This is a genomic window from Corynebacterium spheniscorum (assembly GCF_900113445.1).
Lineage (GTDB): Bacteria > Actinomycetota > Actinomycetes > Mycobacteriales > Mycobacteriaceae > Corynebacterium > Corynebacterium spheniscorum.
Map to the genome: position 1 here is coordinate 57,672 of NZ_FOPJ01000007.1, position 57,082 is coordinate 114,753.

Annotated in this window: 52 protein-coding genes (2 of these 52 only partly in view); 31 read left to right on the plus strand and 21 right to left on the minus strand. The window is 57.5% G+C overall.

Features of this window, described 5'->3' with window-relative positions:
- Positions 1–1,104, plus strand: the end of a protein-coding gene (locus tag BMZ01_RS06625) for an ATP-dependent Clp protease ATP-binding subunit (protein WP_092285726.1). It extends 1,710 nt beyond the left edge of the window; only the last 1,104 of its 2,814 coding nucleotides appear in the window; the start codon falls outside the window, past its left edge; the stop codon is at positions 1,102–1,104.
- 194 nt (positions 1,105–1,298) lie between these two features.
- Positions 1,299–1,490 carry a DUF4236 domain-containing protein gene (locus tag BMZ01_RS06630; protein ID WP_092285728.1) on the plus strand — a complete coding sequence of 64 codons (192 nt, stop codon included), beginning with the start codon at positions 1,299–1,301 and terminating at the stop codon, positions 1,488–1,490.
- Between the two features lie 13 nt (positions 1,491–1,503).
- Here BMZ01_RS06630 and BMZ01_RS06635 read toward each other — a convergent pair whose 3' ends face one another.
- Positions 1,504–2,421 (minus strand): HhH-GPD family protein, encoded by a 918-nt coding sequence (locus tag BMZ01_RS06635; protein WP_092285730.1) that lies wholly within the window; start codon positions 2,419–2,421, stop codon positions 1,504–1,506.
- A gap of 38 nt (positions 2,422–2,459) precedes the next feature.
- Between BMZ01_RS06635 and BMZ01_RS06640 the strand changes: the two genes are divergently transcribed.
- Both BMZ01_RS06640 and BMZ01_RS06645 read left to right on the plus strand, forming a co-directional pair.
- Positions 2,460–3,113 carry a carbonic anhydrase gene (locus BMZ01_RS06640; protein ID WP_092285732.1) on the plus strand — a complete coding sequence of 218 codons (654 nt, stop codon included), beginning with the start codon at positions 2,460–2,462 and terminating at the stop codon, positions 3,111–3,113.
- A gap of 29 nt (positions 3,114–3,142) precedes the next feature.
- Positions 3,143–3,856, plus strand: a complete 714-nt coding sequence (locus tag BMZ01_RS06645) for a hypothetical protein (protein WP_092285734.1) — start codon at positions 3,143–3,145, stop codon at positions 3,854–3,856.
- Here BMZ01_RS06645 and BMZ01_RS06650 read toward each other — a convergent pair.
- Entirely contained in the window at positions 3,853–4,371 is a 519-nt protein-coding gene (locus BMZ01_RS06650; RefSeq protein WP_177180096.1) for an arsenate reductase/protein-tyrosine-phosphatase family protein, read from the minus strand. The two genes, BMZ01_RS06645 and BMZ01_RS06650, sit on opposite strands and share 4 nt — an antisense overlap.
- A 537-nt stretch (positions 4,372–4,908) precedes the next feature.
- On the opposite strand from BMZ01_RS06650, the gene BMZ01_RS06655 reads away from it, so the two are divergent.
- The 7 genes from BMZ01_RS06655 (at position 4,909) to BMZ01_RS06685 (ending at position 14,252) form a co-directional block, all read left to right on the plus strand.
- A complete protein-coding gene (locus BMZ01_RS06655; protein ID WP_092285738.1) occupies positions 4,909–6,528 on the plus strand; it encodes a tyrosine-protein kinase domain-containing protein in 1,620 nt (539 codons plus the stop codon).
- Between the two features lie 98 nt (positions 6,529–6,626).
- Positions 6,627–8,396, plus strand: coding sequence for a polysaccharide biosynthesis protein (locus tag BMZ01_RS06660; RefSeq protein ID WP_218140941.1), 1,770 nt, complete (start codon positions 6,627–6,629; stop codon positions 8,394–8,396).
- Positions 8,396–9,604 carry a lipopolysaccharide biosynthesis protein gene (locus tag BMZ01_RS06665; RefSeq protein WP_092285740.1) on the plus strand — a complete coding sequence of 403 codons (1,209 nt, stop codon included), beginning with the start codon at positions 8,396–8,398 and terminating at the stop codon, positions 9,602–9,604. The genes BMZ01_RS06660 and BMZ01_RS06665 overlap by 1 nt, the downstream gene beginning before the upstream one ends.
- On the plus strand, positions 9,601–10,782 hold the full coding sequence (locus BMZ01_RS06670; protein WP_092285742.1) for a glycosyltransferase family 4 protein: 1,182 nt from the start codon (positions 9,601–9,603) through the stop codon (positions 10,780–10,782). The genes BMZ01_RS06665 and BMZ01_RS06670 overlap by 4 nt, the downstream gene beginning before the upstream one ends.
- A 77-nt stretch (positions 10,783–10,859) precedes the next feature.
- On the plus strand, positions 10,860–11,999 hold the full coding sequence (locus tag BMZ01_RS06675) for a DegT/DnrJ/EryC1/StrS family aminotransferase (protein WP_092285744.1): 1,140 nt from the start codon (positions 10,860–10,862) through the stop codon (positions 11,997–11,999).
- Positions 11,989–13,455, plus strand: coding sequence for an O-antigen ligase family protein (locus BMZ01_RS06680; protein ID WP_092285746.1), 1,467 nt, complete (start codon positions 11,989–11,991; stop codon positions 13,453–13,455). The genes BMZ01_RS06675 and BMZ01_RS06680 overlap by 11 nt, the downstream gene beginning before the upstream one ends.
- Before the next feature lie 134 nt (positions 13,456–13,589).
- Entirely contained in the window at positions 13,590–14,252 is a 663-nt protein-coding gene (locus tag BMZ01_RS06685) for a sugar transferase (protein ID WP_092285748.1), read from the plus strand.
- Here BMZ01_RS06685 and BMZ01_RS06690 read toward each other — a convergent pair.
- Positions 14,249–14,554: a hypothetical protein gene (locus tag BMZ01_RS06690; RefSeq protein WP_143067457.1), complete on the minus strand. Its 306-nt coding sequence runs from the start codon at positions 14,552–14,554 to the stop codon at positions 14,249–14,251. The genes BMZ01_RS06685 and BMZ01_RS06690 overlap by 4 nt on opposite strands.
- Positions 14,555–14,898: 344 nt before the next feature.
- Here BMZ01_RS06690 and BMZ01_RS06695 point away from each other — a divergent pair, with 344 nt between their 5' ends.
- The 3 genes from BMZ01_RS06695 (at position 14,899) to BMZ01_RS06705 (ending at position 17,471) form a co-directional block, all read left to right on the plus strand.
- Positions 14,899–15,744, plus strand: a complete 846-nt coding sequence (locus tag BMZ01_RS06695; RefSeq protein ID WP_092285752.1) for an ATP-binding cassette domain-containing protein — start codon at positions 14,899–14,901, stop codon at positions 15,742–15,744.
- 76 nt (positions 15,745–15,820) lie between these two features.
- A complete protein-coding gene (locus BMZ01_RS06700; RefSeq protein ID WP_143067458.1) occupies positions 15,821–16,777 on the plus strand; it encodes a hypothetical protein in 957 nt (318 codons plus the stop codon).
- Between the two features lie 4 nt (positions 16,778–16,781).
- Positions 16,782–17,471 carry a hypothetical protein gene (locus BMZ01_RS06705; protein ID WP_092285756.1) on the plus strand — a complete coding sequence of 230 codons (690 nt, stop codon included), beginning with the start codon at positions 16,782–16,784 and terminating at the stop codon, positions 17,469–17,471.
- A 13-nt stretch (positions 17,472–17,484) separates the two neighbouring features.
- On the opposite strand, the gene BMZ01_RS06710 is transcribed toward BMZ01_RS06705, so the two are convergent.
- A complete protein-coding gene (locus tag BMZ01_RS06710; RefSeq protein ID WP_092285758.1) occupies positions 17,485–18,201 on the minus strand; it encodes an acetyltransferase in 717 nt (238 codons plus the stop codon).
- 159 nt (positions 18,202–18,360) lie between these two features.
- Between BMZ01_RS06710 and BMZ01_RS06715 the strand changes: the two genes are divergently transcribed.
- Positions 18,361–19,038, plus strand: a complete 678-nt coding sequence (locus tag BMZ01_RS06715) for a YdcF family protein (protein WP_177180097.1) — start codon at positions 18,361–18,363, stop codon at positions 19,036–19,038.
- A gap of 37 nt (positions 19,039–19,075) precedes the next feature.
- Here the strand turns inward: BMZ01_RS06715 and BMZ01_RS06720 are convergent, their stop codons facing one another.
- From BMZ01_RS06720 to BMZ01_RS06730, 3 genes are all read right to left on the minus strand, one after another.
- Positions 19,076–20,728, minus strand: coding sequence for an LssY C-terminal domain-containing protein (locus BMZ01_RS06720; protein WP_092285762.1), 1,653 nt, complete (start codon positions 20,726–20,728; stop codon positions 19,076–19,078).
- Between the two features lie 149 nt (positions 20,729–20,877).
- Complete coding sequence (radA, locus tag BMZ01_RS06725; protein WP_092285764.1) at positions 20,878–22,299, minus strand: DNA repair protein RadA; 1,422 nt, start codon at positions 22,297–22,299, stop codon at positions 20,878–20,880.
- A 68-nt stretch (positions 22,300–22,367) separates the two neighbouring features.
- Entirely contained in the window at positions 22,368–23,009 is a 642-nt protein-coding gene (locus BMZ01_RS06730) for a hypothetical protein (protein WP_092285766.1), read from the minus strand.
- A 332-nt stretch (positions 23,010–23,341) separates the two neighbouring features.
- Here BMZ01_RS06730 and BMZ01_RS06735 point away from each other — a divergent pair, with 332 nt between their 5' ends.
- The 5 genes from BMZ01_RS06735 (at position 23,342) to nagE (ending at position 28,267) form a co-directional block, all read left to right on the plus strand.
- Entirely contained in the window at positions 23,342–23,947 is a 606-nt protein-coding gene (locus BMZ01_RS06735) for a CarD family transcriptional regulator (protein ID WP_092285768.1), read from the plus strand.
- 21 nt (positions 23,948–23,968) lie between these two features.
- On the plus strand, positions 23,969–24,757 hold the full coding sequence (gene ispD / locus BMZ01_RS06740; protein WP_092285770.1) for a 2-C-methyl-D-erythritol 4-phosphate cytidylyltransferase: 789 nt from the start codon (positions 23,969–23,971) through the stop codon (positions 24,755–24,757).
- On the plus strand, positions 24,750–25,238 hold the full coding sequence (ispF, locus tag BMZ01_RS06745; RefSeq protein WP_092285772.1) for a 2-C-methyl-D-erythritol 2,4-cyclodiphosphate synthase: 489 nt from the start codon (positions 24,750–24,752) through the stop codon (positions 25,236–25,238). The genes ispD and ispF overlap by 8 nt, the downstream gene beginning before the upstream one ends.
- Before the next feature lie 470 nt (positions 25,239–25,708).
- Positions 25,709–26,632: a PRD domain-containing protein gene (locus BMZ01_RS06750; protein WP_092285774.1), complete on the plus strand. Its 924-nt coding sequence runs from the start codon at positions 25,709–25,711 to the stop codon at positions 26,630–26,632.
- Positions 26,633–26,650: 18 nt separating this feature from the next.
- Positions 26,651–28,267 carry an N-acetylglucosamine-specific PTS transporter subunit IIBC gene (gene nagE / locus BMZ01_RS06755; protein ID WP_092285776.1) on the plus strand — a complete coding sequence of 539 codons (1,617 nt, stop codon included), beginning with the start codon at positions 26,651–26,653 and terminating at the stop codon, positions 28,265–28,267.
- 288 nt (positions 28,268–28,555) lie between these two features.
- On the opposite strand, the gene BMZ01_RS06760 is transcribed toward nagE, so the two are convergent.
- From BMZ01_RS06760 to BMZ01_RS06780, 5 genes are all read right to left on the minus strand, one after another.
- Positions 28,556–29,992, minus strand: coding sequence for a hypothetical protein (locus BMZ01_RS06760; protein WP_092285778.1), 1,437 nt, complete (start codon positions 29,990–29,992; stop codon positions 28,556–28,558).
- A 241-nt stretch (positions 29,993–30,233) separates the two neighbouring features.
- Positions 30,234–30,983, minus strand: coding sequence for a sugar isomerase domain-containing protein (locus tag BMZ01_RS06765; RefSeq protein WP_092285780.1), 750 nt, complete (start codon positions 30,981–30,983; stop codon positions 30,234–30,236).
- A gap of 60 nt (positions 30,984–31,043) precedes the next feature.
- Positions 31,044–32,378 (minus strand): PTS ascorbate transporter subunit IIC, encoded by a 1,335-nt coding sequence (locus tag BMZ01_RS06770; RefSeq protein WP_092285781.1) that lies wholly within the window; start codon positions 32,376–32,378, stop codon positions 31,044–31,046.
- Between the two features lie 172 nt (positions 32,379–32,550).
- Positions 32,551–32,835, minus strand: coding sequence for a PTS sugar transporter subunit IIB (locus BMZ01_RS06775; RefSeq protein WP_177180098.1), 285 nt, complete (start codon positions 32,833–32,835; stop codon positions 32,551–32,553).
- 110 nt (positions 32,836–32,945) lie between these two features.
- Positions 32,946–33,428: a PTS sugar transporter subunit IIA gene (locus tag BMZ01_RS06780; RefSeq protein ID WP_092285785.1), complete on the minus strand. Its 483-nt coding sequence runs from the start codon at positions 33,426–33,428 to the stop codon at positions 32,946–32,948.
- A 713-nt stretch (positions 33,429–34,141) separates the two neighbouring features.
- On the opposite strand from BMZ01_RS06780, the gene BMZ01_RS06785 reads away from it, so the two are divergent.
- From BMZ01_RS06785 to nagA, 5 genes are all read left to right on the plus strand, one after another.
- Complete coding sequence (locus BMZ01_RS06785; protein ID WP_177180099.1) at positions 34,142–35,038, plus strand: SIS domain-containing protein; 897 nt, start codon at positions 34,142–34,144, stop codon at positions 35,036–35,038.
- A gap of 22 nt (positions 35,039–35,060) precedes the next feature.
- Positions 35,061–35,987 (plus strand): 1-phosphofructokinase family hexose kinase, encoded by a 927-nt coding sequence (locus BMZ01_RS06790; RefSeq protein WP_092285789.1) that lies wholly within the window; start codon positions 35,061–35,063, stop codon positions 35,985–35,987.
- 67 nt (positions 35,988–36,054) lie between these two features.
- Positions 36,055–36,891 (plus strand): class II fructose-bisphosphate aldolase, encoded by an 837-nt coding sequence (locus BMZ01_RS06795; protein WP_092285791.1) that lies wholly within the window; start codon positions 36,055–36,057, stop codon positions 36,889–36,891.
- A 243-nt stretch (positions 36,892–37,134) separates the two neighbouring features.
- Positions 37,135–37,965 (plus strand): DeoR/GlpR family DNA-binding transcription regulator, encoded by an 831-nt coding sequence (locus BMZ01_RS06800; RefSeq protein WP_092285793.1) that lies wholly within the window; start codon positions 37,135–37,137, stop codon positions 37,963–37,965.
- A gap of 103 nt (positions 37,966–38,068) precedes the next feature.
- Positions 38,069–39,247: an N-acetylglucosamine-6-phosphate deacetylase gene (nagA, locus tag BMZ01_RS06805; protein ID WP_092285795.1), complete on the plus strand. Its 1,179-nt coding sequence runs from the start codon at positions 38,069–38,071 to the stop codon at positions 39,245–39,247.
- A 175-nt stretch (positions 39,248–39,422) separates the two neighbouring features.
- Here nagA and BMZ01_RS06810 read toward each other — a convergent pair whose 3' ends face one another.
- The 4 genes from BMZ01_RS06810 to BMZ01_RS06825 form a co-directional block, all read right to left on the minus strand.
- A complete protein-coding gene (locus tag BMZ01_RS06810; RefSeq protein ID WP_092285797.1) occupies positions 39,423–40,271 on the minus strand; it encodes an ABC transporter ATP-binding protein in 849 nt (282 codons plus the stop codon).
- Complete coding sequence (locus BMZ01_RS06815) at positions 40,268–42,256, minus strand: dipeptide/oligopeptide/nickel ABC transporter permease/ATP-binding protein (protein ID WP_092285799.1); 1,989 nt, start codon at positions 42,254–42,256, stop codon at positions 40,268–40,270. The genes BMZ01_RS06810 and BMZ01_RS06815 overlap by 4 nt, the downstream gene beginning before the upstream one ends.
- On the minus strand, positions 42,256–43,221 hold the full coding sequence (locus BMZ01_RS06820) for an ABC transporter permease (protein ID WP_092285801.1): 966 nt from the start codon (positions 43,219–43,221) through the stop codon (positions 42,256–42,258). Before BMZ01_RS06820 ends, BMZ01_RS06815 begins: the two co-directional genes overlap by 1 nt.
- Positions 43,222–43,453: 232 nt before the next feature.
- Positions 43,454–45,082 (minus strand): ABC transporter substrate-binding protein, encoded by a 1,629-nt coding sequence (locus BMZ01_RS06825; protein ID WP_092285803.1) that lies wholly within the window; start codon positions 45,080–45,082, stop codon positions 43,454–43,456.
- Positions 45,083–45,563: 481 nt separating this feature from the next.
- On the opposite strand from BMZ01_RS06825, the gene BMZ01_RS06830 reads away from it, so the two are divergent.
- Entirely contained in the window at positions 45,564–46,415 is an 852-nt protein-coding gene (locus BMZ01_RS06830) for a FadR/GntR family transcriptional regulator (RefSeq protein WP_223845905.1), read from the plus strand.
- A gap of 81 nt (positions 46,416–46,496) precedes the next feature.
- Here BMZ01_RS06830 and BMZ01_RS06835 read toward each other — a convergent pair whose 3' ends face one another.
- From BMZ01_RS06835 to BMZ01_RS06845, 3 genes are read right to left on the minus strand one after another with little or no spacing between them, the layout of a single operon-like run.
- Positions 46,497–47,219, minus strand: a complete 723-nt coding sequence (locus BMZ01_RS06835) for a putative N-acetylmannosamine-6-phosphate 2-epimerase (protein WP_092285805.1) — start codon at positions 47,217–47,219, stop codon at positions 46,497–46,499.
- Between the two features lie 24 nt (positions 47,220–47,243).
- Complete coding sequence (locus tag BMZ01_RS06840) at positions 47,244–48,266, minus strand: ROK family protein (protein WP_092285807.1); 1,023 nt, start codon at positions 48,264–48,266, stop codon at positions 47,244–47,246.
- Positions 48,263–49,225, minus strand: a complete 963-nt coding sequence (locus BMZ01_RS06845; protein ID WP_092285809.1) for a dihydrodipicolinate synthase family protein — start codon at positions 49,223–49,225, stop codon at positions 48,263–48,265. The genes BMZ01_RS06840 and BMZ01_RS06845 overlap by 4 nt, the downstream gene beginning before the upstream one ends.
- A gap of 180 nt (positions 49,226–49,405) precedes the next feature.
- Here BMZ01_RS06845 and BMZ01_RS06850 point away from each other — a divergent pair, with 180 nt between their 5' ends.
- From BMZ01_RS06850 to rlmB, 4 genes are all read left to right on the plus strand, one after another.
- Positions 49,406–50,605, plus strand: a complete 1,200-nt coding sequence (locus BMZ01_RS06850; protein ID WP_223845906.1) for an N-acetylglucosamine-6-phosphate deacetylase — start codon at positions 49,406–49,408, stop codon at positions 50,603–50,605.
- A gap of 78 nt (positions 50,606–50,683) precedes the next feature.
- Positions 50,684–51,469: a glucosamine-6-phosphate deaminase gene (gene nagB / locus BMZ01_RS06855; protein WP_092285811.1), complete on the plus strand. Its 786-nt coding sequence runs from the start codon at positions 50,684–50,686 to the stop codon at positions 51,467–51,469.
- 238 nt (positions 51,470–51,707) lie between these two features.
- A complete protein-coding gene (gene cysS / locus BMZ01_RS06860) occupies positions 51,708–53,114 on the plus strand; it encodes a cysteine--tRNA ligase (RefSeq protein WP_092285813.1) in 1,407 nt (468 codons plus the stop codon).
- A 58-nt stretch (positions 53,115–53,172) separates the two neighbouring features.
- Positions 53,173–54,120 carry a 23S rRNA (guanosine(2251)-2'-O)-methyltransferase RlmB gene (gene rlmB, locus BMZ01_RS06865; RefSeq protein WP_092285815.1) on the plus strand — a complete coding sequence of 316 codons (948 nt, stop codon included), beginning with the start codon at positions 53,173–53,175 and terminating at the stop codon, positions 54,118–54,120.
- 4 nt (positions 54,121–54,124) lie between these two features.
- Here the strand turns inward: rlmB and BMZ01_RS06870 are convergent, their stop codons facing one another.
- Positions 54,125–55,030 (minus strand): CE1 family esterase, encoded by a 906-nt coding sequence (locus tag BMZ01_RS06870; RefSeq protein ID WP_092285817.1) that lies wholly within the window; start codon positions 55,028–55,030, stop codon positions 54,125–54,127.
- A 143-nt stretch (positions 55,031–55,173) separates the two neighbouring features.
- On the opposite strand from BMZ01_RS06870, the gene BMZ01_RS06875 reads away from it, so the two are divergent.
- On the plus strand, positions 55,174–56,313 hold the full coding sequence (locus tag BMZ01_RS06875; RefSeq protein ID WP_092285843.1) for a LacI family DNA-binding transcriptional regulator: 1,140 nt from the start codon (positions 55,174–55,176) through the stop codon (positions 56,311–56,313).
- Between the two features lie 37 nt (positions 56,314–56,350).
- Here BMZ01_RS06875 and otsB read toward each other — a convergent pair whose 3' ends face one another.
- Positions 56,351–57,082, minus strand: the 3' portion of a protein-coding gene (otsB, locus tag BMZ01_RS06880) for a trehalose-phosphatase (protein ID WP_092285819.1). 24 nt of this gene lie beyond the right edge of the window; only the last 732 of its 756 coding nucleotides appear in the window; the start codon falls outside the window, past its right edge; its stop codon occupies positions 56,351–56,353.

Below are 57,082 nucleotides of genomic sequence, written 5' to 3' on the forward strand. Positions count from 1 at the left end.
GGTCCTTCCGGTGTGGGTAAGACCGAGCTTTCCAAGGCTTTGGCGGAATTCCTCTTCGGTGAAGATGATGCGCTCATCCAAATCGACATGGGTGAGTTCCACGATCGCTTCACGGCTTCCCGCCTCTTCGGTGCGCCCCCTGGATATGTGGGCTATGAAGAAGGCGGCCAACTCACCGAAAAGGTGCGCCGCAAGCCCTTCTCTGTGGTGCTCTTCGATGAGATCGAAAAGGCCCACAAGGAGATCTATAACACCCTGTTGCAGGTGCTCGAAGATGGTCGCCTCACCGATGGCCAAGGCCGCATCGTCGACTTTAAGAACACGGTGCTGATCTTCACCTCCAACCTTGGTACCCAAGATATTTCCAAGGCTGTGGGTATGGGCTTTACCGGTTCTTCGGAAACCGATGAGGAAGCTCGCTATGAGCGGATGAAGAATAAGGTTAACGATGAGCTCAAGAAGCACTTCCGCCCTGAGTTCCTCAACCGCATCGACGATATCGTGGTCTTCCACCAGCTCACCCGCGAACAAATCGTGGAGATGGTGGAACTGCTCATCGACCGTGTGCGCAAGGCACTTAAGGCCAAGGACATGGACATTGAGCTTTCCGATAAGGCGAAGAACCTGCTGGCGCTGCGCGGCTTCGACCCCGTCTTGGGTGCCCGCCCGCTGCGTCGCACCATTCAGCGTGAAATCGAAGACGCCATGAGTGAGAAGATCCTCTTCGGTGAACTCGGCGCCGGTGAAATCGTTGAGGTCGGTGTTGATGGTTGGGATGGCGAGTCCAAGGACACCGAAAAGGCCACCTTCACCTTCACCCCGCGCCCCAAGCCGCTGCCGGAAGACACCTTCGATGAGATGTCCGTGGAAGCTGCCGAAGCTATCACTGATGTTGCTGAAGCTGCTGAAGGCGATGTGCCAGAAAGCGACACCGCTGAAGGCCTCGACATGGAAGAAGTGCGCGAGCACGGCGAGCATGTCGAAGACGCCCAAGGCGAATACGGTGATGCTTCTCAGGTGAGCCAGGACAATGACTCCGATGAAGAAGGCCCCGAAGCCGGCTTCGGTTATGGTCAACCGCAACCACAACCCAAACCGGAATAGTAGGTCTTAAGACCTCAAGCTCTACATCCCCCGCACACCTGGGCAGGTGTGCGGGGGATTCTTCTTTCCTCTTGCCCCTGGCTCAAAAATTGTTTATCAGCAACCAGCTGGGTATCAACCAGGTGTGTGGCCAGCTACACGCGGTAGACTTCACAGAAACTAAAACAACATAGACACCTCAACGGGAGAAACGCATGGGCATCCAATACCGCAAGCGCAAGAAGCTGGGTAAGAATAGCTGGCTGAATATTTCCGGCTCCGGGGTCTCTGGCTCCACCAAGGTTGGGCCGGTGACCTTCAACTCCCGTGGTGGACTGTGGGTGAACCTTCCCGGTGGCTTAACTTTCCGTGGCCGTTGGAAGGGCCGGAAGAACCGCAGCAAATAAAACCGCTCCGGGACTACACGGGTAGGCGGAAAACCCCAGCTTTATGTTCTTCGGCTAACCCATCATCAATTAAAGAGAAAAGCGCGCGGGATAGTTGCGCCGGCTTCGGCCATAGCGCATCAATATCGGCGCGCTTTACCTCTTTGCTTTCCCGCAGCAAAGCCATAATCTTGCCGCGCACCTGGCGGTCGGTGCCAATAAACTTTTGCACCCGCTTCTTCTTCGCTGCCTGCTCCTGCGCACTAGGTTCAGGGCAACCAGCGCGCTGCCAGGCACATTCACGGTACACCGGGCAGTGCCCACAATCCGGGGAGCTAGCGGTGCACACTAAGGCCCCTAATTCCATGAGTGCCACTGCGCACTCTGGTTCTTTACCGGACGGATAAAAGTCTGCGATTAAACGCAGCTCACTTTTGCGGGCAGGAGGGGAATAAAAAGTGGCCTGCACCAGCCGCGCATACACGCGGCGCACATTGGTATCCACCACTGGAACCGGCTGATGATAGGCGAAACACGCCACCGCCCGCGCGGTGTAATCACCGATGCCTGGTAGGGCAAGCAGGTCCTCCACCTGATGAGGTACCTCGCCGTTAAAGCGAGTGCTGATCTCTCGGGCGCATTCTAAAAGCCGTAGTGCTCGCCGCGGATAACCCAACCGACCCCATGCGCGCAGCACCTCATCAGTACTGGCTTGAGCAAAATCATTCGGGGTGGGCCAACGTCGCATCCATTCTTCCCATTGAGGGATCACCCGGGCTACGGGGGTTTGTTGGCTCATGACCTCGCTAAGCAGCACCGCCCATGGGCTGGTGCCTTCGGCGCGCCACGGTAAATCGCGGGCATTCTGACGATACCAATCGATCACTTTGAGCGCGCAAGTATGATCATTGGGTTTTTCGGGGGTAAACAATCGGCGGTTATTCAAGGTCATGGGCACTAAAGATCCTAGCAAGTGCGAGAATAAGAACTATGCCGATGCGTGATGTGGACAGAAACCCCAAAGCTGTATGGGACGCCATGCAAAAGGGGAACCGTCGTTTCATTGAGGACGCCCAACAGCGACCCAACCAAGACCAAAGTCGCCGCAGCCAACTCCGGGAGGGCCAAAACCCCCGTGCAGTGGTGCTGGCCTGCTCGGACTCCCGAGTCCCGGTGGAAATCGTCTTCGATGTGGGACTAGGTGACCTCTTCGTTATCCGCACCGCCGGTGAAATCATTGACCTCTCGGTCCTCGCCAGCCTCGAATACGCCGTAGAAAGCCTCGGCGTGGAATTAGTTGTAGTGATGGGCCATGAGTCCTGCGGTGCTGTGAAAGCCACCGCGGATGCCCTTGATGGCGGTACCATCCCGGATGGTTTCCAACGCGTCCTGATTGAAAAGGTCAGCCCCTCGATTCTGGTGTCGAAGGCAGAGAACCGGAATACCGTTTCCGACTTTGAGCGCCAACACATCATTGAGACCGTGGGCCAGGTCATCTCGCGTTCGCCAGAGCTGAAAGCGCACCTAGACAATGGCACTGTTGGTGTGGTGGGTCTGCGCTATCGCCTCTCTGATGGTTTGGCGGAGCCGGTGTGTACCTTCGGGGTCAGCGATGAAGACACGAACGGTGTGGGTACCTCCTAGGACGGCGAAAGCCACCTAAACTACAGGGCGTGAGCTCCCCACGTCCTCCCCGCCGTAACTCCTATGATCAAGAACAGGCTCCTCGTCAGCCTGAGGTGATCTACGTTCGCCGCCGCGTCGCTGCGCTCTTTTTGCTGCTGGTGGTGATCGCGATACTGATTTTTGCGATGGTCAAATTCGCCGGTAAGAAGGACGAATCCACCGACGTCGCCGCCACCACAACCACAACCACCAGCGTTGAGGCCACCGAGACAACAAGCACGAGCGAATCCACTGAGGAGTCCAGCAGCGAGTCCACTTCGGAGAGCACCAGCGAAAGCACCGAGGCGAGCGCTGAAGCTCCAAAGAAACAAAGCTGCGAGCTTCATGATCTTAGGATCACCGCGACTTCTGATCAGCCGAACTACGCGGGCAATGTGGAGCCCAAGTTCTATATGACGGTGAAAAACCCCACCGACGCGGATTGCGAGATCGACCTAGATCGCGACATTCTGCGCTTTGAGGTTTATGACCTGGCCACCAACCAACGCGTGTGGGCGGATGTGGATTGCAACGCCTCGGAAGGAACCGGTACCCGCATCTTTCCGGCTGGAGAGGAACGCCACTTTGAGGCGAGGTGGTCGCGCACCACCTCCGCCCCGGAGATGTGCCAGCAGCGCCAACCTGTACCGGCTGGCAGCTACTTCCTCCATGCCGTGATTGGGGATAACCCGTCGGACGCGCACACCTTCAACTTGGGTTAAAGCTCAAACCAATCGGCGAAGAGATCATCGATATCGCGAAGATAATCATCGATGAGCTCTAGGGTTCGGTGGAAGACCTCCGGGTCTTCCCTCACCGGGTCCGGGATATCGGGGGCAGGCTCAATCAAGCGCCGAGAACGGTGCATGTGTTTTACGGACTCACCGGGGTAGGTGCGGCATAGTGCTGCGAGTTCCCCCAAGGTGAAAGTACGCGGGATGGCATTGGGGGCTAATTTCGCTAATTCGGCGGATTGACGCTGGCTCATGGTGAGTACCAGTGCGTTATCCACCATGGGGGCGGTGAATTGGCGGGAAACAAAGCTAGCGTCTGCTGGGATATTCGCGGCAGCCAGGGCTGCTTTGGAGCGACCATCCATCCCAGCACCAACGACGGCACCAAGACCTGCGGAGCGGATCCGGCTGGGATCAACCTGGGGGAAATATTGGCGGGTGAGTGTTTCGGCCATAGGGGAGCGGCAAATATTTCCCTGGCAGATGAAAAGCACGGTGTTCATGGGGCTGACTAAGGGTCTTTCTTGAAAAGAGGCTGTTGTTGGGCTGGGGGCGATGGCACTAAGTATGCCTGGCGGTTGGTCAAGGCACCGCATTGCCCATACGCCCGAGGAATTACTCATCATAAAGCTTAAAGTGACGAGTATCTCTACTTTTGAGTTCCTCAGGATCTTTCCAAAAGTAAATAGAGTTGGGTCAACCAGCGTTCTAGTACAAGGTAGCTTTTCTTGTGGTGACCGATTAGACACTCCTGGTGGGTGTTTCCTTGTATGACGAGCTTAAATGTTGTGACTAGGTATTTTGCAAATTAAGTGGATAGTCAACTTTTATTGATAGGTCAAATATTGGAACCTTCGGCATAGTGGCTGGTCGGGATATGTGTTAGTTTTTTTAGGTTCACATACTGACCCAGTGGTTCGCCCTAGATAGTTTGCGGATCAAATCTGTGCATGCAGCCGATTCTAGTGCCCCAAATGATAACGAATCATTTATCCATCAAGGTTAATTCGTGGGTGATTTCAAGGAGAAGACCATAACGTATGAATGAAATAGCCACCCTGGTAACGGTGGTAACTCGACGCTGGATTACTGTGCTGGTATGCGCCTTATTAGGCCTCGCCTGCGCGATTGGCTACGCCGGGATCCGGCCACAGGAGTATCAGTCCTCTGTTACCTTAACCGTCTCAACCACGAATGCTGATGGTGGGGGAAACGCCTACCAAGCTTCCATGGCCGCCAACCAGCGCGTGCGCACCTACGCCGCCATGGTTGCCCAATCCGATGTGTTTAACCGCGTCGCCGCGGATAGCGAAGGCCAATTAAAGATCGGGCAACTGCGTGGTGCTGTTCGCGCCATGGCCCAAGCCGATACTTCATTGATCCGCATCACCGCCATGGATGAAGATCCAGACACCGCAGAAGAAATGGTCAGCTTAACCTCTATTGCGCTAACTGACCTGGTGGCGGAAGTTGAAACCCCGGCGGGTAGTGATGTTCCCACCGCCTACCTCTACATGGTGGGCCAACCTAGCACCACGGACTCCCCGGTGGGCTTAAAAGCCTGGGAAATTGTTGCTCTGGGACTATTTATCGGGCTGGTCTTAGGCCTGATTGCGGCGGTTATTCGGGAATACTATGACCGCACCCTGCGCACCGTGGATGATGCAGTGGATATCACCGGGGCTGGTGTACTCGGCAAGATTATGGTGGCTAAGGAGATTCCGGAACCCGGCCACCAGGTGAAAACCGGGGAAGCGAATGCGGAAGCCTTCCGTCACTTGCGCACCAACTTGGCCTTCGTGGCTGTGGACCACACCCCACGCGTTCTTCTCTTTACCAGCTCTGTGCCTAATGAAGGCAAGAGCTTTATCTCCTTGAATGTCGCGGCAGTTCTGGCCGAAGCCGGCAATAAGGTTGTGTTGGTGGATGCCGACCTGCGCGCCGGGCAAGCCAATGCCAGCTTCGGTACCGCCGCGCATGTGGGGCTCACCAATGTTTTAGCCGGCAGCGTTGAGGTTGATGATGTTCTGCAGACCCTAAACGCTGGGGTGGATTTGCTGCCCGCCGGTTCGCCCCCACCGAACCCTTCAGAATTGCTGGGTTCCCAAGCGATGTCCCGGGTCTTAGCAGCGCTGAAAGAACAATACGATTATGTGATTGTGGACTCCCCGCCATCGCTGCCGGTGACGGATGCGTTGATCCTGGCACCGCAGGTAGATGCGGTGGCATTGGTTGCTCGACTTGGGTTGGTTCAGACCACTCAGCTGCAACAATCCATGGAGTTGTTGGAAAAGACTGGTTCGCAGATCGCCGGGATTATCGTTAATGGTTTGAAGGCCTCTAAGTCTGAGGGCTATGGCTACGGATATGGGTATGACTCCCAAGCAGAGGCTATGGTTACGACCGCTCCCCAAAAGGAGCATTCTTTGGCGCAGCAGGCTCGCAACGCGGTACATGATGAGGCTGTTGTTCGACGCCATCGTGCTGTTGCTACTCGCGCACAAGAAAACGAGGTGCGGCAAACCCCGCCCGTTGCCGAGTTTTGGGAAGCACCCGCCTCAGCTGAGGATCTCGGGGAAAGCTTTGACTATCCCTCCATTGACCACACCATCGACTCAGGGGCGGATGAACCTGAAGATGGCCACCACGCCCGCTGGTAGGTAGAGAGACAATAATGCAGCAAGATTCGAGCGTAACGCGCTCATCCCAGTTGAAGTGGATGATCGCTGACCTAATTTTCTGGGTCGTGCTGATGCACATGGCACTTTGGGTGCGTCATGACCTAGCGCTCAGCGAAATGAGCGCGCTTTCTGGAAAAGCCCTGGCAATCCTGGGTGTCATCATGGTGTCCATGATGGTGCTCGGGTGGCTGGCCGGACTGTATTCCTCCATGCGCCGGGTGTGGCCCGGCTCGCACACCGAAATTCTGATGGTGGTGGCCGTGCAAGTGCTCAGCGCACTGATCGGCACCCTGGCGGTGAACCTCATTGCCCCGCACGGGATGATGTCGCGATCCGTGCCGCTGATTGCCGGTGCTTTTGTGACCGTGGTGGCGGTGGCCGCGCGCTCGGTGTGGCGTTGGGCGTGGAGCCGTTATGGCAAGGGCGGAACCGCAGAACGCGCCATGATTTATGGCTCCGGGCACCGCGCCGCCAGCTTCCTCTCCACCCTGCCGGGTGCGGCGAGTAACCAATACCGCCCGGTGGCGATTTTCGCGGACACCGTGGATACCACCGGCGATATTGTGCACGGCATGCGCGCCCAAGAACTCAGCGAACATGAGCTACGCAGCGCCATCGAACGCACCGATGCGCGCGTGATGATCATCATTACCGATGGGGTGGCATCACCTGAAGCAGTGGCGATGATTAAGAAGACCTGCGATGCCGCTAATGTGCGCGTGCTGATCTCCTCCCCGGTCGCTGAGCTGGATGAAGGCCCCAAGGCCCCGGCATCCTTCCGTGAAATTAGTGTTTCTGACCTGATTGGTCGCCCGCCGGTGGAGATCGATACGGATCTGCTTTCCCGCGTGCTTAAAGGGCGTCGCGTGCTGGTTACCGGCGCGGGTGGTTCCATTGGTTCGGAATTGTGCCGCCAGATCTACCACTTTGAACCAGCTGAGCTGATGATGTTGGACCGCGATGAAGGCGGCCTGCATGCCACGGAGCTTTCCATTTTGGGTACGGCGCTGCTGGATGGCCGCAATACCATCCTGGCGGACCTGCGCGATAAAGAAGCCGTGGACAAGATCTTCATGGAACGCCGCCCCGAGGTGGTGCTGCACGCCGCCGCGCTGAAGCACCAGCCGCTGCTGGAGCAATACCCAGCCGAAGCCATGAAGACCAATGTGATGGGCTCCAAGCATGTGCTCGATGCCGCCGCGAAATGCGGGGCCAGCGTGATTGTGAATGTGTCCACCGATAAGGCCGCTAACCCTACCTCTATCTTGGGTGAATCCAAGCGCGCCGCGGAACGCCTGTGTGCCGATATGGCACTAGAGCACCCCGGCACCTGGGTGTCGGTGCGTTTTGGCAATGTCTTTGGTTCCCGCGGCTCGGTGGTGCACACCTTCAGCAAGCAGATTGAAGATGGTGGCCCCATTACGGTGACGGATCCGGATGTGGAGCGCTTCTTTATGACCATCCCGGAGGCCTGCCAGCTGGTGCTGGTTGCCGCGGCGGTGGGGCGTTCTGGGGAAACCCTCGTTTTGGAGATGGGGGATCCGGTGCGGATCGCGGATTTGGCGGAACAGCTGATCCGTTTGCATGGTCGCGAAGGTGAAATTGAGATCACCTACACTGGGCTGCGCCCGGGTGAAAAGCTTTCGGAGGAATTGGTGGATGACACTGAAGATCCGATTGTGGGCGACCGCCATGAACTGATCACTGAAGTACAGGTTGTGCCCTGCAGTTTGCAGGGCGAATGGGAGGCCGCCATGCATGAAGATGAAGCGGCACGCCACTGGCTGCGCGCCTATGGCAATTCCATTAATGAAAGGGCCGCTGAAACTGCGGTAGAGCAACGCTAGTGTCCCGCAGTGTGATTCGCGCGGTGGTCTCCGTCGCCGGGGCCTCCATGCTGGCCGCCGGCGTGAGCTTCATCGTCAATATCATCTCCGCGCGTTCCCTCGGCCCGGAGTTGCGCGGCCATGTGGCCACTGTGCTGCAATTGGCGTATATCACCGCCCCCATCATTGGCTATGGCGTGGACCGCGCGCTGCTGCGGCAGGAGGAAGGCTCGGGCCAGGACGGCGCAAGCCACGAGGACTTGGGGCAGAAGAGTCCGCGCTATGTGCTTCCGAGCCTAAGCGCGGTGCTCATCGCCCTAGCCGTGGTCGCAGCAATCATCTGGCCGATTTATGGGCCATGGATCATGATGGCCGCCCCCGCTGCGCTCGTTACGGTGTGGATGAGCTGGTATCGCTCCGATGCGATCCGCACCAAGAAGCTCCGCGGCTTTTTAATCGCCACCTTCGGCTACCAGGGCAGCATCCTGATCGGCAGCCTCATCCTCTGGCTACTCGGCGTGCGGACCTGGCAATACTGGGCTGGGGTATACATCATCCCCGGCATTTTCTTCGCCCTCTACGGCTTTATGGTCGTTCGCCGCAACCAGGCACTGCCCCAAGGTGCCCTGCGCGAATCCATCCGCAACAATGCGGCGCTGACCTGGTCCGGGCTGGCGAAGCTGATCTCCACCCGCCTCAACCGCATTCTTTTACCCGCCATGGTCAGCGCCGGGTCGCTGGGCTTATTCATTGTGGTTGCTACCGCCACCGAACCGCTTTATTGGATTGCGCAGTCCCTGGCGGATTATCAAACAAGTCATTCGGGCAAGGGCAATTCCCGAGATCGGCGGGCTGCGGCGCGCAGTCTCGCTAAAGGTTCGCTGTTGTTTCTGCCACTAGGCGTGATCGGTGGAGCGGCCCTTTGGTTCTTGCTAGTGCCGCTATTTGGGCGGGCCTATGAACCAGCCCGCGCCTTCATCATCCCGCTGACCATTGCCTCCATCTTGCTCGCCATGTTCCGGCACCTCTGCGGAATTTTGCTGGCCGGCCCGCATTCCCAAAAACTTGGGGCGGCAGAAGGCGCGGCAGCTGTAGCGGCAATGATCATCTTCCCGATTGTTATTTATACCCACGGTGCCCTTGGTGCTGCGTGGGGTTCTATTGCGGTGTACCTCATCGGCGTGATCGCCGGTTATGTGTTGCTACCAGCTAGGAATGAAAACTCATGAACATCACCTATATCCACCAGCACTTCAAACTCCCCCGCGAAGATGGCGGCTCCCGCCCCTATGAATTCGCCCGACGCATGGTCCACGAAGGCCACCAAGTGACCATGATCTGCGGTGGGGAAGAAGCCTTAGATGAAACCGTCGAAGGCATCCACGTTCGCCGCCTTGCCGTGCCCTATGACAACAGCATGTCCATGGCTAAACGCATGATGTCTTTCGCCCGGTTTATGATCGTCAGCTCCGCCGTGGCTGCGCGCACCCACCCAGATGTGGTGTTCGCTAGCTCCACACCATTGACGGTTGCTATCTCCGGTGTGGTGGCAAAAACCATTCGCAATGTGCCGATGGTCTTTGAAGTCCGCGACCTCTGGCCGGAAGTGCCGGTGGAATTAGGGTTCCTCAAAAACCCGGTGATTATTGGGCTTGCTGAATTCCTAGAAAAAATCGCTTATAGCTCCTCGAAGAAGATCGTGGCCCTAAGCCCCGGTATGCGCGATGGGGTAGTAAAGGTAGACCCCAAAGCCGATGTCACCATCGTTCCTAATGCCTCCGACGTGGCGCTTTTTAGCCGCACCGAAGAAGAACGCCAAGCCTTCCGCAAGGAACAAGGCTGGGGCGAAGAGGAAACCGTCATTGTTTATGCCGGTGGCTTCGGTTATGTCTACGAACTCGAATGGGCCGTGGACCTAGCCGCCAAACTCAAAGAAGATAATGTGCGCTTCATCCTGCTCGGCGCCGGATCCTCCACCCCAGCACTAGAAGCCCAAGCTAAGGCCCTTGGCCTATCCCCAGCAGAAGTGCTGCCCGGTAAACAACCCAAGGTGCAGGTAGCCAACTACGTGGCCAGCGCTGACCTGGTTTTAAGCTCCCTTCGCCTCGACCCCTGCCTAGAGCCCTGCAGCTTGAACAAGGTATTTGATGCCATGGCGGCGTCTCGACCCATCCTCTTTAACCACAAGGGCTGGCTGCGGGATCTCGCTGTAGCTGAAGGTGCGGGATTTGATCTTCCCCGTGACCTGGATGCCGCCGCAGAGGTGATCCGTGAGCTACGCCAGGAACCTGAAAAACTCCGGCAGGCTGCGGAAGTATCTGGCCGAATTGGCCGCGAAGAATTCGACCGCGACCTACTCTTTAGGAAGCTCATGCGGGTGCTCTACGACGCAGTGGAAAAGAAATAACCCCACCACTCAGTCCCGCATTTCATAACCGCAGCACTTTCCCCCACACACCACCTTTCTTTCAGGAGCCCTCCACCATGACTGAGCACCGCATTCTGCTCTCCCAAGCCACCGTCGATAAGCAAGAAGAAGAAGCCCTCCTGCGGGCGGTACGCTCTGGCTGGGTCGCACCCCTGGGCCCTGAGGTGGATGCCTTTGAAGAAGAGATTGCTCAGCGCACCGGCTGCGAACACGGCCTGGCATTAAGCTCCGGTACCGCCGCCTTGCACCTTGCACTACTGCGCCTAGGTGTGGGTGAAGACGATTATGTACCGGTATCTTCGCTTACCTTCGCAGCCACCACCAACGCCATTGAATATGTTGGTGCCACCCCGGTGTTCGTAGATGCCTTAGAAGACGGCAATATCGACCCGAAGCTGCTTGACCAAGCCATTAGTGAACTCAAAGCCGAAGGTAAAAGCGTTCCGGTGATGATCACCGTGGATCTGATGGGTCGCTGCTGCGAATACCCGGAAATCGAAGAGATCGCCAAGCAGCATGGTGTGACCCTGCTGGTTGATGCCGCGGAATCCTTAGGTGCGAGCATTAATGGCCGCCCGGCGGGATCCTTCGGTGTGGCTGCCGCGATCTCCTTTAATGGCAATAAGATCATCACCACCTCTGGTGGCGGCATGTTGGTCTCTGATGACAAAGAACTTATTGACGGTGCCCGCTACCTATCCACCCAGGCCCGCCAGCCGGTCGCCTGGTACGAGCACACCGATATTGGGTACAACTACCGTCTTTCTAACCTGCTGGCCGCTGTGGGGCGCGCACAATTAGCCAAATTGGATACTTTCATGGCGCGCCGCGCGGAGATTCGGGCACGCTACCAGGAGCTTGGTGAGCGCCTGGGGTTCCGCTTGTTGGGTGATGTTTCGACCCCCCATGAGCATAAGGAAAATTGCTGGTTGAGTACGATTGTTCTGGATGATAACCATGCTTTAACCCCGGATGACCTTATTGCTGCCCTTGAGGAAGCAAATATCGAGGCGCGTCATCTGTGGAAGCCTATGCACCTGCAGCCGGTTTATGCCGGGGCACGCGGGGTGCTTAATGGCACCGCAGAGAAACTCTTCGGTCGGGCCGTCACCTTACCCAGCGGCTCGGGGTTGAGCGACGCGGATATCGACCGCGTGGTGGAGACCCTGAACAGGACTTTACATAGTGATTGCTAGACCCACAGCCAAGAAGCAACGCAAGAAAGAAGAGAGACCTGAAGACAGCAGCCTGCGCGCCCCCATCTCGCTCTACAAGCGGGCTGCGGTACTGAAGGACGAACCCTTCGCAGCGCTATCCATCATCTTTTTAGTGCTGGCGATGTTCGCTGGAAATACCTCCATCCAGGTTCTTAATAAAAACTTCATTGCGCTGCCCGTGGCTGTGGTCTTGGCGCTATGTTCCGCGCTGAGCCTAATGATCCACGATGTGGTGCAACCAGCATCGCATCGCGTGGATACCCGAAGTGTCGCTAGCAAGCGTGCCGAGGAAGCAGAGCAAAAAAGCCGCTTCGCTTCCTCGCATACCGCCTATGCGGTGATGCTCTTTTTCCTGCTGTGGACCCTCTGGTTAGTGGTTTCGGCGTTCTGGGCGCCCGCCCCGCATAGAGAACTACCGGATGTTTTCACCCTCATTTTGCTCGGTGTGGTGACCTTTATGGTTGCGCATTCGCTTAAAGAAAGAATGTTGCCGATCATGTGGTGGACGTTTTTTATCCTCGGGTTGGTCTTTGTGATTGGTGGTTTCACCAGCACCTGGACCACCCCCAACCGCATGTCCGCATTCGGTGGCGGACCGAATGTCTTCGTCCGCTACATGGACCTCGGCATGATCTCGGCGCTCTATCTCACCCTGCGCTACCAACGCATGCTCTTCCTCGGAGCACTGCCCATCTTCTTCGCCTGTGCGGTGCTTTCTGGTTCCCGCGGCGGCCTCGTGGCAGCCTTTGCCGCCGCGGTATTCCTCGGCGGCCACCTGTGGTTGAAGAAGCAACGCAAAATCCTGGCCATCTGCGCTGGGCTGAGCGTGGCCGGGGTGATCTTGTGTTTAATCATCCCGCAGCTGCGCAACCTCTTCATGCGCTTGGTGCTTAACCGCTTCTTCAAGCTCACCTTGGTTGATCGCTACTCCTCAGGCCGCGATGAGATCGCCGATAACGCGGTGGACCTCATCCAATCGCACCCCATTAGCGGTGTAGGTTTAGGTGGCTACGCCTTCCACTTCCAAGACGCCACGGGCATCCAACACCCGCATAATCTTTTCCTCACCACCATTACCGAAACCGGCCCGCTGGGCTTGATCTTGGTGCTGGTCTTGCTAATCACCATCGCCCTATCTTTTTGGCAGCGCCTACGCACCGCGACCTTCGGCGTGGTGTGCGCCATGGCTGGTAGCGCAGCGATCTTCCTCTGCTCGATGTTCTCTGGTTACTACCTGGATTCGCGCCTCATCTGGTTCTTCGCGTTGGTGGCCCTTTGCGCCCCCATGCTGCGCAGCAACTCCGAGGCGGAAGCCACCAGCCCAGAAGAAATTGTGCAAAGAGAACGCGATGATAAACGCGCGCTGAAGGCCACCAAGAAGAAACAAAACCCGCTGCAGCGGGAACGTCACCGGCAGAAGAAACTTCACCCCTAGCCACGCTCGAGGTCGCTGACCTACTGCAGAAAAGAATTTCCCTCGCCCCGAGGCTTCGCCCCGAGGCTTCGCCCCAAGGCTTCGCCCCGAGGCTTCGCCCCAAGGCACTGCACAGAAATGGATAACTTCCCGCCATGAGCTTGTATGAAAAGACGAAGCGCGCTTTCGATGTTCTAAGCGCGAGTGCCTTATTTGTGGTGACCTTGCCCATCCAGATCCCCACCGCGGTAGCAATCGCCGCCACCATGGGCAGGCCAGTGTTATTCCGTCAAGAACGCGCCGGGAAAAACGGTGAGCCCTTCAAGATGATGAAGTTCCGCTCCATGCATGATGTGGACCCAGCACGGGGACGCGTTGATGATGCCTCCCGTCTCACCGGGTTAGGGAAGTTCATTCGAGCCACCAGCATTGATGAGCTCCCCACCTTGGTGAATATCATCCGCGGGGATATGAGCGTGGTGGGGCCCCGCCCGCTATATATGCGCTATCTGGAGCGCTATAACGAGCACCAGGCGCGCCGCCAAGAAGTACGCCCGGGGCTCACTGGTTTAGCGCAGGTATCTGGCCGCAATGGCTTGGACTGGGAGAAGCGCTTTGACCTAGATGTTTATTATGTGGACCACCGCAGCATCCCGCTGGACCTAAAAATTCTATGGCGCACCGTGGCAGTGGTGCTCAAGCGCGAGGGTATTAGCGAAGAAGGGCACGTGACCATGACTGAGTTCATGGGCAACGAGCCAACAGCCACCACGACTGAACCCGAGGCTAAGCCTGTGGTGGAAGACAAGAAGTCTTAAGCTTCACCAAGCCGGAAACGGCGATCGATCTCATGCAATAACTGTGCGCGCGAAGCTTTTTCTAAGGCGAACTCCACCGGAATATCGCCGGTGCTTTCATCGCTATTGAGATAACCGGTGGCAATCAAACCGCTAATCGGGGAGAGCTCATAGGCGCGGCATAGCGCAATCACCATCTCTGGGGTGAGTCGGTTGTTCTCATATTGGCGCGCCAGCGTGGAGTTCGGGGTCTTCGCACGCACAGCGGCCGTGCGTCGCGAATCATCCCCGATGAGGTTGTCTAGCCATTCTTGATGCTCCATGGGGCATAGCGTATAAGAAAATAGCTGCACATGGTGCGCAAACGGACACGCAGCCGCACCACCATTCCTCAGATTCTCCCCAGCGCCTACAAACGACGAGTTCGTGAATAACCTGACTCAAAGACAGGCTGATACTCACCATTTCTCGCTCTAAAAACTTTTATCCTGGGTGAATCGAGATAAGCAGTGGCGATTAATGTACGTGGGATATGGTTAAGAATGGAGAGCGCCTTATCTCGCACTGAAAGGCAGCCACCTAGCTGTTCACCTTGATTCAGTAAGTTGGCAGATACTTTAGGGCGCTAGCCCAGTGTCAGCGCCATTCCCCTAAGAGAGCAGGTACCGTGATAATCAGCATAAATGGTGTCACTAAGGTCTATCCACGCAAGACAGCATTGGATAATATCACCGCTGAATTCACTTCGGGTCTGTATGGCGTTCTAGGAAAAAACGGTGCTGGGAAAAGTACGCTGTTTAAAATAATGACCGGTCTTATAACACCCACCTCCGGGACCATAGAGTTCGACGGCAAAGTCGGGTTAGGAAACCGGGTTGGTTATCTTCCCCAAGAATTCGGATTCCCTGGTTTTCTTGAGGTCGAGGATATTATCCAGCAAATTGCAGTTATGAGGGGGATTGACAAGAAAGAAATCCCTCAAATCATCGACAGCATCTTAAATCAGGTGAATCTGCAGCCCCAACGGAAGTCTAAGTTCGAGAGTTTATCCGGCGGCATGAAGCGACGGGTGGGAATCGCACAGGCGCTGGTGGGGGAGCCTGATGTGCTTATCCTGGATGAACCTACCGCAGGGGTGGATCCGGTTGAGCGAGTAGCCATTAGAAGCATTGTCAATGACTACGCCCAGAACCACATTGTGCTGCTATCTACCCACATCATTTCTGATGTGGAACTGATTTGCGAGAACCTTTTAATCCTCGATGATGGCCAGCTGAAGTACCAGGGTTCTGTCAATGAGCTCATCTCAGCTGCTCAAGAGCACGTATCCACCCGGACTTTTGATGCTGTCGAGAGTTTCGATCAGTACCTGCGAGAAAACAGGGTTTATGCGTTTCGTCGGGTTGGCGGCCACATTGAGGCTACCGTTCCCAGCAGCTCAGGTGCCGAGCATATTCCTGCGGAAAATGTCAGCTTGGAAGATGCCTATATGTGGGTGATCGACCGTGACTGAATCGCGTAGTTGGCTACTGCTATGCAAACACCGATGGCTTCGCCCCGTGCTGGTGTGCCTCATCATTGTCTGCGGTGTGTTCATTGTTACCCAAACCCCAGGGACCTACATGCTTCCGCTTAAAGATCCCAGCGGTGTGGAAGCGATGGCCTCAAAGGGCGAAGCCGAACTGGTACTGCGCGAAGCTGAGGAGGAAGATGTTGTTGCTGCAAGTCGCGAGTTCCTCCACCAGATCGTAGCGGCCGGTGGACCTCAGAAAGACAAAGCCAGTGAACTAATCGATCAGCTAAATGAGCATTCAATTGGCGAGCTCCAAGCACTATATGCTCAAGACCCGGTCGCCTCAGCGTGGTTAGCGGGCGCTGTTAGTAATTACCAGTACGTGTCGAAGACACCGGATGAAGCTAATGCGGACCTGCTCGAAGCTACAAATGGCTATGGGTACCAGCTGATCCTTCAGAACAAATACATCACCTATCTGGGTGCGATTCTTAGCTTCATCATCGTTGGCTTGGCGTATTACTTCCTCAGCCTCGATGACAAGGTGAAGTCCCGCGACACTTATAGCTATCTCTTGGGCAGCAGGAAGAGGTATTTCTACCACCAGTATCTGGCGATGCTGCTGCCCCTGCTCGCTATCTTCTACCTGCTCGGCGCGGCGCTGAATCTCTATTCCTACCTGAACTTCTCCAACTCCGGGCTTGAGGTCAGCTACCTACCGTTTATCGGACGTTATCTTCTCTTCTTTGTCCCACCGATTCTGCTGTTCTCCTCGGTGGCTGCCTTCATCATGATCGCCCTCAAAGAATCCATGAGCTTCATCCCGCTCTACATTCTGTGGTGCGTCATCAATATCACGCCTGAGGCGCTCGCCGGCGGCAGGTTCTTCCACTTATTCGTGTTCTTCAAACGGCTCGATGCTGCTGAACTCCCGATTCATGCATCACTTATCGCGACCCAGCTTCTAGGGGTCGTAGCGAGCTTTGTCATTTTCGAGGTTGCCTGCAGAATCAGGCTAAAGACGGAGAGCTGACCAGATGGGTAATCCATTGAATGCATTATCGGTGCGCAAGATGGTACTTGCGATTTCTTTCGCGATTATCTTCTTGGCGGCCTTCAATATGCCCAGTGTACTCGACCTGGCGAACAATCTCGTTCTCTATCTTCCTCTCTACGTCTTGATCTCCATCCCAGATGCGGTTCTATATGGCGAAGAAGAGAATATGCACGAAATCAAGTTCATCCACCTCAAGCACAAAATGAGGGAATTTTTAACGCAGCTAGGTATCGTTGTCCTCGGATACATCCTCATAGTGCTAGCGATATCCGGTGCCTACGTTCTCATCTCCGGTGAAGGGTTCAGGCAGGGGGTGACCCTAGGTGTTATTACTATCAACGCCCTGACCTCAGCAATGATGGTTGGCCTCGTCACCTTGCTGACCGCGGTGTTGACGCGCAATAGGAGCTTGTCTTATACGGTCGGCTTTGCCTATTGGATCTACTGGAACCTCAATTCCGGTAGTGCTTCGCCGATGAACCCCTTCACCTTCATCGCTGATCCCAATGAATGGTCCTCCACCATCGGCATGCAAGTAGCCTTGCTGGCCCTGCTGACGGTAGTGATCGCCTACCTAAACAGCAAGACACCATATTTCGGAAAAGAAACGCTTAATAAGCTCAAGCTGAAGATGCCTTCATCTTGGCGTCCCACCGCAAAAGCCAGCTAGGAACACAACCATCCTAGCCACGTGGCTTCGCGGGAACCCCCACCACCAAGGTGCCATCCGGTACATCGCTAACCACCGCAGCACCGGCGCCAACATACGCGTCGGCACCTAATTTCTGTCCAGGGTTGATGCAACTGCCAGCACCAATAGTGGAACGCTGCCCAATATGTACCTCACCGGCTACCGCCACCATCGGGAAGACGGTAACCCAATCCGTCAAAATCGCATCATGGCCGATGGTGTCGTTGTTATTAATGTGCACCCCGCGCCCCAGAATCACATTGGTATCCACGCGCGCGCCGGGGCAAATGATGCTGCCTTCCCCGATCCGCGCATCCGGGGCCACCCAAGCCTGGTGGTGCACCAGGGTCAAAGGCTTCAGCCCGGCTGCTAAAAATTTTTTATCCAGCTTTTCTCGCACCGCGCCATTGCCAATCCCCAACACGTAGCGAGTGCCTTGAGGAAGCTCAATGCACCCATCGGTAGCACCAAGGTGTTGCCCCCCTAAACGTTCGAGGCGATCATGGCGCACCTCGCCATCATCTAAAAAGCCTAGGAAACACTCCTCCCGCCAGCCATGCATGGTGCGCAGTACCGCTAGCACGTGGCGCCCAAAACCCCCGGCCCCAATGATCACAATGGGCTGAGAAAAATTTTCTTGCGCAAGCTCGGCGGGGCTGAAGTACTCGCAGTCATCAACAGTGGTGGGCAGGTCTTTCCCAAAGGTCATTCTCTAGTTCTAGCAGCCACACCCCTGTTCATGACGTAGGACACAGCGAAGCGGATTTTGTTTATTTTCCGCACAACCCTGGTTCCAGGCTAGCCACCTGACGTACTTTAGATTCCTACCCACACCACACCCCGCATGAAGGGCACCGGTGAACACATAGTGAGCAGCCATCTGCCTTCACACCAACCTGGGCGCAGACCTACGCAGCCAGTTACCTGGTCGGTGATCCGACGGCGCGCTCACCGCACCCTGCGCTGGCTCATTGTCACGGTGATTGCTTTCTTGCTAGTGCTTGCTGCCGCCACCGCTTATTTTTATGCCCCGGAAGGCCTCGATGATCCTTGGCGTAGGGGAGAGCCCATTACGAAAATGGTGCGCCGGGCCGATGCGGTGTTTGTGATTGCCGGTTCTAGTGATGGCCGCCATGAGCTTGGGGCAGCATTGGTGCGCGCCGGGGTGGCGAAAAACTTTGTGGTCTCTAATCCTCGCGGCCCGGCGGATCACACCGGGTGGGAGTATTGCCGTCGCGAACATAAGCACACCCCAGATGCAGATAAAATCATTTGCCTTACCCCAGATCCGGTTACTACCCGTGGGGAGGCGCGCACCATTAATGATCTGGCCCAGTCCTATGGCTGGCAGCGCATCATTGTGGTCACTAACCGCCCGCACACCCGTCGGGTGCGCTTAACTTATCAGGCCTGTACGTCCTTGGATGCTCAGGTGCTGCACATTAAAGGCATTCATGTTGGGCTTGCTCCCTACCATGTGCTGCGGGAGGTGCTGGGGACTGCGAAGTTCCTCATCCAACGCCCCTGCGCTAGGACCCGAAGCTAACCCAGCACGGAAGCTAAGCCCGCAACCCGCAACGCCCTTACTCCTTCGTGCAGCAATCCTCATCATAGGTTTCGGGATGATCCCGCCAGGTCGGCTTTCCCCGCCGCGACCACAAACGCACCTCATCCGAAGAAAGCGCCAACAGCGCCAAGAGGTTCACCGAGGTAATCAATAGGTGCACCGTTAACTGCCCTGGATCCGGCATGGTACCATCAGCCAACTTGAACAACACCATGCCGCCCACCAAGGCCATCAGCATCACCCGCGGCATTTGGAAGCCCAGCAATGTCAGCACTGTTAGCGCAGCGGTCACCACCAGCCCGCCAATCACCAAGCTCATCGCCAAGGTCAGGTACTCCAGCGGCACAATGAATTCTGAGGTTCCGGTCACCGCCACAGGGGTGGGATTGCCAGAAAGGAAGGATCTAATCAGCACCACCACCTGCGCCGATAGTGAAATAATCAGCATCGCTAGCGCAATCTTGACCATATTCGGGCGCCGCACCGTCGACCCACCGACTGTGAGTTTTTGTTCCTTCGGTGCGCCGGGATCTGGGCTAGCAAAAGGCCCATCCGGAATGCGATAACCCCGCGAGGCAACACACACTTGCTCCGGCAAATCACTGGGCTTTTTCGCCTCAACATTTTCTAGGTCCACCACCGGCAGATCACCATCGGTGTGCACGCGGTCGCCTCCACCATTGCGGTGGTGATACCCGGAGGAAAAATCGTGGATCAAACTGACGGACACCTTATCGCAGCACCCATCGGTCAAACTTTTCACAATATAGTCGCGCTCCACATCGATATTGGCATCAATGCGGTGTGTGATCTGCAAGGTAAATAAAGATAACCCCACCGCAGTATCAAAGGTGCCGGCCCCCAGCCAGCCCACACGCCGACCACCCGGCAGCAACCAGCCATCCGGGCAACGCCAAAAACGCACATGGTGGCGCTGCAGTGGATTTCCCGCCACTTCTTGTTGATACGCCAAGTCCTGCTTCCGACCGAATAGAAAGAGCGGGCTCACCGGCGCGGTGGGGTAGGAGCGCCGCAGCACCGAAGACACCACAATCTTCCAGGAGCTCTTCACATTCACCTCATCCGCCAGCGTCCACCCAGCCTCCGTCATCGCAGCATGAATCTGCGCCGCGGTGCCATTAAAAGCCAAGTTCACCGGGTCCCCGAGCATCCCCTCAGAAGTGCGGGTTCGCCCAAAGAAATAATCCGGCACATATACCGCCGTTAAGATGCGGTGCAGACGAGGCAGCGTGATGTAGGCTGTGACCGCCCAAAATGGGATAAGCAGCAGCAGCGACCACCCTGCCCCAAAGGACTTATCAAAAAGTAGGATCGCAAACCACACCGCCTCAATCCCGCCGAGCACAAAAAACGCGGTATCTAGCCATGCTCCGCGCAGCGGTGCACGGATCTGCCCATCAAAAACTCGTTGGGTAGGGCGCTTCCCCTCATCCGCGGAGTCATCCTTCGCCACCTCTTCGACCTTCTTCTTCGCCGCTTTTACCTCGGGGTCACTGGGGCCCTCGGCACCATCAGCGTGCGTTTCTCCCTGTTTATTTTGATTATCAGCAGGGGCAGTTACCGGGTTATCCGCATCCGGATCGCCCGGGGTCGCAAAACGCGAAGAATCTCGTTGTGACCTATGGGATGTGGGTGGTTCAGCCGCCATACTTAGGATGTTAGTTGCTGCCTGAGGCTTCCGCAGGTCATAGCTTTGCGCAAGGCTTCGGCCCAAAGCTTTACTCGAGACCCACAGGCCCCAACGCCGGCACACATGCCTGCGGCCCCACCACACGGCCCACGGCATGCCACGCCTATTTAGTTTTTAGGCGTGAGTAGCCCAATGGCTTCGGCAATGGTGTGCACGCTATCTACCTTCATGCCTTCCACTTTCACCTTCGCACCAGCCGGAATCACCGCCCGGGTATAGCCCAAACGCGCAGCTTCCCGCAGGCGGCGTTGGATTTCCGGTACCCGCCGTAGTTCTCCGGCTAAGCCCAACTCCCCAATAAACACGGTGCGCGGCGGTAATGCTTGTTGCCGGATCGTGGAATAGGCCGCCATTGCTACCGCCAGATCAGTAGCGGGTTCCTGGATTTTCACCCCACCCACGGTTGCCACATACACATCCTTTTCGGAGGTATCCACTCCAGCGCGTGCCATGAGTACCGCCAACACCATGGGCACCCGGTTACTATCTAGCCCTGTGACTACCCGCCGTGGGTTCCGGGAGCTTGCCGGTACCGCCAGGGCTTGGACTTCTGCCAACATGGGGCGCACCCCATCCATGGCCACGGTTACTGCGGAACCATCCGGGGTGTCCCCACGGTGTGAGAGGAAAAGCCCAGAAGGGTCCGGTACTTCGCGGATCCCTTCGGAGGTTTGCTCAAAACAGCCCACCTCATCGGTGGCACCAAAACGATTCTTCATTCCGCGCAGCATTCGCAGGTTGGATTGGCGATCACCCTCAAAGTGCAGCACCACATCCACCAAGTGCTCCAGCACCCGCGGGCCAGCCACATTGCCATCTTTGGTGACATGCCCAACCAAGAGCACCGGGATGCCGCTGGTTTTCGCCAAGGTCGTTAGCGCTGCTGTTACGGCCCGTGATTGCGCCACTCCACCAGGTACCCCTTCCACCCCGGTGGCGTGCATGGTCTGCACGGAATCCACGATCACCAGGCCCGGCCGCAGCTTTTCTACGTGCCCAAAAATCACATCAAGTTCGGATTCCGCTGCCAGATACAGGTCCTCTGATAAAGCGCCGGTGCGTTCCGCACGTCCGCGCACCTGCCCCACCGATTCCTCAGCGGTCACATAAAGCGCGCGCCGGGAGCTCTCAGCAGTATCTGCAGCTGCTTTGGTCCAGCGGTGCGCCACTTCTAGTAGCAAGGTGGATTTACCCACTCCGGGTTCACCAGCCAGCAATACCACCGAGCCAGGAATAATGCCGCGGCCCAGCACACGGTCGAGTTCGCTGATCCCCGTGGGTAGTGCCTGCGAGGCTGCGGCACTGATCTTGGTAATGGGTGCTGCTGGGGTGCTAGGGGTGAGCCCCAGTACCGCATCCCCGGCGATGGCTTGGGCCACCACATTGGCGCGCCCGCGGCTACCTTCACTGGCGGCCACGGATTCCACCAGGGTCCCCCAGGATCCGCATTCTGGGCAGCGCCCTAACCATTTGGGGCAGCTATAGCCGCATTCGCTGCAGGTGTGAACACTGCGGACCTTCTTCGCCATAGCTTCCCACCCTACAAAAACACACGCACCCTTAAGAAAAGGAGTGCGTGTGTGGAGCTAGAAAACTTTTACTTATGCTCGGCCTTTTCAGCATCGCCGTGGGGCGCTTCACCATGAGGCTCGTGGGCGCCACCCTTACCGACTTCGCGGTTGAACTGACCGGACTCCAGGGTCGGGGCTGCGACCGCGGCATCAACGGTAATCTCACCGGAATCGAAGACGAAGGTCACCGGCTTCACGCCACCAACAGCGAAGTTATCGTTCTTCAGGGAGGTCTCCACATGGGTGATGCAGCCAGCATCCGGTTCGGTGAGCTGCTCTAAGCCAGCCTTGGAGTCGCCAACCAGCACGCATTGGCGGCCCAGTGGCTTGGTTTCGGCCATCTTCACCGGAGCACCATCAACGCTGATGGACTTCAGGGAGTGTTCCTTCATGGAGCTGTCCTGGTTCACCGCTGTGAACTTCAGGGCTGCTTGGCCCTTCTCATCCAGCAGCACGGTGACATCGCGCACGGCGATGGTTCCATCCGCAGTATCCGCGGAGGCACCATCAACGGCGGCCACCTGGTCAGCGGTCTGCGAGATCTGCCCGGCAGAGCATGAGGCCAAAGCCAGGGCGGACAGAGCTGCGGCGGAAATAATGCCACCGCGGCGAGCGGCGCGGGCGACATAAGTGGCCGGCTTCAGGGACTTCACGGGTTCGTCCTCCATTTTTAAAAGGGTGAGACAGCTGTTCTACAAAAACCTTAGTATCTTGGACAGACTAAGTCACAGCGTCCTCCGGCGCAGTGATCGGCGCCACGCATTAATGGGGGTGGACTTAAGTATCATGCCATCAAAAAAGCTCCGTTGACTACCCAAAACAGCGGTTAATTGCTGGCTTTCCGAGATCCGCTGCTGCGGTGGGCTGCACCGTAGCTTCGCCGCAGGTGCGAGCGCTCTGCCACACCGATAGGCAGTGATCGGCGCGAAACCGCAGGTGGTGGACGTGGTAGTATTAGGCGTTTGTTGGCTCTATACTGCGCAAGCTTTTGGGAGAAGGAATGGAATTCAAGGTCGGAGATACCGTTGTCTACCCGCACCACGGCGCCGCCATTGTTGAGGCAATCGAAACCCGGGAGATGAACGGAGAAACCCTGGAATTCCTGGTTCTCCAAATCCTCCAATCCGACCTGGTTGTTCGCGTTCCCGCCAAGAACACCGAACTCGTTGGCGTGCGCGATGTGGTAGGCGATGAAGGCCTCAAGAAGGTCTTCGGGGTGCTGCGCGAAACCGATGTGGAAGAAGCCGGCAACTGGTCCCGCCGCTACAAAGCCAACCAGGAACGCCTCGCCTCCGGTGATGTCAATAAGGTCTCCGAGGTTGTTCGCGACCTCTGGCGCCGCGACCAAGACCGTGGCCTTTCCGCTGGTGAAAAACGCATGCTCGCCAAAGCCCGCCAGATCCTGGTCGGTGAGCTTGCTTTGGCCGATACCGTGGATGATAAGAAGGCCGATGCTTTCTTAGCTGAGATCGACGCCATTATTGAGCGCCACCGTGCCCGCGGTGATGCCGGCACGGAAGAGTCGAAGGCCAAGGACGATGATGATGAAGATATCGCCAAGATTGACCTGGATGATCTTGATGACCTCGATGAGGATGAGGATTAATTAACCCCTAGGAGCGGCATCATGCCTGAAGTTATTGCGCTGATCGCTGCCGCTGGCAAAGGAACCCGTCTTGGTGCTGAGGTCCCCAAAGCCTTCGTGATGCTGCGGGGCCGCAGCTTGGTGGAAAGATCCATCTTGGCCATGGTCACCTCCGGGGTGGTGGACCGCATTATTGTGCTGCTCAGTGCAGACATGATGAGCTTCGCCCAGGATCTCTTTAGCCGCCGCGGCCTGATTGATAGCCGCGGTTATTGCCAAGGCATTCCCGTGCATCTGGTGTGCGGTGGTGGGGAACGTGCGGATTCTGTATGGGAGGGGCTTAAAGCCATTGGATCACACAAAAAAGGCTCTGTGGTGCTGATCCATGATGCTGCGCGAGCACTCACCCCACCTGGTTTGATTGCGCGGGTAGCCCGCGCGGTAGCGCAAGGCCATAAAGCCGTGATCCCCGTGCTGCCCGTAACAGACACCATCAAAGAGGTTGGCGAGGAATCCGGCACTGCTTTTGTGCGCTCAACCCCGGATCGTTCGCGCCTGCGGGCGGTGCAAACCCCGCAGGGTTTTGATTTGGCGGAACTCTATGCCGCGAACCTGGCGTATTTCGCCCAAGAAACCCCAGATTTTATTGCCACTGATGATGCCAGCCTCATGGAATGGCATGGTCAACGAGTCAGTTGTGTGAAGGGTGATCCGATGGCTTTTAAGGTCACCACCCCGATCGATATGACCTTGGCTGAGCACATCGTTGATGAAGCTGAGCCCACGATTTTTGATGTGCCAGACACCTTAAAAAAGGATGCTGATGACTAACCGGATTATTCCGCAGGTCGGTATTGCCAGCGATGCGCACCGCATCGAAGAAGGCAAGGACTGTTGGATCGCAGGCCTGCTCTTCCCCCGGGATGCTGGCTGTGAGGGGCACTCGGATGGTGACGTGGTCAGCCACGCCTTGGTTGATGCGCTCTTATCGGCGGCGAACCTGGGGGATTTAGGAAGTTTCGTCGGCGTGGGCCGCCCGGAATATGACAATGTGTCTGGCGCACAATTGTTGCGGGAATGCCGTGAGCTTTTAACCCAGCACGGTTATGTGATTGGTAATGCTTCGGCACAACTTATTGCCCAAACTCCGAAGATGGCGGCTAGGCGTGAGGAAGCCGAACGCACCCTCAGTGAGGTCTTAGGTGCCCCGGTATCCGTATCGGCCACCACCACGGATCATTTAGGTTTTAGTGGCCGCGGTGAGGGGCGCGCTGCGATTGCTACCGCGGTGGTGTGGAAAGAATCTCCATAGGTCCGTACCCCCGAAACGGGTGAGTTGATCCATTTCACTGTCTGTTCTTTGCTGCGTGCCCAACCTGGGGAAATCATGTGAACGTACCAGTATATCCTTCAAAGGGATGACTATTGGGGTGTGATGGGTCTTCCCCCAGTACCACCTAGGCAACTACAATTCGTAACTGTAGTTTTTGCCACCTGACATGCTGGGTGTCACTGATCCGATCAGGCATCACCGCGGTTATTGGGGCGAAAGCATCAACGCCGGCTGAGCTGAATTCTTTAGCAAGCAGGTGAAGCCTTTCGTATTCCCTCCGCACTACCCCCTAGATCTGAGATCACACTACACACGCCCCGAAACAAAACTCACGGGGAGATACAGGGGAAAAGGCACGGGGGAAAAGAAAGCTGATGTTTAACACATGCCCCATAGCTACCGCGCGGCACGTCACTTGATTGCTGGGAGGAGGGCGCACGCACCCCGCCATGACGAAGACCGTCCGCATCCTCCACATCCTCAACAACAATGCCGTATTGGTTAATGACCAAGGCCAAGAGCAAGTACTCGTGGGCCGTGGCATCGGCTTCAAGCGCCGCCCCGGCGACGAGATTCACCCCAGCTCCGGCGATGTCCAAGCCAGCTACCTGGAAATGAGCCCGGCGCGCGCACCCTTTTTAAAATCCATTTCCTCCATGGACCCCGTGGTGGTAGAAACCATCACCCAAGCAGTGGAATTAGCGGTGGATATTTTAGGGGAGCTCCACCCCTCGGTCTACCTGCTGCTCGCCGAACACCTCTCGGTGGCCATTCACCGCGTGACCCGCGGGGAACATATCCAGCACTCCTTGAGCGAAGAAATCCGCACCCTTTTCCCGCATGAAACTGCCGCAGCGGATCTGATTGTGCGCTTTATTAACTCCAATTTGCCGGATGTGGATCTGCCCATGGATGAAGCCGCCTATGTGGCTTTGCATCTCAACGCCGCACGCTCTGGTGGGGTGCCAGTAAAAGAACCTCTGGCCACAGCACATGCGGTGGCTACCGCGGCGAGTTTGATTCGGCATCATTTAGATCCCCATGAGGAACTTCCCGATGCTGGGTTGATGGCGGGGTTAACGCACCTGGTCAATCGCCTAGAACATGGTCGGCCGCGGGTTAATCACCTGGTTCATGCGGTGCGCCGCGATATTGGTTCTGAGTTTGAGCTGGCGGAGAAAGTCATTCGCGGGATTATTCAGGACTTGGATAAACAAAGGCTGCGCACCAAGGAGGGCTGGTCACGTGCGGCACACCAGCACCCGCGCCCGCGTAGTCCGGATGAAAAAACCCTTGGAAAGTGGGTCTCGGAGAGCGCCTATCTAGCGGTGTTCTTGCATTCTTGGCGTAATAACAACGAACTTCAGTCTTAGTAGAAAGGACCACGAACCATGAATAATCGGTTTGTGTCTAGCCTGCAAAGCCTCGGTAAGGCTTTGATGGGCGCAGTGGCCGTGTTGCCTGTGGCGGCGTTGCTCATGGGTATCGGCTATTGGATCGACCCCACCGGCTGGGGCGAGAATAGTATCGCTGCGGCGGTGCTCATTAAATCCGGTGCGGCGGTGCTGGATAACTTAGGGTGGATCTTCGCGGTGGCCATTGCTCATGGTCTCGCGAAGGGCTCTAATGGTGCTGCGGCGCTGTCGGGCTTCTTAGGTTATGCCACGGTGGTGAACCTGATTGGGCCGAAGACCGTCGCCGGCTATCGCGGCATTGATATTGATGCCCTAGAAGGCGATGCTGCCTTGCAGTGGGCTGCCCAAGGTTGGGACGCCATTAATGATAAGAACGTGCTGGTTGGCATCTTGGTCGGTATTTTGGCGGCCTGGGTGTATAACCGTTTCCACACCACCCGCCTGCCAGACTTCCTGGCCTTCTTCTCTGGGCGTCGCCTGGTGCCGATTCTCACCGCGATTCTTTCTATCGTGCTGGCCGGCATCCTCTATATTGTGTGGCCGCTGCTCTACAATGGTCTTTTCAACTTCGGCGAAGCCATCCAATCCATGGGTGCTGTGGGCGCCGGCATTTATGGCGTGATTAACCGCCTGCTCATCCCCACTGGTTTGCACCACGCCCTGAACTCCATCTTCTGGTTCGATGTGATTGGTATTAATGACATCGGCAAGTTCATCCAGGGTCCCGAAACTCTGGAGCTGGCACAGGCCGCTACTTCTGCTGCTACCTGCCCCGGTGTGTGGGATGGCAGCGCTTGTACTGTGGTCGGCGAAGTGGGCCGCTACCAGGCTGGGTTCTTCCCGGTCATGATGTTCGGTCTGCCCGGTGCCGCGCTGGCTATCTACCTGCGCGCTGAGTCTTCCCGCAAGAAGGCGGTGGGCTCCTTGATGCTTGCTGGTGCCCTGGCTTCTTTCTTCACCGGTGTGACCGAGCCGCTGGAGTTCGCCTTCATGTTCGTCGCCCCGCTGCTGTATGTGGTGCACGCACTTCTGACCGGTATCTCCCTGGCCATTGCCGCTGCCTTCCACTGGACCGCTGGCTTCGGCTTCTCCGCTGGTTTGGTGGATATGCTGCTTTCTGCCCGCAACCCGCTGGCTAACCAGTGGTGGATGCTGCTGATCATGGGCCTGATCTACTTCGGTGTCTACTTCGGCATCTTCTACCTGCTGATCGGCAAGCTGAACCTCAACACCCCTGGTCGCGGCGAAGAAATGCTGGATGACCCCACCGCTGATCCGGAAGCCCCGCGCGCTGCCGCTGGTACCGCGGGTTCCGAGAGCTCCCAGACCGCCGCGCAGATCATCGCTGGTTTGGGCGGTGCCGAAAATATCGAGGCCATCGATTATTGCGCCACCCGCCTGCGCGTGACCACACGCGGCAATGACAAGGTCAATGAAGCCCAAATCAAGCGCGCTAATGTTGCCGGCGTGATTCGCCCCTCCGGCAATACGGTGCAGGTGATTGTGGGCCCCCAAGTCCAATTCGTCTACGACGAGATCGCCGCGCAACTTGAGGGCACTGCTGCTGCCCTGCACGGCGAACAAGCTGAGTAAACTCACGCTTCAGACCCGCACCTTTGGGTGCGGGTCTTTTGCTTTCCCCGAGACCCTGGAGTGAGGCAGGGCAGGATCGTAACTGCCTGAAAGAACAAAACTATGCCGCGCCTTAAAAGCACAAACATCGCCTTCGTAAGAAGACGGTGCCTATACCGTTTTAGCCCGAGAGGGAGGGGAGCGTAGTGCAGCGCGGCCGCGACGTGGGGCCGGTTGCTCTCACACACTCAACCGCGCCGCAGTGCGAACTACCTGGCACTACGCGCCCCTAGCTTGTTAAAAGGGCTCCTAGTTATCCGGGGTGAAGAAGCGGATATTATCCACCGTTGCGGACCCCGCATAGTAATTGATGTGCGGGATGCCGATCACGAAGTTATCTGGATAGGCAGAGCCTGCCGGCCACATTTCCTTCTCGAAGGAACCATAGGGGCCTTCGAAGCTCAGGGTGCTATTGAACTGGCCGTCGTAGGCCTCCGGGGTCTGGTTATAGTGCCAGATCGGGCGGCCATCTTCACCAACGAACGGGCGCTCATAGCGGTATGTTTGCTGCCCAACATGACGGAAGTTACCGCTCATTTCTTGGACATAACCGGTAGCGGTACGCTCAATGGCGAAGGTGTAGGTCTCATTGGGCATCAGCTCTGGCTGCAACTCCACCGCAGAAACGATGGTGCTTCCCTTGGTGTCGCCGTACTGCACACCGCATTCGGTGGGCATGACGAACTCGTTGTAGGCAAAGCCCGGATCGCGCCACTTGGATCCATCGAAGAAGATCTCATTGACACCATTGCCATTACCTTCGGAATAAGGCTTGATTGTGCCATCGGCGGGGTTGCACACCTTATAGGAACGGTTCCACGGCGCATCCACGGAATACACATCCATGCCGACCTTGCGGTGTGAGTGGATGAAAATATTATTGTGCGGTGCCGGGTGCGCATAGTCCATGATGGACAGCAGGTAATAGCCATTTTCGGTGGTGGTATCACCCCACGTTTCCCCGCAGGGATCCGTCTTATCCTTGCCATCATCTTCTAAGGCTTGACGCTTCCAGGGGAAGTTCGTCTTGCACTCAGTATCCGTGGGCGGGGTGTGTCCATTCTTCTTGCCGTCATACTCCCAGGACCCATTGCGCATGCCACCGAAGTCCAAGGTCTTCAGTTCATACTCAACGCGGTATTGATCCGGCAAGGGATTAGTGGAGGTGAGGATCAGGCCGCCATCCTGGGGAACTTCCAGGCGGGCTTCACCATTTTCGGTGATCAATTGCGGCGGGTTTTCCGGCACACCATCTTTGGCGTAGTCGCGGGCCGCAAACTCAGCAGTAAGCCAGCCGCCCTCACCAATGCGGGCTTGCTTGCGCAGCAGGTTGAAGGAACCTAGCGCATCCCGGAAGTAGTCAGCACCATTGATGGTGAAGAACTCGCCATCATCGTCGAATTCATCGACATGCCAGGGGCTATTATCGCCATGCGGATCAACCTGCCAGGCGAATTGATCCATATCTAGTGGGGTGTTGAAGTTTTCCTCATGGACTAGCTGCCAGCCTTCGCGCAGTGGGGGTTCCGGGGTGACCGGGGCGTGGTGGCTGCCGCTGCTGCTGCCAAAGGGGTTGGAGGAAAAGAGTGAACCAAGGTCAGATGATTGAGCGTGCGCGGTGATCGGGAAACACAAAGCTGTGATACCGATGATCGCCGCGGTTTGCTTCAGCGGACGATGCTTCATGATTGAAAGTGCAACTCCTTTTCACACGTTTCAAGGGGGAAAGGGGGTCTGAGTGCGTGAGAGGTGTAGGGACAACCCCCACGCCCCCACGCGAGTGACCGCCTAAATGGAGAACCGGCTGTGCAGAAAGGTTGTCCCGGAACCTAGCCCCTTTAAAAGCTTGCGAATCGCTTGGTAGGGGCTAGGCGGTTTGTTCTCTATTGTTGGCGTACCCCTCGCGCGCGGGTGCAGGGGAAGATTCTTAGTTCATGTAGAAGATGCGATCAGCGTTCTCCGCCATATGCTTGGCATTCCACTCTGCGCCACCATCAAGGTTGGCGGCCAAGAACACCGGGGCAGAGAAGCCCTTATCCAGCAGCTTCTCAATGATCGCGGCGGAGAGGCTGTGCAGAATCGCGGTGGAGGTGACACCAGAAGCGGGGGTGAACTTCTGCGGGATGCCTTCCAAAGAAAGCACCGCATCACCAGGATCGACCTTGTTGTCCAAGATGACATCCGCATGGTCGAGCAGCTTGGTTCCATCTGGGACCCGCGAATCCACGGCGTTGGTGTACTTGTAGGAGGTCAAAGCCACCACGAAGATACCCGCTTCCTTGGCGCAGCGAGCGAGTTCCACCGGCACCGCATTGCGGCCGGAGACACTCACGCAGATGAGCACATCGCCTTCCTTGAGCGGGGAGTTACGGAACAGTACCTCGCCGTAACCAGGCATTTGTTCCATTTGGGAGCCCAAGGTGGTGGGGCGGGTAGTCAGTGCTTCAATACCGGGGCCGTAGACGGGATTGATCAGCATCAGCCCACCAGCGCGGTAGACAATGTCTTGGACGGGGAGGGAGGAGTGGGAGGCGCCGAAGGCGAAGATCCGGCCGCCAGCGATAACCTTATCCGCGATGGTTGCTGCAGCTTCTTCGATCTTCGGCAGCTCTTCTTCGCGGACCTTGGCCAAAAGGGCAGTGATCTCGTCGATGTAGTGATTGAGCAGATCAGACATGGTGAAACAGGCGTCCTAACTGAGTTTGAGGTGTGGGTGGGGAGGTCGAAGAGGGGTGGCTTAGCGTCCGAAGAGGCTGCCGACCGCGTCGACGATGATGCCGGGCACGATGGCGTCCGGGACGGTGAAGCCGAGGCCTTCTGCGCCGAAAGCGCTGAGGTCACCGAAGACCTGCATGTGGAAGGCGTAGGAAATGAGGATCCAGCCGAGGAAGCCCCAGAGGAAACCGCCGATCCAGGCGGCCAAGCGACCACCAGTGGAGTTGGCGAAGATAGCGGCAGTACCGGAGGCAAAGAAGGCAACGATCATGGAGGGGATCGGGACCGGCCAGCCAAGGGCCACGCACAGTGCCATACCGGCGATTTGTCCGATCAGACCGGAGATCAAACCAACCAGCAGAGCATTCGGGGCGAAGGCAAAGAGGACGGGCACGTCCAGGGCAGGGATGGCGTTGGGGATGACCTTCTGGGAGATACCTTCGAAGGCCGGTACGATTTCGCCGATGAGCATGCGCACACCGTAGAGCAGGATGAGCATACCGGCCGTGAATTGCAGGGCCATCAGCAGCGCGAAGACCACCCAGTTCTGGCCATCGGAGATGCCGCCAGCATCAGCAGCGGCCTGGAATTGATCCACGCCACCAGCGATCACCGCAGCAATAGCGGACAGCAGGGAGACCACGGTCATCACCAAGAAGGTGGAGACTGCGACATCGCGGAAGAAGGAGAGCTTTTCCGGCATCTTCACATCTTCGGTGGACTTTTCCTTATTGCCCACCACCATGCCGATATAGCCGGCAAGGACGTTCAGCAGGGTCTGGCCGTGAGCGAAACCAACATCGTCACCGCCGGTAATGCGGCGGACGAAGGGCTGCGCCAGGGCTGGGGCCAGGGTGTAGTAGGCACCAACCAGCAAGGATGCGGTGATGACCGTGACGACCGGGCTAAACCCAAGGGAGTGCATCAAGATCGTGAAGGCACCTGCGTGCACCCAGATCATGTGGCCGGTCAAATACACATAGTGGAAGGGGGTTACCCGAGAAAGGAAGAGGTGGAAGAGGTAACCGAAGAGCATGGTCAAGCCGATTTCAGAACCAATGGTTCCGACACCGGAGGACTGCACTGCGGAAACAACAGCCTCATCGAAGGTCACGAAGGTGGTGATATTCGAGGTGGGGAAGGCCATCTCAAACATCGCCTGAATAGGCGCGAGGCCTTCAACGAGTACGCCAGCACCGCCACCAATGATGAGCAGTGAGAGCGCCGTTTTCACCGTGCCGGTGACAACATCACCAGCGGGTTTTTTCTGGACGAGCAGACCCAAAAGAGCGATGGCGGCGACAATGATCGCCGGTATTTGGACCAGCTCAACGAGGAATGCAAGGAAGCTATTCATTGTGCTGTGGCACCGATCCTGTGATTAAAGGGAAAGGGGTGGAAGAAATGGGAATGAGCATTAGCTGTTGTGTGCGTGCCCCTCCCCTGGGGCCCCGCACGAGGAGGAAAGAAGGGGAGAAACAGGGCCCCTGGGGCGTGCACACCTTAGGGCGGCGTCGTGAGCGGAGTTCTTACTTGTTTTGGAACTCTTCGACAGCTGCCATGACCTTGGTCTTGATTTCGTCTTTGTTGATGAGGTTGTCGATCAACACGACGATCGCCTTGGTTCCGGCAACGTTATTGGCCATTCCGGTAGTGGTAACGACAATGTCCGAGGGCTGGGATTTAAAGGACCCGAGGTCAATGGCTTGAACCTGTGCATCGACGCCTTCGTTCTTTAACAAGGTACGAATCTGGCTGGCGAGCATCATGGAGGTGCCGAGGCCCATTCCACAGACGGTGGCAATCGAGATCATGGTGAACATCCTTTTCTTCTTTCCCGCTTAGTGGCGGGCAAAGAGTGTGAGAGAGGGAAGGGGATGAAGTTATGTACTCCGCTTCCAAGGGGAAAACGGGGTGCGGGGCTTTAGTGCGGTTGGAGTCCTTCGAAGTCGCCTTCGGCGTCATCACCATCAGCGGCATTATCGAAGATTGCAGCCAATTCTTTATCCGTTGTGGCAGCCCGGATCTTGGCTATGAGTTCCTCATCGGACAAGGTGGCGGCTAAGGCCTGAATCATCTTCATGTGGCCTTTGTTATCGCCAGCGGCGAAAGAAATGAGGGTGTCGACCGGGTCGTTAGCTTCACTGCCGAACTCCACCGGAGCGGACAAGGTAACCACGGCAGTGCCGGGGCGCTTCACACCAGCAGTGGACTTGGCGTGTGGCATGGCAAGCCCGGGCATGAGCACCATGTAGGGTCCGAATTCTTTGACGCCATTGATCATGGCGTCGGCATATTCCTGGGTGGCGATGCCAGCTTCTTCATAGAGGCTGCCGACAATGCGGATGGCCTCTTCCCAATCGGCGGCTTCGCGCCGGGCGGCTACGCAGTCGGGGTGGAATTTCATGATGTGCTCACTGTCCTTTGAAGAGGGAGTGTTCTGCGGATCGAGGTCTGCTTAGAGACCTCGATCGCCTTAGCTCTATATCAATCACTTTCGATCACCATGGTCTGGCAGTCAATGATTGATTACTGATTATTCGGCACCTGCTTCCTCGATTATGGTGGTTGAAAAAGCTAATTGGCGCCTAATTCTCAGGGTTCTTCGCGCTATTTGATTGGCTAGACCTCATATTACTGATCCAAAGTGATTGATACAAGAGCGAGTGCTCAATTTACTCACGAGCGCCCATATGGCCTTACCCCCGCGAAGTTAGTGGCTGACCAGGTGGGCGGGTGAGGGGTTCTGGACTGAAAATAAGGTATTTGACCTGCGCATTAGATATTTTTGTGTAGTTGGGGAAATTTTTTTAGACAGTGACGCGCCCCATGATTGTGTGAAAATTTCTCAACCCTCACTACCCCCGAGTGTGAGATATGACTGCTTCTTTGACTGGTGACTAGACATACAAACAATCATTTGCAATCATTGAAGGTGCTCGAAGGTGATGCTTCAACCGTGGGGAACCACGCATCACACACCCTCTAGGTCCCCACCACCGAACCCCTAGCACTCAAGCACCGCGCCGCCTGGGCGGAAGCGCAGTACTGAAGCGGAAGAGCACTAGGGAAAACAGAACACTTGGCCGCCCCTCGTTCTTTAAGGAGACACAGCACATCATGAGCACTGCTTATGGCGCACACATGGAAGAAGAACTCCTCAGTCAACCGGAGGTGTGGCAACGCGCACTCGATATGGAAAAGGAACGCGAGGTTTTGCCCAAGAAGGGCGAACGCGCCGTCGTCGTTGGCTGCGGAACCTCCTGGTTCATGTCCCAGGCCTACGCTGCCATGCGCGAAAGTGCCGGCCTGGGCCTTACCGATGCCTACACCGCCACCGAAGCCCGCATCGACCGCGACTATGACGTCTTGGTAGCCATCACCCGTTCCGGCACCACCTCCGAAATCGTTGACCTCTTAAAGAAGGTCAAGGGCCGCATGCGCACCGTCGTGCTCTTGGGCGACCAAAACACCATCTGCGCGGAATTAGCTGATGACGTAGTCAACCTGGAATTCGCCGATGAGAAGTCCGTGGTCCAAACCCGCTTCGCCAGCACGGCCTTGACCTTCCTACGCGCCTCCGTACACGAGCGCGAGGTCATCGAAGCCTCCATCGCGCAGGCCCGCGAAGTTATCGAAGCCGAACTCGATGAGTCGCTGGTCAACTGCGAGCAGTACTCCTTCCTCGGCACCGACTGGCGCCTCGGTATCGCCACCGAAGCTGCCCTGAAGATGCGCGAAGCCTGCCAGGCCTGGACCGAGTCCTACTCCTCTATGGAATACCGCCACGGCCCTATCGCCATTGCCGCTGAAGGCCGCGTGGTGTGGAACTTCGGCCCACTGCCAGAAGGACTCGACAAGCAGGTCGAAGCAACCGGTGCACGCCTGGTCAACGACGACCTCGACCCCATGGCCGACTTGGTGCGCGCACACCGCATTGCGCTGGCCACTGCCCGCGCCCGGGACCTGAACCCCGACCAACCGCGCAACCTCACCCGCTCCGTGGTCCTGAAATAGAAGAAAGGACAACATCCCCACAATGAGTGCCCTGATTGCGGTGACCCCCAACCCCGCACGGGACGTCACCATCACCCTCGACAAGCTCATCCCAGAAGCAACTCACCGCATTGATGCTGCTCGCCGCGTATTCGGCGGCAAGGGGGTGAATGTGGCGCGCGTAGCCGCCAGCCAAGGCTACGCAGCATTCATGGCGGGGCCAGTGCGCACTAGTGACCACCCACAGCTAGCCGACCTGGGCAATCCAGAGTTCCTCCACAATGCACTCAGCGACACCCCAGTGCCCCTGCGCGAAACCTTCGCTATCCACACCACCGCGAACAATGAAACCGTCATCATCAATGAACGCGGCCAGGAACACCCCGCGAAGGTGTGGGAAGACCTCGCCCAACAGATCCGCAGCATCGCCGAAGCGGAACCCGGATCCGTCTTAAGCATCTCCGGGTCCTGGCCCCCCGGCACCGAAGCAGACACCCTGCGCTTGCTGATCGCCGCAGCCCGTAAAGCGAATATCAGCGAGGTCATCGTGGACTGCGCCGGCCCGCTCCTACTAGAAGCTTGCCGCCTTGGGGCAGTAGTCAAACCCAATGTTGCCGAACTAGCCGAAACCACTGGCGACAACGACCTCCTCAACGGCGCCCGCCGCCTCCTTGCTGAAGGTGCCCGCATGGTGGTTGTGTCCCAAGGTCCCGATGGGGTTGTCCTCATCGACGAAGACCACCACCTGCACGCCAAACTCCCCACGCCGCTACGCGGTAACCCCACCGGCGCTGGTGATGCCATGGTCGCCGCCTTGGCATGTGGGTTCCTTGATCAACTCCCGGCGAAAGACACGCTCACCCGCGCCGTGGCCTGGTCGGCGGCCGCGGTGCTGGTGGATGTTGCCGGCGCCATTGATGCATCTTGGCCCGAACTCCACGAAGACGTCGTCCTAGAAAACCGCAGCTAGCGACACCCAACACCTTGTCTTCAAACCCCCAACTTTCTCTGCGTCACGAAGGAGAACCCTCGCAGCCATGACCAGAACCAGCAGCCTTGATATTGTGCACGACGCCGCCTCCCGCAACGTAGGCGCAGCAGCCTTCAATGTCATCCACCTCGAAACCGCCGAAGCCCTGGTAGCCGCAGCTGAACGTGCCGGCAAGCCACTGATCCTCCAACTGAGCCACAATTGCGTGCGCTACCACAACGACCAACTCGAACCCATCGCCAAAGCGATGCTCGCCCTGGCCGATAACACCGATGCACAGATCGCCGTGCACCTGGACCACTGCGAATCCGTCGAACTCGCCAAAGCCGCCATTGACCTGGGATGCAATTCGGTCATGTATGACGGCTCCACCCTGGCAGTACCAGAAAATATTGCCAATACCCGCGAAGTAGTGGAATATGCCCACACCCGCGGCGCCACAGTGGAAGCAGAACTCGGTGAGATTGGCGGCAAAGGTGCCCACACCCCAGGTGTGCGCACGGATCCCGAAGAAGCACGCCAATTCGTTGTTGACACCGGGGTAGACCTCCTGGCCGTTGCTGTTGGTAGCGAACACGCCATGCAATCACGCACTGCCAGCTTGGACCTGGAGCTCATTGGGAAACTCAAGGAAGCCGCCGGAGTGCCGCTGGTACTCCACGGATCCTCCGGTGTTCCGGATGCAGAAATCCAACGCGGTATCGCCGCGGGGATGACGAAGATTAATGTATCGACTCACCTCAACGGGTTCTTCACCCGCGCTATCCGCGAGTATCTGGCAGAAAACCCGGAAGTCACTGATTCCCGTAAATACATCAGGGCAGGCCGCGAGGCCTTGTCTCAGGAAGCAGAGCGACTCATCGGCGTTTTCAGCGCTGTGTAGGATGAATAAACGGATTGTCTAGTCGTGAGATCATCTGATTCCAGATTCTGGAAAAAATCATCATTGCTGGCCACGGCGATTTCTTTCCTCGTTGAAAGCACGCAGGGAAGGACGCTGCGAGTTGTATAAATAACGGGCGGCCCTACTATCGATATAGCGGGGTTTCCCGGGTAGGACACCCCAACACCCAACGGAACAGATGCGCCGCCCAGCCCGGTAGCGCAGTAGAAGGAGCACATCGTGATGCGCAGTGAACGGCTGAATGTCATCGCCGAAATGCTCGCCGTTGAAGGCTCCGTGTCCGTGGAACAACTGGTAGAAGAACTAACCATCTCGCCAGCTACTGCTCGTCGCGACTTAGACGCACTAGAGGAACAGGGAGTAGCCCGACGTACCCGCGGTGGGGCTTTACGCGCCACCCCGGTGTACGACGCCGCACCAAAATTGCGTTCCACTGAACAAGCCGCAGAAAAGAACCTCATTGCCCGGCATTGCCTGAGCTACCTTTATCCCGGCATCGTTGTGGGGCTTTCCGGTGGTTCCACCGTGGGAACCCTTGCCGGAGCCATTGCCACCTGGGCTAGCGAACAACAACAGGTGGATGCACACCCCAGCCAACCGATGGTCACCGTGGTGACCAACGCTGTGGATATTGCCTATGCCCTGGCCAATGCGGTGAATATGAAGATCGTGTTGATCGGCGGAGTGCTCAATGGCACCTCCTATGAACTCACCGGACCATTTACCCAAGCCATTTTGAACCAACTGAGCATTGATGTGGCCTTCTTAGGGGCTAATGGCATTGATGAAAATGGGCCCGGCACTGTTGATGAGTTCGAAGCCTCTACCAACCGACTCATGTCCACCCGCGCCGATAAAACGATTATCGTCGCTGATCACACCAAGTTTGGTCGCCGATCATTTTCCACTCTCGGCGGCGTAGAAACAGTTGACGCTATTGTCACCGACTCTGGCGTAGATAAACAGTGGCGAGACACCGTCACCCGCCGCGGCTACACCGTCATTAGCGTCGACGCCGAAGGACACACCGCTCACACCGGCGAGCGGAAATAACACTGAAAAGGAAGATATCCACGCAGGGCGTGCCCAGCTGCACGCTCTGCTCTGAGACATCTATTCCTTAACTCAAATGTCGAAAGGCATGGTTGTCACCAACATGACTAAGACACCCACCGCAACCATCATCACCAACGCCACCCTCTATAACGGCAATATCGGCGGAGTACAGCGCGACGCCGCCCTCCGTTTCGAAGGAAACCGTATTACGCATGTAGGCAATGTTGCCGAAGCAGATACGTGGCCCAAAGAAAACACAGAAATTATCGACGCCCAAGGCGCTCCGGTGGTACCCGGCTATATCGACGTCCACCACCACGGCGGTGGCGGCGTTGCCTATGACGATGGCCCGGAAGCAGCACTAAAGGCACTGGCTGAGCATGCTCAGCATGGCACCACACGCTGCGTGCTTTCCTTCGTCACCGATTCTCTAGACATTATGGAAAAGCGCCTGCATGAGGCAGCTGAATTGGTACGCAACAACCCCCGCGTACTCGGTCTGCACCCAGAGGGCCCCTTCTTAGATGTGGGGCATAAAGGTGCACACCCGGAAAAGGAACTCAAAGACCCCACGCCGGAAAATGTGCAGCGCCTGATTGATGCCGGTGAAGGCACCGTGGTGCAAATGACCCTCGCCCCAGAAAAGAAGGGCGGTTTGGAATCAGTAGAACTTTTGGCCAAACAAGGTGTGGTGGCCGCGGTTGGGCATACTAGCTGCGACTATGAGACCGCACGGGAAGCCTTTAATCGTGGCGCAACCCAATTAACGCACGCCTTTAATGGCATGAATGGGATCCACCACCGCGCCCCAGGCCCCGTCATCGCCTCCTTGAGGGATGAACGGGTGTGGCTGGAAATCATTAATGATGGCATTCACGTACACCCGCAGGTAGTGCGTTCGCTCTTTGTGGAAGCACCAGAGCGCGTGGTGTTGGTAACTGATGCCATGTCTGCCACCTGTAACCCGGATGGCCACTACATGCTGGGCCAACTAGAAGTAGTGGTAAAAGACGGGGTTGCCCGCCTAGCTGAGGGTGATTCTTTGGCTGGTTCCACGCTGACCATGGATAGAGCAGTGGCTAATGCGGTGCACCAGGTAGGTGTGGATCTATCGACTGCTATCGCGGCCGCAACTTCCCATGCTGCCCGCTGCATTGGCATGGATAAGGACTATGGCTATCTGGCGGTGGATTATCCCGCGGATGTGTTGATCTTGGATGAAGATACCTTGCTGCCGCACCGTATCTTCGCTGATGGTGAGGAGGTCACCGCGGCATAAGAATTTTCCCGCAACCGAGGTGAGATAAAGCTCTACTCGCGCCTTAAAAAGAAGAAGGCGCGGTAGAGCTTTATTTTTGGGGGCAGCAGATAATTCTTGCTTGCGGAAGCGGCGGGTCTCGGGGAAAGCAAAATCCTGGCGACCGCGTTGCGGAGGCCAGGATCTTGGGTGGGGTTTAACCCTCAAGTAGGGAGGGAGTGGCCGCCAGCAGGGTGCGGGTGTAGTCTTGCTCGGCGTGGGTGAAGAGTTCCTCGGTAGGTTTTTCTTCAATAATTTCGCCCTTGAGCATCACCGAGATGCGATCGGACACATAACGCACCGTGTTGATGTCATGGGAGATGAACACCAAGCCCAAGCCGAACTCTTTTTTGAGGTCCAGCAGCAAGTTGAGCACCTGCGCGCGGACGGAGACGTCGAGGGCGGAGGTGGGCTCATCAGCAATAATGAGGTCCGGACCGAGGGTGAGTGCACGCGCAATGGCCACGCGTTGGCGTTGACCGCCGGAGATTTCCCGCGGCAGCACTTGGAGTGCGGACTGCGGGAGACCAACCAGTGAAATGAGTTCGCGGACGCGGCGTTCGCGGGCCTCGGCGTTCTCGCCCCAACCGTGAACCTTCAGGGGGTCGAGGAGCTGATCATGCACGCTCATGCGCGGGTTGAGGGAGGTGGCGGGGTCCTGGAAGACCACGGAGACCGCCTCGCCAAGCGCCTTGCGTTGGGCGCCGCGGTTTTTGAGCGGTGCGCCTTTGAAGAAGACCTCGCCACTGGTGGGTTTTTGGAGCCCCACCATGACGCGCGCGAGAGTGGATTTACCGCAGCCGGATTCACCCACAATGCCGTGGACATCATCGCGGTACGCGGTGAAGTTGATATCGCGGTTGGCGTGCACCGTGTCTGGTTTAAACAGCGAACCAGTGCGGGTTTTGTGGATGACATTCACGCCGCGCAATTCCACCACCGGGACGTCTACGGCCGCGTTGGTTGGAGTGCTTGGGTTGTTTGGGTTGGTTGCCGGAGTTGTCATTTCTTTTCTCCGATCTCTTTGAGCAGCGCATCGGTGGCCGCATAGGAGTGCGTAGTGCCTTCGATATGGCGCATGATGGGTCGTTCATCCGCGCCGACCATGAAGTGTTGGGAACGCGGGGCGAAGCGATCACCAGTAACGAATTCACGCGGACTGGGCACTGTGCCGGGCACCTGGTAGAGGCGATCTGCCCCAGCCTCAATGGAGAGCACCGAACCGAGCAGGCCACGGGTGTATTCATGGCGGGGATCGGTAAGCAGCTCGCGGGTGGAGGCTTGTTCGACCACCTGGCCGGCGTACATGACGGTGATGCGGTGCACGAGGCGGGCCACGAGTGCGAGGTCGTGGGAAACGAAGATCATGGCGAAGCCCAGCTTGTCACGCAATTCCGTGAGCAGATCAATGACCTGCTTTTGGACGGTGACATCCAGGGCGGTGGTGGGCTCATCCGCGATGAGTAGCCGCGGATTGCGGGTAAGCGCCATGGCGATGAGCACGCGCTGGCGTTGACCACCGGAAAGCTCATGCGGGTAGCTTTGCAGCGTGCGTACCGGATCCAGGCCAACGAGTTCGAGGAGCTCCTCGGCGCTGCGTTTACCACCGCGGCGGGTGAGCTGCTTCATCTGCGAGCGAATGAGCATGGAGGGGTTCAGCGCGGAAAGAGCGTCTTGGTAGATCATGGCGATGTCATGACCGCGCAGCGCATTATGTTCCTCGGGGCTGAGCTCTAGGAGGTTTTTGCCGTCATAGATGATCTCGCCTTCGATCTTGGCGCTCGGTGGCAGCAGCCCCATGATGGACATGGCGGTAATGGATTTACCGCAACCGGATTCACCGACCAGGCCAAGGGTTTCACCCGGGGCAACGGAGAAAGACACATTATCGACAATGCGGACATCACCGTGGGCTTCGGGGAAGGAAATGGAGAGGTTTTTGACCTCAATAAGTGGGGTGGGATCACCGGTGAACTTTTGGCGATAATCGCCGGCAACTTCATGTTCCCGCAAGGTGACTAGTGAGTGATCCAAGGTGGCCTGGGCTTCTTCGGCAGAAAGCACACCTAGCGCGCCGCCGGTATCGACTTCGGCATTGCGGTGATCATCAACTGGTTTGGCGCTGGAGCGTTTTGCTGGGGCAGCCAAAGCGTCGGTGAGGCCTTCAGAAAGGATATTGAGGCAGAGCACCGTAATGAGGATCATCAGACCCGGGAAGAAGGTAGGCCACCAAATGCCGCTTAGCAGAAGCTGTTTACCATCAGCCAGGATATTGCCCCAGGAAGGCTCCGGGGGTTTCACACCAGCGGAGATGAAGGACAGTGAGGCCTCAAAGACAATGGCATCGGCAACCAAGACGGTGGCGAACACCGCGATGGGGGCGATGCAGTTGCGGGCGACTTGTTTGATGAGGATATAGGCGGTGGATGCGCCCATGACCCGGGAGGCAGAGACATAGTCTTCGCCGAATTGTCCGAGCACATTGGCACGCACCACGCGGGAAAGCTGTGGGATGTACAGGAAGCCAATGGCAAAGACCAAGACTGGAAGCGAGTTGCCGAAAACGGCGACGAAGACTGCGGCCAGGGCGATGCCGGGGAAGGACATGATGACATCTAGGATGCGCATCAACACTTCGGATACGGCCTTACCGCCAGTAGCGGCAATGGAACCTAGCACCGCGGCGGCAAGCAGTGCCGCACCGGTGGCACAAAGACCAATGACCAGTGAGTAGCGGGCACCGTAGACCACGCGGGAGAAAATATCGCGGCCAATGGCATCGGTGCCGAAGAGGTGTTCACTACTAGGTGGTTGGACTGGTACCCCGGATTGCAGTGGGGAGTAGGGGGAAATAAGTGGGGCGAAGATCGCGGCGAGCACCACGATGGCGATGACGCCGAGCGCAATTTTGGAGGCCAGCGGGAGGGCTTTGAGTCCGTGGAAGCGCCCGCCGGCACGGTTTTCTAGTTTCTCGGTGAGGTTGCGTCTCATCAGATGCTCCTGATCCGCGGGTTGACCAGCACGTAGAGCATGTCGACCGCGATATTCACGATGATGAAGGCGATGGCGACGGTCAGGGTGACACCTTGGACGAGGAAGACGTCATTGCGTTGGACGCCATCCAAGATGAGTTGACCCATCGCCTGGATATTGAAGATGATCTCGATGATCACCGCGCCACCCATGAGGTAGCCAACGCGAAGACCAAGCACAGTAATGGGGGTGATCAGTGCATTGCGCAACACATTGCGGGAAATGACTTCGCGTTTGGGGATACCTGCACCAATGGCGGTACGCACGTAGTCTTTATCGAGCTCTTCGACCATGGCGGTGCGCACCACGCGGGCTAGGGAACCAGCCACCGGCACACCTAGAGCGAAGGCGGGAAGGGCAATGTTATTGAAGTAGACCGCGGGGTTTTCTGAGAGCGGCACCCAGTGCGCAACCAACGCGGGGAACGCCCACCAGCCCCCGGGGACGGTACCTAACCACTGGATCAGCAAGATAGCTAACCAGAAGGAAGGGGTAGCCAGAGCGGCGATGGAGATAACGCGGATGAGCTGGTCGGGCCAGCGGTCGCGGTAGAGGGCGGCGATAACGCCGAGCACCACGGCAAGCACTACCGCGATGAGCAGCCCCCAGAAGGTGAGTTGGAGGGTAATGGGGAATGCTTTGGCGACCGCTTCTGTGACCGGGGTATTACCCGAGGTGGTTCCTAGGTCACCGTGGATCATGCCGCCGAGGAAACGAACGTAGCGGACCAACAGCGGATCATCGAGGCCATTGGCTTCGCGATAAGCCTGGAGGGCTTCTGGTGAGGCGGATTCACCAAGGGCTAAGCGGGCCGGGTCCGCTGGGCTGAAGGACATGATGAAGAAGACCAAGAAAGTCACGCCAAGAATCATGATGGGCAAGGCGATGAGTCTCCGGCCGATCAGTCTCAGGAGATTGGACATGGGCTGCCTTTTCCTTAATTAAAGAAAGGGGCGAAAACGAATGAAGAATAAGTTCTAGTAAATAACAAAAGCGGCGCTACGAGAGGGGAGCTTCATCAAGGGGCGTATGCGGGAAGGTCCGTACGCGAAGCACCCCCGCGCGCGCCGCGAGTTGGGTATGTGGGTTAGCTATTTCGGTGGGTGTGTGGCCCCAAATTTTTTTAGGGCCACACACCGCAGAGTGGTTGACGTCTTAGGACAGGGTGGTGCCCACGTCGACGAAGGACAGACCGGTCAGCGAGATCGGCTCGAAATCGATGAGAGTCTTGGCATCCCAAGCCGAAGGCGTCTTGCGGTGGAAGAGCGGGTACAGCGGAACATTGCGGGAAATCGCATCGAAGGTGCGGTTCCAATTGTCCTGCTGGCTGGTGGCATCGGTGGCCTTCAGGCCAGCATCCAAGAGCTCTTGGACCTCCTCATAGGAGTCCTGTCCCTTCCAGTGCATACGGGTCTCGGTCCAGGTATCGCCGCCATACCACCAGCGCATCAGCAGGTCCGGGTCATTGCCGAAGACGGAAGGATCACCGGGGGCGATGACAACGTCATAGGCTTCGGGCTTGCCGTCGATGGTGTTGTAGACATCGGAGGATTTACGCTCGGTGAAGTCCACGTCGATGCCGATGGCGCCCAGCGATTCTTGGATCAAGGGGGTGCACTTACGGACCCAGTCATGGTCGGTGCACAGCATCCGCAGCTTCTTCAAACCGGTTTGGCCGAAGAGCTCCTTGGCTTTGGCTTCATCGTGGGTATAGACCACTTCAGCCTTGTGGTAGTTCGGGTGTGATTCCTGCAAGAAACTAGTAGCCGGGGAGGCTTGGCCAGAAAGCCCAGTTTCCACGACCTTGTCGATATCCACCGCGTAGAGGAAGGCTTGGCGGTTGCGGACATCATTGAAGGGGTTGCCGGGATCGCAGTTGAACATGGCGAAGAGCAAGCCGAAGCCCTGGATGGAATCCACAGTGTTGGTGGCCTTGAGCTGATCGATATTCAGGTAAGGCACCGAGTCGATGGCTTGGGTTTGGCCGGACTGCAGGGAGTTGATGCGGGTGGAGGAATCCGGAATGATTTGCCATTCCATAGTCTTAGCGCGGGCCGGCTTGGGGCCGGTGTAGTCCTCGAAGCGCTCGAATTTCACGGTCTTGGAGGAACCACCGTTATCGGTCATCTTCCAGGGGCCGGTACCGACCGGGTTGGCATCAAAGCCCTTGGGGTTGGCTTCCACCGCGGCCTTGGGCACTACTTTGACGGCGGAGAGACGGTCAGCGAAGACACCCACCGGGTAGGAGAGTTTGAAGGTGACGGTGTCATCATCCTTTTTCTCAACCTTGTCGATAAAGGGGATGAAGGACGCGTAGAGCGATTTATTAGCGGGGTCGAGAACACGCTCGAAGGAGTAGATGACATCCTCCACGGTGACTTTTTCACCATTGTGGAAGGTGGCATCCTTGCGGAGCTTCACATCAATCTCAGTGCCTTCGGACTTCGGTAGTTCCGCAGCCAAAGCGGCGTAGGTTTTGCCGCTGGCGGGATCCATTTCTGTCAGGCCTTCAAGGGTGTGCCAGTTAGCCGCAATGGTCAGTGCCGAGGTGGTGGTCATCGGGTCATAGCCATTGGTGCCAAGCTCATAGGAGATGGCGGCTTTGATGCTGCCGTCTTTATTTTCCGAACCGGCTGCGGCGCCCGAACCGCTTTCGGTGGAGCCGCCTGTTTTATTGGGATTATCCGGGGCGCAAGCGGCGACCGCTGCGCTGAGTCCAGCAGCACCGGCGATGACACCGGTTAAGCGCAGGAATTGGCGTCGGGAAACAGATCCGAGGCTCATGGGGGTTCTCCTCTATGTGAGTGTGAAAATGCAGCGTGTGAGGGGAAAGGGGGGCGTGTGGTGAGGACTAGGCCTAGGGTGAGCAGTAGTGCGCGCCACACTGGTGGCGTGCGTAGGGCACGCGCGCACGCTATTGGGTTGTGATCCCAGCATAACTGAGACGTCTGATGTCTGACAGCACTGGTTTTTTCGAAGTTGTGAGCACGACCATAAGATGACCATAATTGGGCTAAATAAAGATAGCTCTATCTCTTTGACTAGCCTGACCCATTCTGGTTAGGGAAGTGTCAGTAAAACCGCGTTCGCGCTGGCTTGATGCTCAGAATATGGATGGGGATAAGGTGCGCTTTTTGGGAAGCTACCTGACCTTTTGTACTCAAGGTGGTTTAGGCTCGGGGATAGTAATCGAAAGATCTGTTCGCCCGCTTGGCTCCTTTTCCGACTCGCCTTTCCTCTCGCAGCTACCCAGGAGAAGCTCCTTATGTCCCTCGCTCCGCTTCCCCCCGAAAAGGGGAAAACAGTCTCGGATGCGCTGGAATCCGACTCCCTTGCGCGTCCGCCGCTGCCTGTTGACGCCCTCTTCCCCTCCCGGCTACCCGGTGAGATGGGAAGCTCTGCTGCTGGCCGCGCCGCCGAAGGAATCATTGATTTTATTCGCCGCCAAAAACTCGAATCCGGTGATTGTTTACCTAGTGAACCGGAATTATGTGAGCAGTTAGAGTGCTCGCGATCCTCGCTAAGAGAAGCAGTGCGCACCCTGGGCAGTTTGGACATTGTGGAAGTACGCCATGGCCATGGCACCTTTGTGGGGAAAATGTCGCTGGACCCCTTGGTGCAAGGGTTGGTGCTGCGCATTAGTTTGAGCGTGGAACGCTCGCTGAATGGGTTGCTGGAAGTCATGGAGATGCGCGAAGCCATTGATCAGATGGTGGCATCAGCTTTGATGGAAGGCTGGCGAGACATGGACTTTAGCCGGCTAGAAGCCCTGGTGCATCAGATGGATCGCAAGTACCGCGCCGGGGAATCCTTTGCCGATGAGGACCGGGCCTTCCACCGCGAGCTTTTATCGGTGGTGGATAACGAGCTGATGCGGGAATTATCGGATGCCTTTTGGCAGGTGCATATGGCGGTATTGCCGCTGCTAGGTATTGGCTACCCAGAAGATATTCAGCTGACTATTGATTCTCATGCCGGTATTTTGCGAGCTGTGGCCGCTGAGGATTTAGAGGCCTATCGCAAGGTGGTGAGCATGCACTATGAGCCACTGCGGCGAGTAGTAGGCCGCAGGCTGCATGGTGAATCCCCGCACTATCCCCCGAATTCTCGCTATTAAGGCGCGGCATACCCCGAGCCCCTGCGCAGGTGCAGCTTGTGTGGTTGCGCGCACCCCAGGGGGCTCGGGAAAGCTAAATAATTACTTCAAAGCGGCAGCGAAATGCTGGGCGACCCAGCCTGGGTCGGTGATTGCGGTGCCAACAATGATGGCGTCGGCGCCGGCTTTAAGGCCGAGCGGGAGCTGTGCGGGCTCGTGGAAACGGCCCTCGCCGATGAGGAAAGCATCGGGGCCGACCAGGGCGCGGGCATCGCGGATGCAGTCGAGATCCGGGCCTTCAGTCTTGGGGCGATCCGGGGTGTAGCCAGCTAGCGTGGTGGAGAGGATATCCGCGCCGGCTTCATGCGCGCGCTGGGCGTCCTCGGGGGTACCGCAGTCCGCCATGATGAGGATGCCGGCCTGATGGGCCTCTTCTACCAGGTCAGCGAAGGTGGAGCCATCGGGGCGGGGGCGATCGGTGGCGTCCGCGCAGACCACCGCGGCACCAGCTTCAGCGACCGCGCGGATGGAGGCGCGGGTGGGGGTGATGTAGACGCCTTCGGAACCTTCCTTTGTAAGCCCAAAGACGGGGACGTCGACAGCCTCGGCGATGGCGGCGATATCGGTGACACCACCATAGCCACCGCAGCGAATAGCGGGGGTGCCGGTATCTACGCAGGCCTTAGCGGCGCAGGTAAGCGCGGTGGTGTTGCGCATGGCGTGGCCATCGGCGGCTTGGGAGGAAACAATGAGTTTTCCGCGCACCAAGTCGATGATTTCTTGGCGGCGTTCGGGGAGGGATTCACTGGCGAAGTGGAAACTCATAAAGGGAGCTCCTTTCTGCGAAAACTACTGAGAATTATCGCGCGCGTATTGGGCGGCGGCGATGAGCGGCGCGTGGGCGCCGAGACGGCTAGGAACAAGTGGAATGTTCTTATTGGGGGTTAAAGCGGCATCTTCAAGACCGTGGGCGATGGGGTCGATAATGCGGGTGCCGATGTGGCTTACCCCGCCGCCGAGCACAATGCCACTGAGATCCAGGGCGGAGGCTAGCGCCCCGAGGGTGCGGCCAAGCCCGCGGAGATTGCCCTCAATAATGCGTTTGGCTAGAGCATCGCCGGCGTCATAGCGATCCATGACTTCCGGGAGGCTAATGGGGCACTCGTTCGGGTCTGACCAGGGGATGCGGCCGCGGTGGGTGGGGTCTGCGGCAAGGGTGGCGTAGTAGCGGGCAAGCGATGGTCCGGAGGCAATATTTTCTACGCGATCAGCCATGCCGCGACAATCCGCGCACACTAATTCCGAAACCTCACCGGCTGAACCGGTGGGGCCGACAGCGAGTTGACCGCCGGGCACGATGAAGGCGCCACCCACCCCGGTGCCTAAGGAAAGGTAGAGGAGGCGGGCGTGGTCGGGGAAATCTTTGCCGGCACCGAGGTGGTGTTCCCCATAGGCCCAGATACGGACATCATTGTGGCAGGCCACGGGTGCGTTGGTGTAGCGATGGACGATACCGCTGAGGTCGGTGCCAGCCCAGCCGGGGATGGTGCCGCCGTTGTAGATAATTTCCCCACCCGGAGCGCGCACCACACCGGGAGCACCAATACCGACGCGGGCAGGTTGGGCTTTTTTTAGGGCCTGGCGGATGGCGAGATCAACTTGGTCGGCGATGAGTACGCCGGGTGGTTGGCTGGGGACGGTGCCTTGGTGGCGGATGGTGGTGGGGTGGGCATCATCAATGAAGCCATAGGCGATTTTGGTGCCGCCAATATCGAGGGCCAGGGTGCAGGCACCCTTGGTGCCGGAGGCGCCCTGTGAGGCTTTGGCGCCCTGTGGGGCTTGTTGGCCTTCTGGGTCTTCTGCGTTGCTCATGGCTCGCGGACCTGTGCTTCATCAACGATCTGGGCAATCAACGCCAGCTCTTGATCATTCAGCGGCTGATGCGGCGGGGCCATAACACCAGCGGGGAAGACCCCAAGGTGTACTAACGCGGCCTTGAAGCCACCCAAACCAGCAGAGGAACCACCCATGCGGGCCGGGTCGCCAATAGTGGCGATGCGGAAGAGCTTATTGATCTTGGTTTGAAGCTTAGCTGCGGCTTCGAAATCGCGTTGGACAAGCAGGTTGTGTAATTCCACATAGGACACCGGATCCACATTGCCTAAACCAGGAACCACACCATCCACCCCGGCAAGATAAGCCAAGTCCACGGTCATCTCGGAGCCGGTGAGCACGGTGAAGTCATCAAGGCCGCGTTCATTGCGGGCCTCCACCACCGCGCGGGTATAGCCATCGACACCGCCGGAATCTTTAATGCCGGCGATAACACCATCAGCGGCGAGCTCCATCAAGGTATCGACCGCAAGCGGGACGTGCACGCTCACCGGGATGTTATACGCGAAAAGCGGTAACTCTGGTGCGGCCGCATGGATGCGGCGGAAATGCTCGGTGATTTCTTTGGGGTGCGTGCGCACATAAAAAGGTGCAGTAGCTACCAGGCCATCGACGCCGGCTTCGACTGCGTCGCCTACCAGTTGGAGGACCCGTGGGGTGGCGGTGTCGATGACACCGGCGATGACGGGGACTTCACCTTTGGCTTCGGCAACAACGCTTTCGATGACTTCGCGGCGTTGTTCGCGGGTGAGGAACACCGCTTCCGCAGAGGACCCGAGGGCGAAAAGTGCATGCACGCCAGCGTCGATCAGGCGGCGGGCTTGTGTGCGTAGCGCCGCGTGGTCGATGGTGGGCAAACTGGTGAGGTCCTCGGGGTGATCAGCGGCGGTGAAGGGGGTGAGGACGGGCGGGACGACGCCGGTGAAGGTCTTAGACATAAGCGGTGCGCACTCTTTCTAGAAACTCGATGAGGGCGGGAGGTGGAAGGTGTGAAGAGAGAAGAAAAGATTATTTTCTGCGTTGAGCTGCAGGTGGGTTTTTAAGCAATAAAAACTCTGACATCAGACATCTTACGTCTTTGTGTACGAGGGGATAGGATGGCTAGCGAGAGGAGAGATATGAGCCAAACTCTCGAAGTGCAGACCATCGAAGCACGAGTCATTAACGCCCATGAGGACCTGGGACATTGCCGGGTCAGCATTGAAGGCGACACCATCACCGCCGTTGAACCTATTACTAGCACCGCTGGTGCCGATGGCGCCTCGTCCCCATCTGGGGCAGAGACGTTGCCAATCATGGTTCCCGGCTTCATCGACTTACACAACCACGGCGGAAATAAAGGCGCGTTTCCCACCGGCAGTGAAGAAGACTGCCGCCGCGCCGCGCTTTTCCACCGCAACCATGGCAGCACCACGCTATATGCCAGCACTGTGTCCGGTAATGCGGAAGAACTCACCCGCCAAGTCCGCATTTTGGCGCCCTTGGTGGACGAAGGCCTGATTGCCGGTATTCACCTCGAAGGGCCCTTTGTTAATCCCTGTAAATGCGGTGCCCAAAATCCTGATCGCATTACCTCAGGTGATCCACAACTTTTCCGAGAGATCATTAAAGCTAGCGGCAATACCGTGCGCTCTATGACCTTCGCCCCGGAAACCGCGCACGTGCAAGAGATCATTGATATCTGTGCCGAAGAAAATGTGTTGGTCTCCCTGGGGCATACTGATGGTGATTATGAAACCACCCTCGCGGCGATTGAGTACGCGGCGAAAGCTGGTGCCACCGTCACCGCCACGCATCTTTTCAATGCGATGCCGCCGATCCACCACCGCGCCCCCGGTGCTGCTGGTGCGCTGATCGTCCAAGCTGCCGAAGGCAACTGCTACCTGGAGCTCATCGGCGATAATGTGCACCTGCATCCAGGCACCGTAGATATGGTGGCCCGCGCGTTACCGAATGCGGTGTTTGCTGTTACTGACGCCATGGAAGCTGCCGGTATTGAAGATGGCAAATACATTCTGGGTGCTTTGGATGTGGTGGTGAAAGATGGTGTTGCGCGCCTAGCCACCAAGGATGGTTCCGAAGGTGCGCTTGCTGGCGGTACCTCCACCTTGGCGGATCAATTCCGCATCTATGCCCAGCGCCACCCAGAGGATCTTCCTGCCGCGGTGCGTTTTACTTCCACCAATGCTGCGCGCGTGATCCAAAAGAGCGATACTCTCGGCGATATCGCACCCGGTTATCGTGCTGACCTTGTGCTTATGGATCGAGACCTCAAGCCCAGCCGCATTTTCGTGGCCGGCCAGGAACAAGCTCGCTAGCAAAGCCCAAGCAAGTAAAGACCCCGAAGCTTGCTTGAACTTTCAACCTCGCACACCCACAGAAGTTAAGGATTCTTCATGGAAATTCTCATTCGCGACACCCCAGAATCCGTCGCCCGCACCGCCGCCGATGTTTTTGCCGCCCATGTGCGCCCCGGCGCGGTCCTTGGCTTAGCCACCGGCTCCACCCCGGTAGCTACCTACAAAGAACTCATCTTCCGGGTAGAAGCCGGCAACTTAAGCTTCCGTGGCTGCCAAGCCTTCCTGCTTGATGAGTACGTGGGCCTGCCCAAAGAACATGAGCAGAGCTACCACTCCACCATCCGCCGTGAGTTCACCTCGCATATCGACATTGATGATGCAGACGTGCATGGCCCCGATGGCACTAACCCGGACCCGCATGCCGCAGCTCTTGACTATGAAAAGCAGCTGAAGAACTCCGGTGGGGTGGATATCCAAATCCTCGGGGTAGGAACCAACGGTCATATTGGTTTTAATGAGCCCAGCAGTTCTTTGAACTCGCATACCCGGCTTAAGACCCTGCACCCGCAGACTGTGGCCGATAATGCGCGCTTCTTTGATTCCGAAGAAGATGTGCCTCGCCACGTGCTCACCCAAGGTCTGGGCACCATCTCTCAGGCCAAGCACCTGATGTTGCTGGCCACCGGGGAGGGTAAAGCCGATGCGGTCCAGGCACTCGCGGAAGGCCCCTTAAGTGCTTTTTGCCCGGCCTCGGTGCTGCAATGGCATGAGCATGCCACGGTGATCTGTGATGAGGCTGCTGCCTCGAAGCTGGCGAACACGGACTACTATCGCTTCGCTGAAACCCACAAGCCGGAGTGGCAAGGCTTCGGAGGGCTATAAACCAATAGCCTTCGCCAAGGCATCCGCCCCATGGCTTCCGCCCCAAGGCATCCGCCCCAAGGCTTCCGCCCCATGGCTTCCGCCCCATGGCTTCCGCCTCGCAGCACGCACTCGGCCCAGCAGGGCCTCCGCCCCACACGGGGTCTCCGCGGTGCTGCGGGGCGCCCTCAGGACACCTCGGGGCACCCTCAGGGCACCTCGGGGCGCCTCCGTCTCTACGCCGACTAGACTAAACGCCGTGACACTACGCATCTATGACACGGCCACCCGATCGCTGCGCGATTTCATTCCACTCAAGGAAGGGCACGCATCGATCTACCTTTGTGGTGCCACCCCACAGGCACAACCACATATCGGGCATGTGCGCAGCGGTGTTGCCTTCGATATCCTGCGCCGCTGGCTACTAGCCAAAGGCTATGACGTTGCCTTCGTCCGCAATGTCACCGACATTGATGACAAGATCTTAAACAAAGCCGCCGAAGCTGGCCGCCCCTGGTGGGAGTGGGTATCCACCTACGAGCGCGAATTCACCTCCGCCTATAACATCCTCGGGGTTATGCCCCCATCAGTGGAACCGCGCGCCACCGGGCATGTCACCCAAATGGTGGACTATATGCAGCGCCTTATCGACGCCGGCTTCGCCTATGCCTCCGAAGGCAGCGTCTACTTCGATGTCAACGCCTGGGTTAATGCGCAAGGCAGTGACTATGGCTCACTATCTGGCAACCGCGTAGAAGAAATGGAACAAGGTGAACCCGATAACCGCGGCAAACGCGGCCCGCATGACTTCGCATTATGGAAAGCCGCCAAACCTGGTGAGCCCTCCTGGCCCACCCCCTGGGGCGATGGCCGCCCCGGCTGGCACCTGGAATGCTCCGCCATGGCTACCTGGTATCTCGGCGGCAGCTTCGATATCCACGGCGGTGGACTGGACCTGCAATTCCCGCACCATGAAAATGAACAGGCCCAATCTCATGCCGTTGGCGATGGTTTCGCCAACTATTGGATGCACAACCACTGGGTCACCATGGCCGGGGAGAAGATGTCCAAGTCCTTAGGTAATGTGCTTTCCGTCCCACATATTTTGACCATGGTGCGCCCCGTAGAGCTGCGCTACTACCTCGGCTCCGCGCATTATCGCAGCGTGTTGGAATATTCCGAGGAATCCCTCAAAGAAGCCGCCACCGGGTATCGCCGCATCGAGGACTTCCTCAACCGCGTCATCAAAGCCGCTGGTCAAGACATTGAGCCTTCCACTTGGAGCGAGGAATTCGCCGCCGCGATGGATGATGATCTCGGGGTGCCCAAGGCCCTGGCAACCATCCATAGTGCGGTGCGCGCCGGTAACTCCGCGATCGCTGCGGGTAATACCGAAGAGGCCGCAAACATTGCTGCACAGGTGCGTGCCATGACCGGCGTATTGGGAGTTGACCCACTGACCTGGCAGGATTCCTTAAACACCAATGCTGATGCGCACACCCATGCCCTGGATGTGTTGGTACAAGCGGAATTAGCGCGTCGTACCCAAGCCCGTGCCGATAAGGATTGGGCGGTTGCCGATGAGATCCGCGATCGCCTCATCGAAGCCGGCATTGAGGTCACGGACACCCCCGATGGCCCACAATGGTCACTCAAAAACGCATAAACCGAGCGCATCAGGCTAACGCCACACCAACAACTTTTTAGGACATAAACACACACTCATGGCTGGTAACGATAAACGCCGCGGCGGATTAAGGAAGACCAATAAAAAAGGCGCCGTGAAGGGAACCGGCGGCAAAAACCGTCGCTCCCTGCGCGGTAAAGGCCCCACCCCCAAAGCGGAGGAGCGCCCCTACCACGCCGCCTATAAGCGGAAGCAGCAACAACAACGCCGCGCCAGCGGCCGCCACCACCGCGAAGAAACCAATGAGCTCGTCGTCGGCCGCAACCCGGTCATCGAATGCCTCCACGCCAAAGTGCCCGCCAATGCGCTTTATGTCGCCCTGGGCACCGCCCATGATGATCGCCTCAACGAAGCCGTGCAGCGCGCCACCGCCCGCGGCATCCCCACCATCGAGGTGGAACGCGCAGAACTTGATCGCATGACCGGCAATGGCATGCACCAAGGCATCGGCCTAGAAATCCCGCCCTATAAGTACCACGATGTCCACGACCTTATCGGCGAGATCAAAGCCTCCGGCCAACCCGGCCTGGTAGTTGTGCTCGATAACATCACCGACCCCCGCAACCTTGGTGCGGTGATCCGCTCTGTGGCGGCCTTTGGTGGCCATGGCGTGGTCATCCCGGAACGCCGCTCTGCTTCGGTGACGGCCGTGGCCTGGCGTACTTCCGCTGGTACCGCAGCACGCCTGCCGGTAGCGCGCGCCACCAACCTCACCCGCACCATCAAGGAGTTCCAAAACTCCGGTTACCAGGTGGTTGGTTTGGATGCTGGTGGCCAGCACACCCTTGATACCTATCGCGGCGGCACCGATCCCACGGTGATTGTGGTGGGTTCTGAAGGCAAGGGCATTTCCCGCCTGGTGCGCGACAACTGCGATGTCATCATGTCCATCCCCATGACTGACTGGGTTGATTCCCTTAACGCCTCGGTCGCCGCCGGCGTGGTGCTCTCCGAATTCGCCCGCCAGCGGCGCCTAGAGCGCTAGCCGTTTAGAGCCCTAAAAAGCGCTGCACTTCATCCGCGGCACTCACACTCACACACCCCGGACCCAAACGCTCCGGCAGATCCGTGGTGCCGGGGATGACATGCCCCATCCCGCGTACCTCAATTAACTCCACCGGTGCCGCGGCTTCCCAGCGATGAATCCGCACCTCATCTGCTACCTGTTCTGGCGCCTGATAATCAAACTGCGCTAAATACGGGGCACGGGTTGGGGTCTCAACAATGGGGCCATGGGAACCATTAAGTTGCGCAAAGTATTGAGCATTTTCGAGAGCGGATAAACACTCGCCGCGCGCTGTTTCCGGTGTAATTCCTACCGCGCCTCCGCCAAACGGGGCATAAGGATCACGCGAGCCGTGAAAAGACAACACCGGTACTGGAACATAATTATCTACCCGCATTTCCGGAATACGATTATTTTCCGCCGGCATACTGGCCGCGAATAGTACCGCGGCAGAAAAGAAACCGGGTTGTTGATGGCATACTCGCATCACCATATGACCACCGTTGGAATACCCCATCCCAATGTTCTCCCGCAGGGAAGGGAAACGCTTACCCACGATCTCGGACAAAGCTAAAACAAACCCACAATCATCTACGCCAAGGCTGCGGGTTTTCTCCGGGAGGATCCTGCGGCCATCATTGAAATGGTGATGCACCCCATTGGGATAGATGAGTGCGGAGTTGGTGCGCTGCGCTAAATATTCGAAGGCATAACCGGTGAAGCGGCGGGCTAGTTGCGCGGATTGTTGGGATCCGTGGAAGAAGAAAAGCAGGCGTTCCGGCTGCGCGCTGGGGCTATAAAGTAGTGCGCTGCGCTCACCTACACGAAGGCGTTCGAGGGATTTTTCAGGCGGCGTTGCCGACAGCGCAGGGTAGGGGTAGAAGCTCACAGCCTCATAGTGTAGCGGTGCAGAAGTTTATTAAGAGAAGTCTTATACCTACTGCTCATAGGTAGGGGAGTTACTCATTAAGGGGGTAATTTGCCAATAGTATGACAGGCAAGTTTAGTAAACGTGCTGGTAATGTACGGAATATGGTAAAACGCGGCCAACGTCGTGGAACGCTTGCCTCCGTGGCAGCTCAGCTCGGAGTCTCGCGAACCACAGTATCCAATGCCTACAACCGACCTGAGCAGCTCTCGGCGGCCCTCCGGCAAAAGATCCTCGCTGCCGCTGAAGAAATGGGGTACCCCGGGCCGGATCCCACCGCGCGAAGTTTGCGCACCCGGCGCGCCGGGGCGGTAGGTGTGGTCTTAACCGAGCACCTCTCTTATGCCTTCGAAGATGCTGCGAGTGTGGAGTTCCTAGCCGGAATGGCGGAATCAACCTATGGCACAGATGTGTCTTTGAGTTTGATTCCCGCAGGACCCGACACCGCAAAACTTGATCAAGCCACCCAAATTGTCAACCGTGCGGTGGTTGATGGGTTTGTGATTTATTCAGTGGCGGAAAATGATCCGCACCTGAAATCCGTGATGACGCGGCATTCCCCGGCACTTATTGTGGATCAGCCTAAAGATATTCCGGATGCGGCTTTTGTGGGAATTGATGATAGAGAAGCCATTAAGCCCGCCGCCCAAGCATTAATTGATGCCGGCCATAAACACATTGGTATTTTGTCGATCCGGCTCACCGCAGAACGCCATAATGGTGTGGTCACCCGCGAGATTGTGGAAAACGCGGAATTACATGTGCAACGCGATCGCGTGCTGGGTGCCTTGGATGTGCTCGGCGAAGCCGGCATTGACCCGGATTCGGTACCGGTGATTACCCGGCACATTAATGATCCCGCGAATGCGAAGTCCGCGGCGAAGGAACTCTTAGAGCACTACCCAGAAACCACGGCGGTGCTGTGCACCACCGACTCCATGGCCTTTGGGGTGTTGGAGTATGCCGCCGAGCGCGGCATGAAGGTCCCGGAGGATCTTTCAGTAACCGGCTTTGATGGCACGCAGCGTGCGCTGCTGATGGACTTAAGCACCGTGATTCAGCCGAATAAGGCTAAGGGCGCTGCGGCGGGCAAGATGCTTAATGACATGATCGCGTTTGAAAATAATCGCGATTCCATTCCCGCGGAGCGCATTATGGATGGCCTGGTGCAGGCCCCCGGTGGGCGCAAGCTTTTACGCACGCACTACCACCCGGGGAGCACTGTCTGCCCGCCGCGCAGGTAGCGAGCTAGCGGGGTTGGTGGGCGTTGTTCTGGCGGGGCTAGTTCTGGCGCGCTGTGGCGAGTTCGCTGAGGAACTCACCCACCGCCGGGATATCCGGCAGGCGATAAACGGCGCGGGTATCCCCCTCGCCGACCTTGATCGCCACATCGGTGCTGCGCATCACCGCAAAGCCATTCTCATCGGTGCGATCATCACCTAAAAAGACCACCGCATCAGCCTCGAAATGCGCCGTGGCATCACGTAACCAGGTGCCCTTGGTGACATCCACCACGGAGAACTCCACAATGTTCTTGCCATGGGTGATGTGCGTGCCCTGAGCATGCGGGATTTTTAAGACCTGCTCGATGAGTTGGTCAGCCGCTGCTTGATCATCCATGGCTAGCTCCATCACATGCGCGCAGCGCTGGAAGGGCTTGTATTCCACAAAGGTGCCGGCCTGGCCTTCTAGGAGCTTTTCTAGCTCCGCTTCAATGCGGGCCAGCTCAGCTTCTTGGTTAGCATCCAAGCTCACGCCACCTAGTGGGTTTTCGGCGCCATGGGAGCCAACGCGCAGCACCCCAGGCATCTCGGGGCAGACTCGGGCTAGGCCTTTCAGGTCACGCCCGGAAAGCACCGCCGCAATGGTATCGGGGCAGGCCGCTAGTTGGGTGAGCGCATCTGTTCCGCGCTGGGAAACCGGCACATTGTAGGGGTCTTTATTAAACCCTGCGAGGGTGCCATCAAAATCTGAGACCACCAACAAGGTGCGGGCCTTAGCCAACGTGGGGAT

Excerpts from the sequence above, each read along its gene's own strand:
- radA (WP_092285764.1), bottom strand. The coding sequence starts at position 22,299 with ATGGCGAAGAAGGTCCGCAGTGTTCACACCTGCAGCGAATGCGGCTAT.
- nagA (WP_092285795.1), top strand. The coding sequence starts at position 38,069 with ATGACTAAGACACCCACCGCAACCATCATCACCAACGCCACCCTCTAT.
- BMZ01_RS06815 (WP_092285799.1), bottom strand. The coding sequence starts at position 42,256 with ATGAGACGCAACCTCACCGAGAAACTAGAAAACCGTGCCGGCGGGCGC.
- BMZ01_RS06845 (WP_092285809.1), bottom strand. The coding sequence starts at position 49,225 with ATGTCTAAGACCTTCACCGGCGTCGTCCCGCCCGTCCTCACCCCCTTC.
- BMZ01_RS06875 (WP_092285843.1), top strand. The coding sequence starts at position 55,174 with ATGGTAAAACGCGGCCAACGTCGTGGAACGCTTGCCTCCGTGGCAGCT.
- BMZ01_RS06710 (WP_092285758.1), bottom strand. The coding sequence starts at position 18,201 with ATGACCTTTGGGAAAGACCTGCCCACCACTGTTGATGACTGCGAGTAC.
- BMZ01_RS06690 (WP_143067457.1), bottom strand. The coding sequence starts at position 14,554 with ATGGAGCATCAAGAATGGCTAGACAACCTCATCGGGGATGATTCGCGA.
- BMZ01_RS06640 (WP_092285732.1), top strand. The coding sequence starts at position 2,460 with ATGCCGATGCGTGATGTGGACAGAAACCCCAAAGCTGTATGGGACGCC.
- BMZ01_RS06850 (WP_223845906.1), top strand. The coding sequence starts at position 49,406 with ATGAGCCAAACTCTCGAAGTGCAGACCATCGAAGCACGAGTCATTAAC.
- BMZ01_RS06720 (WP_092285762.1), bottom strand. The coding sequence starts at position 20,728 with ATGGCGGCTGAACCACCCACATCCCATAGGTCACAACGAGATTCTTCG.
- BMZ01_RS06705 (WP_092285756.1), top strand. The coding sequence starts at position 16,782 with ATGGGTAATCCATTGAATGCATTATCGGTGCGCAAGATGGTACTTGCG.
- BMZ01_RS06800 (WP_092285793.1), top strand. The coding sequence starts at position 37,135 with ATGCGCAGTGAACGGCTGAATGTCATCGCCGAAATGCTCGCCGTTGAA.
- BMZ01_RS06825 (WP_092285803.1), bottom strand. The coding sequence starts at position 45,082 with ATGAGCCTCGGATCTGTTTCCCGACGCCAATTCCTGCGCTTAACCGGT.
- BMZ01_RS06730 (WP_092285766.1), bottom strand. The coding sequence starts at position 23,009 with ATGGAGGACGAACCCGTGAAGTCCCTGAAGCCGGCCACTTATGTCGCC.
- BMZ01_RS06810 (WP_092285797.1), bottom strand. The coding sequence starts at position 40,271 with ATGACAACTCCGGCAACCAACCCAAACAACCCAAGCACTCCAACCAAC.
- rlmB (WP_092285815.1), top strand. The coding sequence starts at position 53,173 with ATGGCTGGTAACGATAAACGCCGCGGCGGATTAAGGAAGACCAATAAA.
- BMZ01_RS06650 (WP_177180096.1), bottom strand. The coding sequence starts at position 4,371 with ATGAACACCGTGCTTTTCATCTGCCAGGGAAATATTTGCCGCTCCCCT.
- BMZ01_RS06635 (WP_092285730.1), bottom strand. The coding sequence starts at position 2,421 with ATGACCTTGAATAACCGCCGATTGTTTACCCCCGAAAAACCCAATGAT.
- BMZ01_RS06770 (WP_092285781.1), bottom strand. The coding sequence starts at position 32,378 with ATGAATAGCTTCCTTGCATTCCTCGTTGAGCTGGTCCAAATACCGGCG.
- BMZ01_RS06830 (WP_223845905.1), top strand. The coding sequence starts at position 45,564 with ATGTCCCTCGCTCCGCTTCCCCCCGAAAAGGGGAAAACAGTCTCGGAT.
- BMZ01_RS06790 (WP_092285789.1), top strand. The coding sequence starts at position 35,061 with ATGAGTGCCCTGATTGCGGTGACCCCCAACCCCGCACGGGACGTCACC.
- BMZ01_RS06840 (WP_092285807.1), bottom strand. The coding sequence starts at position 48,266 with ATGAGCAACGCAGAAGACCCAGAAGGCCAACAAGCCCCACAGGGCGCC.
- ispF (WP_092285772.1), top strand. The coding sequence starts at position 24,750 with ATGACTAACCGGATTATTCCGCAGGTCGGTATTGCCAGCGATGCGCAC.
- BMZ01_RS06735 (WP_092285768.1), top strand. The coding sequence starts at position 23,342 with ATGGAATTCAAGGTCGGAGATACCGTTGTCTACCCGCACCACGGCGCC.
- ispD (WP_092285770.1), top strand. The coding sequence starts at position 23,969 with ATGCCTGAAGTTATTGCGCTGATCGCTGCCGCTGGCAAAGGAACCCGT.
- BMZ01_RS06775 (WP_177180098.1), bottom strand. The coding sequence starts at position 32,835 with ATGATCTCGATTGCCACCGTCTGTGGAATGGGCCTCGGCACCTCCATG.
- nagE (WP_092285776.1), top strand. The coding sequence starts at position 26,651 with ATGAATAATCGGTTTGTGTCTAGCCTGCAAAGCCTCGGTAAGGCTTTG.
- BMZ01_RS06685 (WP_092285748.1), top strand. The coding sequence starts at position 13,590 with ATGAGCTTGTATGAAAAGACGAAGCGCGCTTTCGATGTTCTAAGCGCG.
- BMZ01_RS06785 (WP_177180099.1), top strand. The coding sequence starts at position 34,142 with ATGAGCACTGCTTATGGCGCACACATGGAAGAAGAACTCCTCAGTCAA.
- BMZ01_RS06655 (WP_092285738.1), top strand. The coding sequence starts at position 4,909 with ATGAATGAAATAGCCACCCTGGTAACGGTGGTAACTCGACGCTGGATT.
- BMZ01_RS06795 (WP_092285791.1), top strand. The coding sequence starts at position 36,055 with ATGACCAGAACCAGCAGCCTTGATATTGTGCACGACGCCGCCTCCCGC.
- BMZ01_RS06670 (WP_092285742.1), top strand. The coding sequence starts at position 9,601 with ATGAACATCACCTATATCCACCAGCACTTCAAACTCCCCCGCGAAGAT.
- BMZ01_RS06760 (WP_092285778.1), bottom strand. The coding sequence starts at position 29,992 with ATGAAGCATCGTCCGCTGAAGCAAACCGCGGCGATCATCGGTATCACA.
- BMZ01_RS06750 (WP_092285774.1), top strand. The coding sequence starts at position 25,709 with ATGACGAAGACCGTCCGCATCCTCCACATCCTCAACAACAATGCCGTA.
- BMZ01_RS06660 (WP_218140941.1), top strand. The coding sequence starts at position 6,627 with ATGGCACTTTGGGTGCGTCATGACCTAGCGCTCAGCGAAATGAGCGCG.
- BMZ01_RS06835 (WP_092285805.1), bottom strand. The coding sequence starts at position 47,219 with ATGAGTTTCCACTTCGCCAGTGAATCCCTCCCCGAACGCCGCCAAGAA.
- BMZ01_RS06780 (WP_092285785.1), bottom strand. The coding sequence starts at position 33,428 with ATGAAATTCCACCCCGACTGCGTAGCCGCCCGGCGCGAAGCCGCCGAT.
- nagB (WP_092285811.1), top strand. The coding sequence starts at position 50,684 with ATGGAAATTCTCATTCGCGACACCCCAGAATCCGTCGCCCGCACCGCC.
- BMZ01_RS06765 (WP_092285780.1), bottom strand. The coding sequence starts at position 30,983 with ATGTCTGATCTGCTCAATCACTACATCGACGAGATCACTGCCCTTTTG.
- BMZ01_RS06820 (WP_092285801.1), bottom strand. The coding sequence starts at position 43,221 with ATGTCCAATCTCCTGAGACTGATCGGCCGGAGACTCATCGCCTTGCCC.
- BMZ01_RS06630 (WP_092285728.1), top strand. The coding sequence starts at position 1,299 with ATGGGCATCCAATACCGCAAGCGCAAGAAGCTGGGTAAGAATAGCTGG.
- BMZ01_RS06675 (WP_092285744.1), top strand. The coding sequence starts at position 10,860 with ATGACTGAGCACCGCATTCTGCTCTCCCAAGCCACCGTCGATAAGCAA.